General features: G+C 38.1%; 50 protein-coding genes and 2 pseudogenes (1 of these 52 only partly in view). 18 read left to right on the forward strand and 34 right to left on the reverse strand.

The genetic code is table 11. From position 1 onward, the window contains the following. Positions 1-26: 26 nt before the first annotated feature. The 9 genes from rsxA to PHO71_RS04990 all read right to left on the reverse strand — a co-directional run bounded on the left by rsxA (position 27) and on the right by PHO71_RS04990 (position 8,373). Positions 27-599, reverse strand: coding sequence for an electron transport complex subunit RsxA (gene rsxA / locus PHO71_RS04950; RefSeq protein ID WP_300199798.1), 573 nt, complete (start codon positions 597-599; stop codon positions 27-29). 8 nt (positions 600-607) lie between these two features. After that, entirely contained in the window at positions 608-1,195 is a 588-nt protein-coding gene (gene rsxE / locus PHO71_RS04955; protein ID WP_300199801.1) for an electron transport complex subunit RsxE, read from the reverse strand. A 14-nt stretch (positions 1,196-1,209) separates the two neighbouring features. After that, on the reverse strand, positions 1,210-1,941 hold the full coding sequence (locus PHO71_RS04960) for an RnfABCDGE type electron transport complex subunit G (protein ID WP_300199804.1): 732 nt from the start codon (positions 1,939-1,941) through the stop codon (positions 1,210-1,212). After that, positions 1,938-2,930, reverse strand: coding sequence for an RnfABCDGE type electron transport complex subunit D (locus PHO71_RS04965; RefSeq protein ID WP_300199807.1), 993 nt, complete (start codon positions 2,928-2,930; stop codon positions 1,938-1,940). Before PHO71_RS04965 ends, PHO71_RS04960 begins: the two co-directional genes overlap by 4 nt. 6 nt (positions 2,931-2,936) lie before the next feature. Further along, on the reverse strand, positions 2,937-4,274 hold the full coding sequence (gene rsxC, locus PHO71_RS04970) for an electron transport complex subunit RsxC (protein WP_300199811.1): 1,338 nt from the start codon (positions 4,272-4,274) through the stop codon (positions 2,937-2,939). 24 nt (positions 4,275-4,298) lie between these two features. Then, positions 4,299-5,165: a Fe-S cluster domain-containing protein gene (locus tag PHO71_RS04975; RefSeq protein WP_300199814.1), complete on the reverse strand. Its 867-nt coding sequence runs from the start codon at positions 5,163-5,165 to the stop codon at positions 4,299-4,301. Between the two features lie 6 nt (positions 5,166-5,171). Then, on the reverse strand, positions 5,172-5,594 hold the full coding sequence (locus PHO71_RS04980) for a SoxR reducing system RseC family protein (RefSeq protein ID WP_300199817.1): 423 nt from the start codon (positions 5,592-5,594) through the stop codon (positions 5,172-5,174). A 210-nt stretch (positions 5,595-5,804) separates the two neighbouring features. After that, on the reverse strand, positions 5,805-6,383 hold the full coding sequence (locus PHO71_RS04985) for a hypothetical protein (protein ID WP_300199820.1): 579 nt from the start codon (positions 6,381-6,383) through the stop codon (positions 5,805-5,807). A gap of 550 nt (positions 6,384-6,933) precedes the next feature. Further along, positions 6,934-8,373 (reverse strand): DUF3078 domain-containing protein, encoded by a 1,440-nt coding sequence (locus PHO71_RS04990; protein ID WP_300200031.1) that lies wholly within the window; start codon positions 8,371-8,373, stop codon positions 6,934-6,936. Positions 8,374-8,559: 186 nt separating this feature from the next. Here PHO71_RS04990 and PHO71_RS04995 point away from each other — a divergent pair, with 186 nt between their 5' ends. The 4 genes from PHO71_RS04995 to PHO71_RS05010 all read left to right on the forward strand — a co-directional run bounded on the left by PHO71_RS04995 (position 8,560) and on the right by PHO71_RS05010 (position 15,877). After that, the gene (locus PHO71_RS04995) at positions 8,560-10,173 is read left to right on the forward strand and encodes a CTP synthase (RefSeq protein ID WP_300199822.1); all 1,614 of its coding nucleotides are present in this window, start codon (positions 8,560-8,562) and stop codon (positions 10,171-10,173) included. Positions 10,174-10,233: 60 nt separating this feature from the next. After that, entirely contained in the window at positions 10,234-12,084 is a 1,851-nt protein-coding gene (gene yidC / locus PHO71_RS05000; RefSeq protein WP_300199825.1) for a membrane protein insertase YidC, read from the forward strand. A 95-nt stretch (positions 12,085-12,179) separates the two neighbouring features. After that, a complete protein-coding gene (locus PHO71_RS05005) occupies positions 12,180-13,511 on the forward strand; it encodes an MATE family efflux transporter (RefSeq protein WP_300199828.1) in 1,332 nt (443 codons plus the stop codon). Between the two features lie 263 nt (positions 13,512-13,774). After that, positions 13,775-15,877 carry a S9 family peptidase gene (locus PHO71_RS05010; protein ID WP_300199830.1) on the forward strand — a complete coding sequence of 701 codons (2,103 nt, stop codon included), beginning with the start codon at positions 13,775-13,777 and terminating at the stop codon, positions 15,875-15,877. Positions 15,878-15,973: 96 nt separating this feature from the next. Here the strand turns inward: PHO71_RS05010 and PHO71_RS05015 are convergent, their stop codons facing one another. The 6 genes from PHO71_RS05015 to PHO71_RS05040 all read right to left on the reverse strand — a co-directional run bounded on the left by PHO71_RS05015 (position 15,974) and on the right by PHO71_RS05040 (position 22,058). Next, positions 15,974-16,501, reverse strand: coding sequence for a hypothetical protein (locus PHO71_RS05015; protein WP_300199833.1), 528 nt, complete (start codon positions 16,499-16,501; stop codon positions 15,974-15,976). Between the two features lie 328 nt (positions 16,502-16,829). Then, positions 16,830-18,632 carry a glycoside hydrolase family 2 protein gene (locus PHO71_RS05020; protein WP_300199836.1) on the reverse strand — a complete coding sequence of 601 codons (1,803 nt, stop codon included), beginning with the start codon at positions 18,630-18,632 and terminating at the stop codon, positions 16,830-16,832. A 243-nt stretch (positions 18,633-18,875) separates the two neighbouring features. Further along, entirely contained in the window at positions 18,876-19,382 is a 507-nt protein-coding gene (locus tag PHO71_RS05025; protein WP_300199839.1) for a flavin reductase, read from the reverse strand. A 43-nt stretch (positions 19,383-19,425) separates the two neighbouring features. Beyond that, positions 19,426-20,424, reverse strand: coding sequence for an MBL fold metallo-hydrolase (locus PHO71_RS05030; RefSeq protein ID WP_300199842.1), 999 nt, complete (start codon positions 20,422-20,424; stop codon positions 19,426-19,428). An 84-nt stretch (positions 20,425-20,508) separates the two neighbouring features. After that, the gene (locus tag PHO71_RS05035) at positions 20,509-21,714 is read right to left on the reverse strand and encodes a PspC domain-containing protein (RefSeq protein WP_300199844.1); all 1,206 of its coding nucleotides are present in this window, start codon (positions 21,712-21,714) and stop codon (positions 20,509-20,511) included. Between the two features lie 17 nt (positions 21,715-21,731). After that, positions 21,732-22,058, reverse strand: a complete 327-nt coding sequence (locus PHO71_RS05040; protein ID WP_300199846.1) for a PadR family transcriptional regulator — start codon at positions 22,056-22,058, stop codon at positions 21,732-21,734. A gap of 163 nt (positions 22,059-22,221) precedes the next feature. Here PHO71_RS05040 and PHO71_RS05045 point away from each other — a divergent pair, with 163 nt between their 5' ends. Continuing rightward, a complete protein-coding gene (locus tag PHO71_RS05045; protein ID WP_300199849.1) occupies positions 22,222-22,719 on the forward strand; it encodes a GNAT family N-acetyltransferase in 498 nt (165 codons plus the stop codon). A gap of 251 nt (positions 22,720-22,970) precedes the next feature. Here the strand turns inward: PHO71_RS05045 and PHO71_RS05050 are convergent, their stop codons facing one another. From PHO71_RS05050 to uvrA, 3 genes are all read right to left on the reverse strand, one after another. Next, a complete protein-coding gene (locus tag PHO71_RS05050) occupies positions 22,971-24,632 on the reverse strand; it encodes a peptide MFS transporter (protein ID WP_300199852.1) in 1,662 nt (553 codons plus the stop codon). Between the two features lie 64 nt (positions 24,633-24,696). Beyond that, positions 24,697-25,176 carry a Cys-tRNA(Pro) deacylase gene (ybaK, locus tag PHO71_RS05055; protein WP_300199855.1) on the reverse strand — a complete coding sequence of 160 codons (480 nt, stop codon included), beginning with the start codon at positions 25,174-25,176 and terminating at the stop codon, positions 24,697-24,699. A gap of 40 nt (positions 25,177-25,216) precedes the next feature. After that, positions 25,217-28,042 (reverse strand): excinuclease ABC subunit UvrA, encoded by a 2,826-nt coding sequence (uvrA, locus tag PHO71_RS05060; RefSeq protein ID WP_300200034.1) that lies wholly within the window; start codon positions 28,040-28,042, stop codon positions 25,217-25,219. Between the two features lie 157 nt (positions 28,043-28,199). Here uvrA and PHO71_RS05065 point away from each other — a divergent pair, with 157 nt between their 5' ends. After that, positions 28,200-29,963, forward strand: a complete 1,764-nt coding sequence (locus PHO71_RS05065; RefSeq protein WP_300199858.1) for a LysM peptidoglycan-binding domain-containing protein — start codon at positions 28,200-28,202, stop codon at positions 29,961-29,963. A gap of 7 nt (positions 29,964-29,970) precedes the next feature. Further along, a complete protein-coding gene (locus tag PHO71_RS05070; protein WP_300200037.1) occupies positions 29,971-30,693 on the forward strand; it encodes a porin family protein in 723 nt (240 codons plus the stop codon). A gap of 194 nt (positions 30,694-30,887) precedes the next feature. On the opposite strand, the gene PHO71_RS05075 is transcribed toward PHO71_RS05070, so the two are convergent. The 5 genes from PHO71_RS05075 to PHO71_RS05095 form a co-directional block, all read right to left on the reverse strand. Further along, a complete protein-coding gene (locus PHO71_RS05075) occupies positions 30,888-31,340 on the reverse strand; it encodes a DUF4293 domain-containing protein (protein ID WP_300199860.1) in 453 nt (150 codons plus the stop codon). Between the two features lie 105 nt (positions 31,341-31,445). Further along, on the reverse strand, positions 31,446-31,781 hold the full coding sequence (locus PHO71_RS05080; RefSeq protein WP_300199861.1) for a DNA-directed RNA polymerase subunit omega: 336 nt from the start codon (positions 31,779-31,781) through the stop codon (positions 31,446-31,448). An 8-nt stretch (positions 31,782-31,789) separates the two neighbouring features. Continuing rightward, entirely contained in the window at positions 31,790-32,599 is an 810-nt protein-coding gene (locus PHO71_RS05085; protein ID WP_300199864.1) for an outer membrane protein assembly factor BamD, read from the reverse strand. Positions 32,600-32,800: 201 nt separating this feature from the next. After that, positions 32,801-33,226, reverse strand: coding sequence for an amino acid-binding protein (locus PHO71_RS05090; RefSeq protein ID WP_300199867.1), 426 nt, complete (start codon positions 33,224-33,226; stop codon positions 32,801-32,803). A gap of 13 nt (positions 33,227-33,239) precedes the next feature. Then, on the reverse strand, positions 33,240-34,538 hold the full coding sequence (locus tag PHO71_RS05095) for a phenylacetate--CoA ligase family protein (RefSeq protein ID WP_300199869.1): 1,299 nt from the start codon (positions 34,536-34,538) through the stop codon (positions 33,240-33,242). A gap of 135 nt (positions 34,539-34,673) precedes the next feature. On the opposite strand from PHO71_RS05095, the gene uvrB reads away from it, so the two are divergent. Next, the gene (uvrB, locus tag PHO71_RS05100) at positions 34,674-36,707 is read left to right on the forward strand and encodes an excinuclease ABC subunit UvrB (RefSeq protein ID WP_300199872.1); all 2,034 of its coding nucleotides are present in this window, start codon (positions 34,674-34,676) and stop codon (positions 36,705-36,707) included. Between the two features lie 348 nt (positions 36,708-37,055). Here the strand turns inward: uvrB and PHO71_RS05105 are convergent, their stop codons facing one another. Then, positions 37,056-37,805 carry a DeoR/GlpR family DNA-binding transcription regulator gene (locus tag PHO71_RS05105; RefSeq protein ID WP_300199875.1) on the reverse strand — a complete coding sequence of 250 codons (750 nt, stop codon included), beginning with the start codon at positions 37,803-37,805 and terminating at the stop codon, positions 37,056-37,058. A 225-nt stretch (positions 37,806-38,030) separates the two neighbouring features. On the opposite strand from PHO71_RS05105, the gene PHO71_RS05110 reads away from it, so the two are divergent. Further along, on the forward strand, positions 38,031-38,546 hold the full coding sequence (locus tag PHO71_RS05110) for a 5'(3')-deoxyribonucleotidase (RefSeq protein WP_300199878.1): 516 nt from the start codon (positions 38,031-38,033) through the stop codon (positions 38,544-38,546). Between the two features lie 132 nt (positions 38,547-38,678). On the opposite strand, the gene PHO71_RS05115 is transcribed toward PHO71_RS05110, so the two are convergent. Next, entirely contained in the window at positions 38,679-38,954 is a 276-nt protein-coding gene (locus tag PHO71_RS05115; RefSeq protein WP_300199881.1) for a putative quinol monooxygenase, read from the reverse strand. Positions 38,955-39,096: 142 nt separating this feature from the next. Next, positions 39,097-39,807 (reverse strand): SGNH/GDSL hydrolase family protein, encoded by a 711-nt coding sequence (locus PHO71_RS05120; protein WP_300199884.1) that lies wholly within the window; start codon positions 39,805-39,807, stop codon positions 39,097-39,099. A 316-nt stretch (positions 39,808-40,123) separates the two neighbouring features. Here PHO71_RS05120 and PHO71_RS05125 point away from each other — a divergent pair, with 316 nt between their 5' ends. From PHO71_RS05125 to PHO71_RS05145, 5 genes are all read left to right on the forward strand, one after another. Beyond that, positions 40,124-40,312, forward strand: a complete 189-nt coding sequence (locus tag PHO71_RS05125; RefSeq protein ID WP_300199886.1) for a hypothetical protein — start codon at positions 40,124-40,126, stop codon at positions 40,310-40,312. A 12-nt stretch (positions 40,313-40,324) separates the two neighbouring features. After that, positions 40,325-40,816 carry a DUF4919 domain-containing protein gene (locus PHO71_RS05130; RefSeq protein ID WP_300200040.1) on the forward strand — a complete coding sequence of 164 codons (492 nt, stop codon included), beginning with the start codon at positions 40,325-40,327 and terminating at the stop codon, positions 40,814-40,816. Continuing rightward, positions 40,816-41,478: an ElyC/SanA/YdcF family protein gene (locus PHO71_RS05135; RefSeq protein WP_300199889.1), complete on the forward strand. Its 663-nt coding sequence runs from the start codon at positions 40,816-40,818 to the stop codon at positions 41,476-41,478. The genes PHO71_RS05130 and PHO71_RS05135 overlap by 1 nt, the downstream gene beginning before the upstream one ends. A 501-nt stretch (positions 41,479-41,979) precedes the next feature. Further along, positions 41,980-42,450 (forward strand): hypothetical protein, encoded by a 471-nt coding sequence (locus PHO71_RS05140; RefSeq protein ID WP_300199892.1) that lies wholly within the window; start codon positions 41,980-41,982, stop codon positions 42,448-42,450. Between the two features lie 264 nt (positions 42,451-42,714). Continuing rightward, positions 42,715-43,143, forward strand: coding sequence for an Hsp20/alpha crystallin family protein (locus PHO71_RS05145; protein ID WP_300199895.1), 429 nt, complete (start codon positions 42,715-42,717; stop codon positions 43,141-43,143). A gap of 111 nt (positions 43,144-43,254) precedes the next feature. On the opposite strand, the gene PHO71_RS05150 is transcribed toward PHO71_RS05145, so the two are convergent. From PHO71_RS05150 to PHO71_RS05175, 6 genes are all read right to left on the reverse strand, one after another. Continuing rightward, positions 43,255-44,199: a DMT family transporter gene (locus PHO71_RS05150; RefSeq protein ID WP_300199898.1), complete on the reverse strand. Its 945-nt coding sequence runs from the start codon at positions 44,197-44,199 to the stop codon at positions 43,255-43,257. A gap of 116 nt (positions 44,200-44,315) precedes the next feature. After that, entirely contained in the window at positions 44,316-45,431 is a 1,116-nt protein-coding gene (locus PHO71_RS05155; RefSeq protein ID WP_300199901.1) for an ABC transporter permease, read from the reverse strand. A 6-nt stretch (positions 45,432-45,437) separates the two neighbouring features. Beyond that, a complete protein-coding gene (locus PHO71_RS05160) occupies positions 45,438-46,541 on the reverse strand; it encodes an ABC transporter permease (RefSeq protein WP_300199903.1) in 1,104 nt (367 codons plus the stop codon). Positions 46,542-46,544: 3 nt separating this feature from the next. After that, entirely contained in the window at positions 46,545-48,005 is a 1,461-nt protein-coding gene (locus PHO71_RS05165; protein WP_300199906.1) for an ATP-binding cassette domain-containing protein, read from the reverse strand. Positions 48,006-48,023: 18 nt separating this feature from the next. Continuing rightward, positions 48,024-48,932: an HlyD family efflux transporter periplasmic adaptor subunit gene (locus PHO71_RS05170; protein ID WP_300199909.1), complete on the reverse strand. Its 909-nt coding sequence runs from the start codon at positions 48,930-48,932 to the stop codon at positions 48,024-48,026. Positions 48,933-48,948: 16 nt separating this feature from the next. Next, complete coding sequence (locus PHO71_RS05175) at positions 48,949-50,208, reverse strand: TolC family protein (protein ID WP_300199911.1); 1,260 nt, start codon at positions 50,206-50,208, stop codon at positions 48,949-48,951. A gap of 163 nt (positions 50,209-50,371) precedes the next feature. On the opposite strand from PHO71_RS05175, the gene PHO71_RS05180 reads away from it, so the two are divergent. Beyond that, positions 50,372-50,686, forward strand: coding sequence for a hypothetical protein (locus PHO71_RS05180; RefSeq protein ID WP_300199914.1), 315 nt, complete (start codon positions 50,372-50,374; stop codon positions 50,684-50,686). A 99-nt stretch (positions 50,687-50,785) separates the two neighbouring features. Here the strand turns inward: PHO71_RS05180 and PHO71_RS05185 are convergent. Next, a pseudogene (locus tag PHO71_RS05185) lies at positions 50,786-52,590 on the reverse strand (reverse transcriptase domain-containing protein). A 564-nt stretch (positions 52,591-53,154) separates the two neighbouring features. Between PHO71_RS05185 and PHO71_RS05190 the strand changes: the two are divergent. From PHO71_RS05190 to PHO71_RS05200, 3 genes and pseudogenes are all read left to right on the forward strand, one after another. Continuing rightward, a pseudogene (locus PHO71_RS05190) lies at positions 53,155-53,742 on the forward strand (helix-turn-helix domain-containing protein); the annotation flags it as partial. Between the two features lie 191 nt (positions 53,743-53,933). Then, the gene (locus PHO71_RS05195; protein ID WP_300200043.1) at positions 53,934-55,646 is read left to right on the forward strand and encodes an alpha-L-rhamnosidase C-terminal domain-containing protein; all 1,713 of its coding nucleotides are present in this window, start codon (positions 53,934-53,936) and stop codon (positions 55,644-55,646) included. A gap of 6 nt (positions 55,647-55,652) precedes the next feature. Beyond that, entirely contained in the window at positions 55,653-57,200 is a 1,548-nt protein-coding gene (locus tag PHO71_RS05200; protein WP_300199917.1) for a beta-N-acetylhexosaminidase, read from the forward strand. Here the strand turns inward: PHO71_RS05200 and PHO71_RS05205 are convergent. Continuing rightward, on the reverse strand, positions 57,187-57,671 hold the 3' portion of the coding sequence (locus tag PHO71_RS05205; RefSeq protein WP_300199919.1) for a mannose-1-phosphate guanylyltransferase. 571 nt of this gene lie beyond the right edge of the window; the window shows 485 of its 1,056 coding nt (coding positions 572-1,056); the start codon falls outside the window, past its right edge — the gene reads right to left on this strand; its stop codon occupies positions 57,187-57,189. The genes PHO71_RS05200 and PHO71_RS05205 overlap by 14 nt on opposite strands.

Below are 57,671 nucleotides of genomic sequence, written 5' to 3' on the forward strand. Positions count from 1 at the left end.
ACAGTAGCTGCCAAACCTCTTATTTATTATACTACACCAGAGAATCCCATAAATGCCATAGCCAATAATCCAGCTGTAATTAAAGCAATCGGAGTTCCCTGCATTCCTTTCGGGACTTTCACCAGACTCATTTGCTCACGCAATCCGGCAAATAGCACTAATGCCAACCCAAAGCCTAATGCTGTCGAGAATGCGTATACAACTCCTGTCAGCAGGTCGAAGTCTTTCTGAATAACCAGAATGGCTACACCTAAAATACAACAGTTGGTTGTAATCAACGGCAGGAACACACCTAAAGCCTGATACAATGCAGGAGATACCTTCTTCAGAATAATCTCCACCATCTGAACCAATGCAGCAATGACCAAAATGAAAGTAATTGTTTGCAAATATGCCAATCCGAAAGCATCCAATACAAATTTCTGGATCAGAAATGTAACAATAGTTGCAATGGTCAGTACAAAAGCCACTGCAGCACTCATTCCCATGGCTGTTTCTACTTTCTTAGACACACCCAGAAACGGGCAAATCCCCAAGAATTGCGACAACACGATGTTATTTACAAAGATTGCCGAGATAAATATCAATATATATTCCATTTCTTTAATTATTTATCTTTTTTCAAACAATTAATCAAGGCAATGAGGTATCCTAAAGCGATAAAAGCACCCGGTGCTAACACAAATACCAACATACCATATTCTTCCGGTAAAATGGTAAGATCAAAAATCTTACCGGTACCGAGGAATTCACGAACAGCACCCAGTAGAGTCAGGGCTATGGTGAAACCAAGTCCCATACCGATACCATCGAACATAGAAGCTATCGGATTGTTCTTAGCCGCAAAAGCTTCGGCACGGCCAAGTACGATACAGTTTACTACAATCAGCGGAATGAAAAGGCCGAGTGTAGCATACAGCCCCGGAACATAAGCTTGCATCATCATCTGAAGCAAAGTTACAAACGATGCAATTACCACAATAAACGCCGGTATACGGACCATATCCGGAATGAGATTTTTAATGGATGAAATTACCATATTCGAGCAAATCAACACGAACATAGTAGCCAATCCCATACCCATACCATTGATAGCCGACGAAGTCGTACCCAATGTAGGACACATACCAAGCAGGAGCACAAATATTGGATTCTCTTTGACAATCCCGTTCATCATTACTTTAAAGTTATTCATAGCTGTCTCCTTTCTTAATTTGCACTGACTGAATCAGTAATTTCAACTTTAATAGTAGCTCCCGAAGCCACATCCATTCCGGCTGCTTTTTGAGAAGCACCTGTAACGCTATTCATACCACCATTTCCGGATTTATAAGCCTGATATGCACCATTTACTGCATTCAGGAAAGCACGAGAAGTAATTGTAGAAGCAGTGATCGCATCTACCTGACCTCCGTCTTTGCTGACAGCAATCGGAGATTCTCCCGGATTCATACCCAAAATAGATTTTTTACTCTCGTTATGTGATACAGCATTTTCACCCTTAGCAGGATCATAAGCACCAAACCATTTGTCGGCTTTGGATCCCAATCCCGGAGTTTCTACATGGGACAACAAAGAGTAATTGTATATTTTACCCTCTGCATCAAAGCCGACCAAAACTTTCAGTTCTCCACCAAAGCCCATTGCTTTAGCTTCTACAGCTGTACCAATCTGAGTTTCACCATCCTTTGCGGGATAAATTATAAAGTCTACGATTTTCTTTCCGTCTTTCTCACTGAATATCGTATCGCTTTCGGCTACAGGATTATTGGTGAACGCAGGAAGCACTTTTTTCAATGCCTCATTTAGCGTCTTTGCATTCGCCTCGGCAATCGGTCCCATAGTCAGTTCGTTTACATAGGCCAGCAACGCAACAGAGACAGCAGTGACTCCTGTAAGTACCAGCAACATATTTTTCAAAGATGATTGTAACTTTTTCATTTCTTCTTCGCTACCTCCCCAAAGCGTTTAGGTTTACAATAGGTATTAATCAGCGGAGTGAATGCATTCATAATCAGGATGGCAAATGACATTCCTTCAGGATACGCACCGAACAAACGGATGATCACTGTCAGCAGACCGATGCAAATACCATAAATCAGCATACCTTTCTTACTCATCGGAGAAGTCACGTAATCAGTTGCCATAAAAACAGCTCCCAACATCAGACCTCCTGAAAGCAGTTGCAGCACCGGAGATACATACTTATCAGGATCAGCCAGATGCATGATTCCTGCAAAAACAAATACTGTAACCAAAATAGATACCGGAATATGCCAGGTGATAATCTTTTTCCAAAGCATATAGACCAATCCTAACAACAACGCCAACGCACTTACTTCACCAATACATCCACTATTCTGCCCGATAAACAGACTAAAAGCATCCGGAAGCTGGCTCAAAGCATTGGTATCACCATAAATAGCTTGCTTCATCAACGCCAACGGAGTAGCTCCGGTGGTAGCATCGGTATATGCGGTCAGTTGTCCAACCAACGGCCAACTAGTCATCTGCACCGGAAATGAAAGCAGCAAGAATACGCGTCCTGCCAAAGCCGGATTGAAAGGATTACAACCTAATCCGCCAAAAGACATCTTTCCGACACCAATAGCAAACAATGCTCCCAAAATAATAATCCATACAGGCAGATTGGAAGGTAAATTAAATGCCAGCAACACACCTGTTATGATGGCAGAACCATCACAGATGGTTGTGGCAGGTTTCTTCATCAAGAATTTAACAATAGCCCATTCAAAAAACAAACAGGCAGCCACGGAAGTAGCCGTGACAATCAGGGCACCCAGTCCGAAAAAATAAAGAGACACCAAGAATGCCGGTATAAGTGCAATCAGCACACCGTACATATTCTTTTGCACGCTGTCTCCACTGTGAACATGGGGCGATAATGATACGATTAATTTATTTTCCATACTTCATTATTTTTTAGCTTGACGTGCACGAATCATTCCGCCTACCTTACCCTTACCCAATCGGCAATAGTCAAGTAACGGACGGTTTGCGGGACAAGTGAACTGGCAGGAACCACACTCGATACAATCCATGATTCTTTCTTTTTCCATTCTTTCAAAATCTGCATTCTCAGATAAGGCTCCAAGTAAGTATGGCTCCAAGCCCATCGGACAAGCGCTGACACATTTAGCACAACGGATGCAAGTTTGCTCTTCACCGCGTTTTGCTTCCTTACGGTTCATTATGAGAATGCCGGAACTTCCTTTGGCAGTTGGAACATCAATATTTATCAATGCTTTACCCATCATCGGACCACCACCAATCACTTTTCCTGTATCTTCGGGCAAACCACCGCTAGCTTCGATCAGCTGACTCATCGGAGTGCCTATACGTGCCAGAAAATTAGAAGGTTTTGATACGGATTTTCCGGTTACTGTAATTACCCGTTCAAACAATGGCTTATTTTTCTGTACTGCCTGATAAACTGCAAACGCAGTACCTACATTCTGTACAACTGCGCCAGTAGAAATAGGTAATGCACCGCTTGCAACCTGGCGTTTAGTAATGGCATCAATCAGTTGTTTCTCGCCTCCCTGCGGATATTTCACCTTCAAAGGAACAATTTCGATACCTGCATAACTAGAAGCAACTTTTGTCATGAGTTCAATTGCATCAGGCTTATTATTTTCGATTCCGATAAAGGCTTTATTTACTTTTACGGCTTTCATCAGGATAGAGACACCTACCATGACTTCTTCGGCATGTTCGAGCATCAATTGATGATCGGCAGTTAAGTATGGTTCACATTCTACCGCATTGATAATCAAGCATTCTGCCTTGAAAGAAGGAGGAGGGCATAGTTTCACCTGAGTAGGGAAACAGGCTCCACCCAAACCAACAATACCGGCATCGGCGATCTTCTTTACGATTTCCTCTGATGACAACTCACATTCTTTCACCAAAGTCGCACTACGGTCAATGGATTCTTCCCATTCGTCACCTTCTACATCAATATAAATAGCCGGTTTAGCATAACCACTAGCATCGATTACTGTATCAATCTTCGCCACTTTACCACTGACTGAAGAGTGAATTGCAGCAGAAACAAAGCCGGCAGATTCAGCAATCTTAGTACCAACCTTTACCACATCTCCTTTTGCAACAATCGGTTTGGCAGGCGCACCGATATGCTGCCCCAACAGGATAACAGCTTTTGCAGGAACTTCCGCCGTGATGATAGGTTGATGTGCCGACAATTTATTTTCGTGTGGATGAACTCCACCAATTGAAAATGTCTTTAACATACAATTCTGTATTTTATTCTGTTATTATTCTATTACTTTCGGAGCAACTGATACTTCTTCCGTCTTTGGTTTACGCGGAGGAAAATTCAAAGCTATAATAGTATCCTGCGGACAAGCTTCTTCACATTTACGACACAATTTACACTTGTAAGGATCAATGTAAGCCAAATTATTTTCTAAAGTGATTGCCTCAAACGGACAGACTTTGACGCATTTACCACATCCGATGCAACTTACTGTACAAGCCTTACGAGCAACAGCTCCTTTGTCCTTATTGACACATTGCACATACACACGGCGCGACTTCTTACCCTGAGGACGAATTTCAATAATAGCTTTCGGACAAGCCTTCACACAAGCGCCACAAGCTGTACATTTCACCTCGTCAACTTCAGGAAGTCCGGTCTCAGGATTCATGTGAATAGCATCAAACTGACAAGCAGCCACACAATCACCACATCCCAAGCAACCATAACTACATCCTGTTTCTCCACCATATAATGAAGCAGCAATGGCACAACTTTTAGCACCGTCGTATTGATTAATACGCGGACGGTTAGCACAAGTACCATTACATCTCACTACCGCGACCATTGGTTCAGCTTCATCGGCCGCCAGTCCGAGAATATCAGCAACTTTTGCCATAACAGGTTGTCCACCCACCGGACAAAATTTGCCATCCAACGAACCGGCTTTTACACAGGCATCAGCAAATCCGCTACAACCAGGATAGCCACATCCACCACAATTAGCTTGCGGTAACACCTCGCCTACCTGAGCAATTCTCGGATCTTCATACACGGCAAATTTCTTGGAAGCAACATAAAGGATAGCGGCTAGTACAAGCGCTATTGCTCCCAATGAAATCACTGCAATCAGAATCAAATTCATAGTGTTTTAAATATTTATTGGTTTTATAGTAAACGAAAATTTTTGTTTCAGTCGTGCTTTATTTAACCAAAGAATGAAGTAATAAGGTATAAGAATAATTAATGAAGAAAGTGCTGCATAAAGCTCATTCTCCATCCATGCCATAAATATAAATAAGGAAGTAATCAAAAGAACGAAAGGTATTACAAAAGCTAGCACCACTGCCATCATCCCCATAGAGGTTTCTCCTATAATCGTCACTTGCTCTCCTATCCGATACGAAGATGCCAAAGTATCGGTAATATCAATTACCTTGTCTTTACGATCTGCTGAGGAACAATGCCCCTTTGCACTACAAGCTGCGCAAGCCGACGTCTGAATGATTCTCACGGATAGATGAGAACCTTGTATGTTTTCCACAATACCTAAATGCTCTATTGTATTAGCCATTTTGCAAACTCAACATTACAAATTGCGGCAAATTTAAGCATTATTTGTGAACTACGAAGCATTCACTGTATTTTTTCTGCATATAAAAATGTTATTTTTCGTATATACGTTATCGCGCACAAAAAAAAAGGATTCTTGCTATTTGATATTTCATAGTATAAATCCTTTTCTAAATATGCTCTAAATCAACTATCTATCAAATATTTGTTGCTAAAAAGTAATTTCAATGAATTCAGCAGGCCTCACAATGGCAACCAATGTATATATACCTGCCATAACAGCCGAAGGAGGTAATAAATTCACGATTTGTTTCATACCTTTCAATCTCTCTTTATATATATGAGAATTTTGCATCAGTATAGTATGAAGTATTATTTTTTCAGTCATATCCATCTGTGCATCTATCTTATTGATTTGTTCCATATGAATCGTTCTTTTTTGAGAATCCAAAAATTTATATTCTTCTAATATGGTTTTCAAAGCTTTAGTAACTATATTTAATAAGGTAAGATCTCTTTCCTCGGCAACTGATGTATTTAGCCAAGGATAATATGCCACTTTGAAATCAAGATATGAATTTCCTATGTTATTCCTAAATTCATCTACAACATTACCAGATAAATCTTTGCTGTCTTTATAACCTTCAAAAATATCTAAGATAAATACACGATTAAACATCGGATTGCCAAAATGATTCAACATTGTTCGCTGTAAGTCATAATATAAATCTCTTTCAGTCACGTTTGCCGCATCAGGACAAAGTATCATCGTTGGTTCTTGCTCTTTCATAAGTGGATCAATAACACTTTAAATACATTCACATCTAATTGATCGACAGTGTAGCTACCGATAGAAACGATATAACAAGGGCCGCCACCATTACCGAAAAACATTTATAAATGGTAATATAAAAGGCATTCCCGTACGCTTTACTACAAATTTTCAAATTCCACACTCCAATAATGACTCTTTACGCCCTCCAGCATCAACCATAGTAAACATAGACATCGGAGCACTTCCGAAACAAAAATTGAATTCAGCCATCGAAGCAATTCTAACTGGTTTATTCAGCAACAATTCATTATCATTAACTATTTTCTCAGTATAACCAAAAAAGTAGGTATTGACGTAGCAACTGCTATAGTCGGACTCGGGAAGGCATTTTTTCCGGCAACATAAATTCCTGATGTTTTCATCGTTCTCATCTAAATATTATCTACACACTATTAGACTCTGTTCTAAACAAAAAATAAGGTCATATCGAGTTTAATATCGATATGACCTTATAATATTATTAAATCATTTTACCGATTACATATTTACAACATCGCAGCTTGCATTACCAATTATAATTGATACCAAAGCTAAGCAGCTCTTTCAACTGGAAATAACTCTGATCTTCTTTAGGCTTCGTTGTATCATCATAACGGGCATAAATATAAAGTTTAGTAGAGAAATAACGATTTAACACAAAATTGAATGTATTTTCCCACTCAATACGTACCCATTCATAGTTTGTCAAATAGTTCAGACGAGAGTCAAAGGTAAGAGCAGAAATAATCCTCCAATTGAATGTAGGTTGAACTTGAGAACCAAAGCTGTTTTTAGAGCATTTGCCTTTTTCAAGTCCAAATGAGGTTTCACTCACCTTTGAGTTACCTACATAACGTAAATTGTACGTCAAAGGAGCAATAAAGACAGAAAGATTAAATTTCTTTTTGTTCAACTTATAGTCCATACCCATACTGACAGCCAGATCGGCAGGAGACATAAAGGCAGAAACCATCGTTTCATTATTACCTTTGTAACCATGACAAAACTGAGTCTTAAATTCTGAGGAGATTGTATAATACCAATTTTTGAGAGCTCTTAAACCTAATTTGTTGTAAAGACGAAATTGATCAGTCGTGATCAGATAGTTATGAAATTTATCTGACGGTGTAGAGGTCAAACCAAGTCTAGCTTCCATCTGGTTCTCAAAAAGAATTTTTTCATTATCATTATAATTGGCACGCAACTGCAAAGTAGCCAAACCTGAAAAGTTACTTTCTCCTCCATTATACCAGTTTTCTGAAATGTGATTTTGGCTGATTTGCAAAGAGCCGTTACCACCAGTTACCCACCAGTTAGGTCTGGAAAGTTTTATTTTCGCGTTACCAACATTTGCATTCATCTCTTCCGGCTGGAATAATTCGAGTACTTTTGTCCTAGGTGAAATTTCCGGTTTCTCATCTTTACGGAACACAGTACGGCTCATTATCCGGTCTTCCGTAGTAACAAGAAGTTCTGGATGATTAAGGTAAAGACCCATCAATGCTTCATTGACTAAGGCTTTAGTTCGTTTCCCTTTTGTAAAGAGAGAAGTGTCATATGGCAAAAGGGCAGCCGGCCTCATATTCTTTGGTAAAGAATCAAATTGAGCAGGTTTCCAGTCCATTTTGGAATATTGCTCTATAGGTGCATAGTAATAAGCCAATGGAGTAAACAGACGGTAATAATCCGGATCAACTGGGATATAACGTGGAGGTACTGACGGATCATTCAAATAATCCAACTGACCGATATACTTATTATATAAAAAAGAAACTGTATCCAGTTTAGGAGTATCTCCAGACATATTTAGCCGTAACATCAAATATTTCTGGAGAAACGACGAAAGTGTATCTGCTTCCACTACCTTAGCTTTTTCCACTATGGTAGGTTGCTTCTTAGTCTGCGCCATCAGTGATGCAGTAAAGCTTATCATAAAAGCTGCTAACAAAACATTTTTCCATCTCATAATAGTCCTAATTTGCTGCAAATCTACATTATTTTGTTCAGAAATCATAGGATTCTTTTAAAATTGCATTTTTTAATAAATTTGTTGGAGCGAAAAACTGCATACTTCCTCTTTTTTTTATAATTTTGCGGTTTTTAAGTTTGTAAAAAGACTACTAAGTAAACAATAATTAAAACAGTTATAGCTGTGGGAGAAACAAAGTATATTTTCGTCACCGGTGGTGTAGCCTCTTCATTGGGAAAAGGTATCATTTCGTCATCCATCGGTAAATTGCTGCAAGCAAGAGGTTACAATGTAACAATCCAAAAGTTTGACCCGTATATCAACATCGACCCGGGAACGCTAAATCCTTATGAACATGGAGAGTGTTATGTGACTGTAGACGGACATGAGGCAGATCTTGATCTGGGGCATTACGAGCGATTCTTAGGCATCCAGACAACAAAGGCTAACAACATTACTACAGGACGTATCTATAAAAGCGTTATAGATAAGGAACGTCGGGGAGACTACCTGGGAAAAACAATTCAGGTAATTCCTCATATCACAGATGAGATTAAGCGTAATGTGAAATTGCTGGGCAATAAATACAAATTCGATTTTGTAATTACCGAAATCGGTGGAACTGTAGGGGATATCGAATCACTTCCATACCTCGAAAGTATCCGTCAGCTAAAATGGGAGCTTGGTAAGAATGCTCTTTGCGTACATTTGACTTATGTACCTTACTTAGCTGCTGCAGGAGAACTAAAAACCAAACCGACACAACACTCTGTAAAGGAGTTACAAAGTATGGGCATCCAACCAGATGTATTGGTTCTGCGTACAGAACATCCGTTGAGTGACGATTTGCGCAAAAAAGTAGCTTTATTTTGTAATGTGGACGAAAAAGCAGTAATACAGTCTATTGATGCACCTACTATTTATGAAGTACCTATTCTGATGCAAGCACAAGATCTGGATAAAACAATTCTCCAGAAAATGGGATTGCCGGTTGGGGAGACTCCGGAACTTGGTCCTTGGCGTAAGTTTCTGGAACGTCGTCATGCTGCAGAAACTAAAGCACCGGTTAATATTGCATTGGTGGGAAAATATGATTTACAGGATGCTTACAAATCAATTCGCGAAGCATTGTCACAAGCAGGAACCTATAATGACCGCAAGGTGGAAGTGCACTTCATCAACAGTGAAAAACTGACAGATGAAAATGTAGCGGAAGCTCTGAAAGGTATGTCCGGTGTCATGATCGGACCGGGATTCGGCCAGCGTGGCATTGATGGTAAATTCGTTGCTATTAAATATACTCGTACGCATGATATTCCAACTTTTGGTATCTGTTTGGGTATGCAATGTATTGCGATCGAATTTGCTCGTAATGTACTAGGATATGCAGATGCTGACTCACGGGAAATGGACGAAAAAACTCCGCATAACGTGATTGATATAATGGAAGAGCAGAAGGCTATTACTAATATGGGTGGCACGATGCGTCTGGGTGCTTACGAATGTGTGCTTCAGAAAGGATCAAAAGCTTATGAAGCTTATGGCGAGAAGCATATTCAGGAACGCCATCGCCATCGTTATGAATTCAATAACGATTATAAGAGTCAGTATGAAGCCGCCGGTATGAAGTGTGTGGGTATTAATCCGGAATCTGACTTGGTAGAAATTGTAGAAATCCCGACTTTGCAATGGTTCATAGGAACTCAGTTCCATCCGGAATATAGTAGTACGGTATTGAATCCACATCCGTTGTTCATTGCATTTGTCAAGGCAGCGATAAAAAACGAAAAAAAGTAAAATGTGATGAATACACACAAATCTCATAATTCTAAATTTATAATTCAAAAATAACAAAGAATGGATAAAAACACCATCACTGGTTTCGTTTTAATAGGTTTATTATTGGTAGGGTTCAGTATCTTCAGCCGTCCGAGTAAGGAGGAGGTTGCTGCACAACAGAAGTACTACGATTCTATAACCTTGGTCCAACAGCAAGCAGAAGCACTGAAAGCAAAAACGGAGGCTGCCTTGTCTAATGAAAAGACAACTACACAAGCTGATTCTTCTTCTATGTTTTTCAATACAATGCATGGAACTGACTCTAAAATCAGCATCGAGAACAATGTAGCACAAATAACGTTCTCAACAAAAGGCGGACGAGTTTACTCTGCAATGCTGAAAGACTATATGTCTCAAGACAAAAAGACCCCGGTTGTATTGTTCAATGGCGATGATGCTTCAATGAATTTCAATTTCTACAACAAGCAGGGAGCCATTCAGACAAAGGATTGCTATTTCGAAGCAGTGAATAAGACTGATAGCAGCATTACAATGCGTTTGGCAGCAGATAGTGCCAGTTATATTGATTTTATCTATACGTTGAAACCGGACAGCTACCTGATGAACTTTGAAATCAAAGCAACGGGTATGGCGGATAAATTGGCTAACACTGATTATGTGGATATCGACTGGTCACAACGTGCCCGCCAATTGGAAAAGGGATTCACTTATGAAAACCGTCTTGCCGAGCTGACTTATAAGGTGAAGGGTGATAACGTAGATAACTTGTCGGCTGCAAAAGATGATGAAAAGAATCTGGAAAATATGCAGATTGATTGGGTTGCTTTCAAAAACCAATTCTTCTCTTCTGTATTCATTGCTGATCAGGATTTCAATAAGGTTTCCGTTAAATCGAAGATGGAACAACAAGGAAGCGGATATATCAAAGATTATTCTGCCGATATGAGTACTTTCTTTGATCCCACAGGAAAACAACCGACAGAAATGTTTTTGTATTTCGGTCCGAACCATTTCAAGACACTGCAAGCTCTGGATAAGGGACGTACTGAAAAATGGGAACTTTCAAGACTGGTATATCTGGGATGGCCTATTGTACGCGAAATCAACAAGTATATCACCATCAACATTTTCGATTGGCTGACCAGTTGGGGATTGAGCATGGGTATCGTATTACTGATTCTGACAATTATAGTAAAAGTAGTAGTTTATCCGGCTACATGGAAAACGTATATGTCTTCTGCTAAGATGCGTGTACTGAAACCGAAAATCGACGAGATCAACAAAAAATATCCGAAGCAGGAAGACGCAATGAAGAAACAGCAGGAAGTGATGGGTCTGTACAGCCAGTATGGAGTAAGCCCGATGGGTGGCTGTCTGCCAATGCTATTGCAATTCCCTATCTTGATGGCGTTGTTTATGTTCGTGCCAAGCGCAATCGAACTTCGTCAGCAAAGTTTCTTGTGGGCGGATGACCTTTCAACTTATGATGCATTCATTACATTTCCGTTCCATATTCCGTTCTTGGGTAACCACCTCAGTTTATTCTGCTTGTTGATGACGGTAACGAATGTCCTGAATACAAAATATACAATGTCTATGCAGGATACAGGGGCTCAGCCACAAATGGCAGCTATGAAATGGATGATGTATCTGATGCCTATTATGTTCTTGTTCGTCTTGAATGATTATCCTTCCGGATTGAACTATTATTATTTCGTATCAACGTTGATTAGTGTAGGAACAGTAATTTTGTTGCGCAGAACAACGAACGAAACTAAGTTATTAGAAATCTTGGAGGCTAAAAAGAAGGACCCGAAACAAATGAAAAAGACCGGATTTGCTGCACGCCTGGAAGCTATGCAAAAGCAACAGGAGCAATTACAGCAGCAGAAACAGAATAAACGATAAGGAACTTAGTTCCGAAAATATATTCTGAGAAAGCCGGACAACCATAAGAGTTTGTCCGGCTTTCTTTCGCTAATGACACAATTAAAAACTTTTTTATGAAGACAAAATACACTTATAAACAAATATGGATTATCACCTACCCTATCCTGATCAGTTTAATAATGGAACAAATGATCGGCATGACGGATACTGCTTTTCTGGGGCGTGTAGGAGAAGTAGAATTAGGAGCATCTGCTATTGCAGGTGTTTACTATCTGGCTATTTTCATGTTGGCATTTGGCTTTAGTATCGGAGCACAAATCTTAATTGCCCGCCGTAACGGAGAAGGAAACTACAAAGAGATCGGACCAATATTCTATCAAGGTATCTATTTCCTTCTGGTAGTGGCCGCAATTTTATTTACCCTGTCGAGGATATTCTCACCGCATATACTAAAAAGTATTATCTCCTCAGAGCATATTTACGGAGCAGCTTCCAGCTACATTAACTGGCGTATTTACGGATTCTTTTTCTCTTTTGTCATGGTAATGTTCCGTGCATTTTTTGTAGGAACAACACAAACCAAAACGCTGACCTTGAACTCGATAGTTATGGTTTTATCGAATGTAGTGTTCAACTATATCCTGATATTCGGTAAGTTTGGTTTCCCGCAGCTAGGAATTGCGGGTGCTGCTATTGGTTCTTCATTGTCCGAACTCGTATCAGTCATCTTCTTCATAATCTATACATGGAAGCGGATCGACTGTAAGAAGTATGCATTGAATATCTTGCCTAAGTTCCATAAAGAAACTTTAAAACGGATACTTAATGTTTCTTTATGGACAATGATTCAAAACTTTGTGTCTTTATCTACTTGGTTTATGTTCTTCCTTTTCGTGGAACATCTAGGTGAGCGTTCATTAGCTATTGCCAATATCATCCGCAATGTTTCCGGTATTCCATTTATGATTGCAATGGCTTTTGCCTCTACCTGTGGTTCATTGGTTAGTAACCTGATTGGTGCGGGAGAACAAGATCGTGTCAGGGGAACAATCCTACAACATATCCGTATTGGGTATGTTTTTGTAATACCTATACTAATTATTTTCTGTTTATTCCCTGATTTGATTTTGAGTATCTATACGGATATACCTGATTTAAGAGAAGCCTCCATACCCTCCTTATGGGTATTGTGCAGTGCATATTTGGTTTTAGTGCCAGCCAATGTCTATTTCCAATCGGTATCGGGTACAGGAAACACTCGTACAGCATTGGGTATGGAACTAGTAGTCTTAGCTATTTATATGATTTATGCTACTTATTTTATACTCTATCTGCGCATGGACATTACTTTCTCTTGGACAACAGAAAGCGTATATGGTATTTTTACACTTTTGTTCTGTTATATGTATATAAAGAAGGGGAATTGGCAGAAAAAAAAGATATAATAATATATTAAGAAATAAAATAAAATAGCGTTTAGATTAAAGATAGATACTAATAATAAACAGTTACGAGTAACAGTTTAGTCAAAGCTATTTATTACTTTTGCAAGTTATTTAAATCTAAATATAGTAATTTCATAATTATTGCCAGGTGAAAGAAAACCGTATAAAGATTCGAATAAAATCAAAACAAAAATTCAGTTATCGGGAAATTCTCGATAACTGTTACAATGAAAAAAGGAATATATTAATAATTATCTTAAAATATGAGGCAAGGAAATCTAATTATGATGTCGGCAGCAATGTTGTTAACAGCCTGTGGAGAAACCAAAGAGGCAGGCAAGACGGATCAGATGCTTATCGAAAAATCGAATATCAAGATTGAAGGCAAGCGTATGACTCCTGAAGCACTTTGGGCAATGGGACGTATTGGCGGACTCTCCGTATCACCCGACGGTAAAAAAATTGCGTATACAGTAGCTTACTACAGTGTGCCGGAAAACAAAAGTAATCGCGAAGTTTTTGTAATGAATGCAGATGGAAGCGATAACCAACAAATCACGCACACTCCTTATCAGGAGAACGAAGTTACCTGGATCAAAGGTGGAAGCAAACTTGCATTTCTGAGTAACGACCATGGAAGCAGCCAACTTTATGAAATGAATCCGGATGGCAGCGAACGTAAACAACTGACCAACTATGATGGAGACATCGAAGGATACTCCATTTCTCCAGATGGTAAGAAGATTCTTTTCATCTCTCAAGTAAAGACTAAGGAAAGTACAGCTGAAAAATATCCGGATCTTCCTAAAGCTACGGGTATCATCATCACCGATTTGATGTACAAACATTGGGATGAATGGGTGACAATGGCACCACATCCTTTTATTGCTGACCTTGACGACAAAGGGCTCTCTAATATCGTAGACATTCTGGAAGGCGAACCATACGAAAGTCCGATGAAACCATGGGGTGGCATGGAACAATTGGCATGGAACACAACATCAGAAAAAGTAGCATATACGTGTCGAAAAAAGACAGGTCTGGAATATGCGGTCTCCACCAACTCGGACATCTATATCTATGACTTAAAGACAAAGGAAACAAAAAACATCACTGAAGAAAATAAAGGATACGACACGAATCCACAATATTCTCCGGACGGCAAATATATCGCATGGCAAAGCATGGAACGTGACGGTTATGAAGCAGACCTGAACCGTTTGTTCGTCATGGACCTGGAAACGGGTGAAAAACGTTTTGTCAGCAAAGCTTTTGAATCGAATGTGGATGCTTTTGTATGGAATGCAGACACTGAGAGCATTTATTTTACGGGAGTATGGCATGGAGAAACTCAAATCTATGCGCTCAACCTGACAAACGACTCTGTAAAAGCTATTACTTCGGGAATGTATGACTATGAAGGAGTTGCGCTTTTCGGTGACAAACTAATAGCCAAACGTCATTCTATCAGCATGGGTGACGAAATTTATGCAGTCGCATTAGACGGTACCACTACCCAACTGACACAAGAAAATAAACTAATTTACGACCAGTTGGAAATGGGTAAAGTGGAAGGGCGATGGATGAAAACAACCGACGGTAAAGATATGCTGACATGGGTAATTTATCCTCCTCAGTTCGATCCTAATAAGAAATATCCTACCTTATTATTCTGTGAAGGTGGTCCTCAAAGTCCTGTCAGCCAGTTCTGGTCTTATCGCTGGAATTTCCAGATTATGGCTGCTAATGACTATATTATTGTTGCTCCGAACCGTCGCGGATTACCGGGATTTGGTGTTGAATGGAACGAACAGATCAGTGGTGACTATGGTGGTCAGTGCATGAAAGATTACTTCACTGCTATTGATGAAATAGCCAAGGAATCGTATGTAGACAAAGATCGTTTGGGATGTGTGGGAGCTAGCTTCGGTGGTTTCTCCGTATATTGGTTAGCCGGACATCATAACAAACGTTTCAAAGCATTTATTGCTCACGACGGAATCTTCAATATGGAAATGCAATATCTTGAAACCGAAGAGAAATGGTTTGCAAACTGGGATATGGGAGGCGCTTACTGGGAAAAACAAAACCCAATAGCACAACGTACTTTTGCTAATTCTCCGCACCAGTTTGTAGACAAATGGGACACTCCTATCCTTTGCATCCATGGTGAGAAAGATTTCCGTATTTTAGCTAATCAGGCAATGGCTGCTTTTGATGCTGCAGTAATGCGTGGCGTACCAGCTGAGTTGTTGATTTATCCTGATGAAAACCACTGGGTACTGAAACCGCAGAATGGAATTTTATGGCAACGTACTTTCTTTGAATGGTTGGACAAATGGCTGAAGTTCGAAGCTAACCAATAGAAATAATAATTCTATTGAGAAATAAAATGTCCTATACATCGCTTCCAAAAAGCAAATGTATAGGACATTTTAATTTGTTAATTCTAAATTATAATATTACTCAGAAATCGGATAATTATACTTTCTAAGTACTTCACTCCCATCAATCTTATAATCCGCAACAGTTCCGATGGAATTCCCTAACCTTTCTCCTGTACATATACCTTTCAGATGATACCGCTCAAATGTATTAACATTCTCTAAAACAATATTAAAAGACATTGAAGACTTATACCCAGTTTTTTGTACAAACAGTTTCACAACTGTATTAGCTGATACAGTAACTTTGATAGTAGTTTTGGTAGACCAACTATAGATTGACTTAATTTCCTGTATTTTTTCAAAAACTAAAGATGTACTTGGTCCATATTTAAAATCAGTAATGGTACCCGAATGATTAATCAAAGGAAGTTTAATTCTAAACTCTTCCAGATTCTCCACTTCCGTAGGCAAATATCCTTCAGTCAATGTGAGCAAAGAAGTCTCTTCAGGTTTATCTTCTACATAAAAGGTGTGTGGAAAAGGAGTATCAGTATTGTTCACAGGAGAAGACAATACTTTCAAAGGTGATTCTATTTTTTCCAATACATCACTCTCTTTTGGCACAAAATCACAACTGACAAGTCTCAACTTAACAGGTAAAGAAGGAAGAGATTCATCAGACTCTTCACCACACTGCTAAAAAGCTTAAGAGAAAAAATAATTTAGTTTTCATAATGTAATAGTTTTAGTTTAGTTGTCTATATTGCCAAAATTAGCAAAAAAATCTCATTTTCAAAATTTTGCTATGCTATTTTTTCTCTCTACATCAAATATCTAGTTATTCTACAGCATTCGCATTCGTGTAGCTTCAATACAAAAAAGACGGAATTTAAGTGAAATTCCGTCTTTTATCATACAATAAAAATCCTTTTTATTTTCCAGGTCTGCTTGGGATTTTCTCAAAAATAGCTTTTATACGTTTCATATCCAATTTAGGAGTACGATTATAATAATAAACCCCATTCTTTTCTTGTTCTACGTCTGTTAATTGTGTATAACAGAATCCCCAAACATGTTTTGAATCTATCAATGCATCAATCTGTCCCTCAAGACGTTTATAGAATTCTTCTTCATTAGCAGGCATTCCACCATATCCCCATGAATTCTTACGGTCTTTTTCTGCCATCCAAGGAATACCACCAAATTCATCTAACATATAAGGCTGACCTTCATACACCGCCAGAAAATCTTTATCTCTAGTATTACGATACGGTTCTTTACCTTCTTCAAACTTCAATTGCTCAGTTAGTTTTGCACGATCTTGCTCGTAATTATGAACGCTCCAAATATCTGTCAAAACGTGATTATCTCCACTAGCATCATTTATAGGACGAGTTGGATCAATCCCTTTAGTAATATGATATACATCTTTTACCAAACGTACATAAGCATCTTGTCCACCTCCCCATGTTTCGTTAAACGGAGTCCAAGTCACCAATGAAGGATGGTTACGATCGCGCAGTACAACCTCAGACCATTCTCCGATAAAGTTACGAGCAGCAAGTTCTTTATTTACATCTAATACCCAACTGGCAGATTCTCCCCAAGTGATATATCCTAGCTTATCTGCCCAATAATAATATCTCTCTTCAAATACTTTCTGATGTAAGCGAGCACCGTTGAAACCAGCCTCTTTGCCTAATACTATATCATTTTTCAAAGCTTCATCACTTGGAGCAGTCCAGATTCCATCAGGATAATAACCTTGGTCTAGTACAAGACGTTGATAATATGGTTCGTTATTCAAATAGAATATGCCATTTGCTGTATGCACTTTACGCATGCCAACATATGATTTTACTTCATCAATAACATTTCCTTTAGCATCTTTTACACGATAAACTACATCATAAAGGAAAGGAGTTTCCGGTGTCCAAAGATTCATATTCTTCATCGGAACAACAACTACTGAACCATTACAGCTGCTAACTTCTTTCTTTGCAACTGTTTTATTACCATCCAATACCGTCACTTCTAATGTTCCATCACTTGATTCCTGATAAAACTCCGGCAAAATAACAAGTTGTTTCTGGTCGATATCAGGACGTGCAAAAACTGTCTTCAGTCCGTTAGGAGCTACAGCTTCCATCCATACAGTCTGCCAGATACCTGTCACACGTGTATAAGAACACCCCCCTGAGAAGTAATTTGTGCATTGCTTACCACCAGTTTGTTCACCTGAACGCAAATCATCTTTCACAAATACTACTAAATTATGAGTCTGACCAGGTTTTACATAACGAGTAAGATCTACAGCAAATGAAGAGCTGCCACCAAAATGGCGTGCTACAAATTTCTTATCAATAAAAATTTCAGCACAGTAATCTACAGCACCAAAATTCAGGAAAATCTTCTTTCCATTCCAATTTGCCGGTATCGTCAAGGGACGCTGATACCACATCTGATTAATAAAATCAGTATGTCCTAAACCAGAAAGCTGACTTTCCGGGCAAAAAGGTACAATAATGTCATTTTTGAATTTGTCGATTTCCTGTAGTTTGCGATCTTTCCCCGAATTTCCAAAATCAAATTCATAGGTCCATGTTCCATTTAAATTTACCCAATCTGTACGTTCAAATTGTGGACGAGGGTATTCCGAACGAGGAATGTCTGCTGAAAATACATTCCATACATTCATTAGAGCAAATAATGCTACTGCAAAAAGTTTTTTCATGTTTTCTTTATTATATGGTTTACAAAAAAATCTTTATCTAATATAATCTTTATAAGATTTCATTGATAAATCTCAATGTTGCAAAGATGGGAATAATAAAGAAAAATGAAGAGAAATATTTATTCAATTTATGCCAAAAATCAACCAAACTGGCTACATAATGTTATTTTGCAAGCAGTCTGGAAGTATATTTGTGATACTATATCACTTTCAGATTATAATGATTGACTTATCCCTTCAAATTTAGCAAGAATATATATTTTCAATTTCTACTATATACATTTTATGTAAACCACCATGTGTACCTCCATACCACTTTTCTAAAGATTCTTTATCCAGAAAACATTCCGGTTTAATGCCGTCAGCATATAGTTTTTTACATTCTAAGATCAAACGGGCTTGCTCAAAAAGTATATTTCCTTGTTCAGTAAAGATTGGTTTTAGACCGGTTTCCTTCACTTTATCTATATCACGTCCTGATTTAGAACCGCAAACAGCATGAATTTTCTTATTTTCTTTACCTAAAAAGGATAGTGTCAGATACTCATTCTTTTCAATAAACTCATATGTATAACGTTCGGGACGGATAAAAACAAAAGCTACAGGTTTATTCCACAGCCAACCAATTCCACCCCAGCTGGCAGTCATTGTATTAAACTTCTCTTCTGTTCCTGCTGTCACCAACATCCACTCTTTTCCAATAGATTCGAAAAAGTTATCCGATAGTTCTTTTATTTCCAATTTCTTCATTTCTTTTTTGATTTAAATTCTCTATTCTTTGTATTTCCGGATTCTATTTTTGTCTGTTCAATTTCACAATCTGTCCCAAGTATGGAATCTCTACCGGTATCTTGCGTTTCTTGGCTTCGGCAGCAAAAACTTTTGGCGGATCGTGAAGAGGTTCATCAGATAAATCAAAAGTACCATAATGCATCGGTATTGTAAGCCCCGCTTGCATTTCTTCTGCCGCTGTCAATGATTCATAAGGTGATATGTGATTGGGACGCATAAACCAACGGGGCTTATAAGCACCAATTCCCAACAGTGCATAATCCGGTGCTCCAAATAACTCTGGGATTTCCTGAAAATGTTTTGAATATCCTGTATCCCCGCTATAATAAAGTGAAAGACCATCTCCCTGCAACATGAAAGCCCCCCATAAACGCTGTCCACCATCCCGCACAGAACGCTTACTCCAATGTTGGGCAGGTAAGAATGTTATTTTCAGAGCTTCATCTTCAAGTTGTTGATACCAAGCAGCTTCAATCACCTCCATTTCCGAAAACCAATTCCTCAGCAACTCTCCTGTCCCCAATCCACAAAATAATTTCATCTGAGGATTACTCTTCAATAGCCTCATTATGCTCTGCTTATCCAAATGGTCGAAATGATCATGGCTGATCAACAAATAATCGATTCCTGTAAATATGTCAGGATTAGCAGGAAATTCACTCTGCCGCTTGACAAAGGGAATACTTCCGAAAACCGGATCAAACATCACTCTCTTTCCCGCTAACTGAAGAAAAAAAGAATTATGTCCCAACCATATTAACGAATCCCCTACAACAGCATCCAATGAACGAAGATAACATACCTTCGGATCCCATTTCACTGTTTTTTTCTCTTTCCGCTGAGGATTTGGAGATAAACGCCATTTTAGCACGCTTCCCATACCGGGACGGAAACGGTGTTGCCGATTAAAAAAACGACCGCGTACCATCGGATTTCCTCGCCAATATGGATTGACAGTAACCAAACGTTCGTTTCTTCTGAAACATATGTGTTCGCCCATATTTTATACTCTTAAAAACATTCGTCACAAACATAACAAAAAATGTGCCCTGGACACACAAACGGGACACATTTTAAGGCATATTTAATGTTGCTGGGAATCTATTCGTATTGTATCTTTGTTGTGAACTGTATCGGTTAAATGTATCGGTTCTTCGAAAACTACATTCTGTATACATCGAGTTGTTTCAATTTTCACATCTGTTTGAGTAAAAAACAATCCAGCGAAAAGAAGCAATAACATCAGTGGTAAAGTTATTAGCCAAGTAACAAGCATGGAAGTTCTTAACCCTTTTGATATCGGACTGCAATTAAAGACTGAACAAAGTATAGTATAAACTAAAGCAAATATGGGAATCATCACAAATAAAATGAGCACAATACATCCGGCAAACATCCATGGAGATTCCCACGTCGTAACTACACCAAATACAGAAGGTAACGTAGGTAACCAGTTAAAAAGCGCCTCCCCTGCCCCAATCAATACAGATGTTATACCTATGATAGAAAAAATCAATGCTACTGCTGCAATAAACAGGATAGGGCATAGAACGATCGCTATAATGATCAAAAGTAATTTAAAAAGGAATGCCGCTACAGATACAAATAAATCTGCTGTTTTCTGTAAAAAAGAACGAGGTTTGCCAGAACCTACATAATCATTCACCCCATTCGATACACGTTCAAAACTATCAGTAACCGTTTTTCCTATATTTTCCACCGTTACTGTTTGCCCGCGCATACTCAATTTTTCTGCTGCTGTCCGTGCTTCAGGGATTACAATCCAAGCTATCAGATAAAAAATAATCATTGTACAATAGGGAATAAAAACAAGTATCACCATTAAAATGCGTACTAATGTAATATCCCATCCCAAATAGGCTGCCAAACCGGCAGCAACACCACCTAACATTTTCTCATTCGGGTCTCGATATAAACGGCGATGAGGAGTTACATCCGAATTAGAGACACTGCTTCCAAAACTTCCAGCGTACTGTGAATTCTGGTGAGACTCATCCTCTGCTGAATTGTCTCCAAAATCTTCCGGTTTTCCCATACGCGAAATAACTTCTTCTACATCGGGAATAGTAATCACCTGTTTATTTAAAGTAACCTTCTCAGAAAACAATTCAGCTATACGATTCTCCATATCATTCACTATCTCTTCTGCTCCCTGTTGCTTACGAAAATGCAAACGAAGATTATTTAAATAATTATCTAACAGTCGGTAGGCATCTTCATCAATATGATAAACGGTTCCACCCAAATTTACAGTTAATGTTTTCTTCATTATATGTCTTTTTAAAATTATCTATTAGCAATATGATTTACAGTATCATTCAATTCTTTCCACGAAAGTTCCAGTTCTCTGAGAAAGACCTCGCCCTTATCGGTTAGTTTGTAGTACTTACGTGGTGGACCTTGAGTAGACTCTACCCATTCATAGCTCAGCAAATCATCATTTTTCAGACGAGTAAGCAACGGATACAAGGTACCTTCCACCACAATCAGTTGAGCTTCCTTCAACTTTTGAATAATATCTGAGGCATAGGCAGGTTCTTTATGGAGCAACAGCATTATGCAATACTCCAATAACCCTTTGCGCATCTGAGATTTTACATTGTCTACATTCATAACAAATCCTTTTGATGCGACAAATATATGTATTACTTTAGTACTATGTATTGCAAAGTACTATAAATTAATAATAATTAATCATTTAAAAAGTAATAACCTTAATGTAAAAAGAAATAATGGTTATATTTGCATCTCGTAAAAATAAAAATAAATACGATATATGTTTACCATTCGAAAAGCGACAGTTGCAGATTGCAATTTGATCAATAAGATGGCTCAAGATGTTTTTCCCGCCACCTACAATAAAATATTATCTCCTGAACAGTTAGATTATATGATGGATTGGATGTATAATCCTGAAAATATCCGAAAGCAAATGGAAGCAGAAGGGCATATTTATTTCATTGCTTATAAAGAGTCTGAACCTTGTGGATACGTATCTGTACAGCCTCAGGAGAAAGATGTATTCCACCTACAAAAAATCTATGTTTTGCCTTATTTCCAAAAAGCTCATTGCGGTAGCTTTTTATTTAGAGAAGCAATCAAATATATTAAAGAAGTTCACCCAAGCCCTTGTTTAATGGAACTTAACGTAAACCGAAACAACAAGGCATTAAAGTTCTATGAACATATGGGCATGAAGAAACTGCGTGAAGGTGATTTCCCGATCGGAAACGGATATTATATGAACGATTACATCATGGGATTGGAAATATAAAAGAAAAGCAACTGTAAAAGATATTACATAACCGCGATTCACTTCCATAATTTTATATAGAATCACTATACAACTTTAACTGTATAATAAGGAGGGTAGAATGGGCTACTCTCTTCTAATCATCCTTTTGGGATTCACTAAAAAAATGACGCCCCGATACATATATTGTTAGCTAAATAACAACTAATGCACTGGGGCGTTTATCATTTAATTGACGGAATTAAAAAAATATCCCGCGCAATAAAAATCTCTTATGCTACTTTTTCTAATCTCTTCATAACAGAGAAAATGAATAATGCAGAAAGCAAACAGCAAGCAATCAAAACACTCCATACGATCCATAACTGTATATCACCCCACAAATAGCCAATAACAGCGACTAAATAATTACCAATGGCTGTAGCTGCAAACCATCCCCCCATCATCATACCTTTATATTTGGGAGGAGCCACTTTGGATACAAAAGAAATTCCCATCGGAGATAATAATAACTCTGCAAAAGTTAATACCAGATAAGTAGAAATCAACCAATCAGGAGAAACTAAAGCATCGGGACTGATACCAGCCTCTTCTACTGCTGTCGGAGTAGGTAATCCCATAGAACCTATAGCTAATATTAAGAAACCACAAGCTGCAATTATCATACCAATACCAATTTTACGTGGTGCAGAAGGTTCTTTCTTTTTTCGTGCCAAATAACCAAATACCGCCAATGATACCGGAGTCAAAGCTACTACAAAGAATGGATTAAATTGTTGGAAAATCTGAGGCAAAATATTGATTGTGGGGTCCATAGCAGAGTAAGCCCATGCTAATATACCCAGAGAAGCTATTACAACAATACCGGCAATTGCTTTACCCTTACCTGTTTTAGATTGAAAAATTGAGAATGTCCCATATACAGCAATAATTAAAAGAACAAGATTCCAGACATCAAATCCCAAGCGATTGATTCCTGTCACAGATTGAGCCGTATAATCACGTGCAAAGAAAGTCATCGTCAGACCATTTTGGTGGAATGACATCCAGAAGAAAATAACCACCGCAAATACTAGTAACAGAGCAACAATACGCTCTTTTGTCTGTGCGGGAGTTAATTCCGGTTCGTTATGATTTACAGTTTTCGCCTGTTTCGAATTATAATCAGCATGCTTATACATATTGCGACATGAAATATAGATTGCCATAGAAATAATCAGAGAAATACAAGCCACAGCAAAACCATAATTATAAGCCTCTGAAAGTTTTTCAATATAAGCTGAGCAGAAAGCTGAAGTATCACCAGCAAAATTTTGCGCTGCTTGTAAACTGGCAAGAGCAGCATTTCCTTCCGGTTTGATTGTTCCGTTTAGAAATTGATGTGCTAATGAAGGTATTTGGGCGTTATATGTAAATCCTGCACCTTCTAATACATAGTTCGTCATCTTGGTAGCAGCCGTTGGCGCAAATAATGCACCGACGTTAATAGCCATGTAGAACAAACTAAAAGCAGTGTCTCGCTTTGAACTGTATTGTGGTGAGTCATAAAGGTTACCCACCATCACTTGCAAATTACCTTTAAACAAACCGGTACCGCATGCTATCAAAAACAAAGAGCCAAACATCATCATTTTACCGCTCATATTCGCCATTGTGGGAATAGCTAAAAGCAAATAACCGATAAACATTACAACAATACCTGTAGTTACCATCTTTCCATAACCACATTTATCAGCCAAAATGCCACCAACGAGTGGCATAAAATAAACTGCTGCCAAAAATGTTCCAAAAATAGTGGATGTTTCCCCGGCTGTATAGCCAAATTTCGCTTGCAAAAAGAGAGAAAAAATAGCAAGCATTGTGTAATAACCAAAGCGTTCGCCTGTATTAGCTAAAGCTAGGGCATATAAACCTTTCGGTTGTCCTTCAAACATACAAATTAGAATAATAGATTAATAAAATTGATTATTTCTTGCAAATATATACTTTTTCTGGAATTTACTCGTTATATAACAGACAAACTTCTGCCCGCACCTCACGAATCAAGTCATTTGGAGCAATTTTTATCTGTAATCCGCGTACCCCGGCACTTACATAAATATGCGGAAACTCCAGGCAAGTCTCATGAATATAAGTTGAAAAATACTTTTTCATGCCAATAGGCGAACATCCTCCACGAATATAACCAGTTAATGGCAAAAGCTCTTTCACAGGAATCAGATCACACTTTTTATTTCCGGAAGCTTTGGCTGCTAATTTCAAATCAACCTCATGCTCTCCAGGAATAACACAAACGAAATAACCATTTTTATCCCCATGCAAAATAAGTGTTTTAAATACCTGTTCTATATTTTCTCCCAAACTGGCAGCTACATGAACGGCACTCAAATCATCTTCGTCCACCTCATAAGGTATTAGTTCGTAAGTTATCTTAGCTTTATCAAGGAGACGCGCAGCATTAGTTTTATTAATTTTCATTTTTGTTTCTTTTCCGAACCATATTCCTACCGTTTCACAATCACAAGGAAAGTTCCTCGCGAAGGAACTTAGGGGTATATCCTTTCTGACTTTTAGCAACCTCTTCCGGCGTTCCGTAACTCAGGAGTTCCCCTCCTCCTTTACCACCTTCAGGTCCCATATCTATAATATAATCCGCCATTTTAATGACATCCAAATTATGCTCAATAACAATAACCGTATTTCCTTTATCAACCAATTTATTCAAGACTCCCAACAAAACACGAATATCTTCAAAATGTAATCCCGTAGTAGGTTCATCCAGAATATATAGCGTTTTACCGGTATCACGTTTCGACAGTTCGGTTGCTAATTTCACACGCTGACTTTCACCGCCGGAAAGAGTTGTGGACGATTGTCCTAATTTGATATATCCCAAACCGACATCTTGCAACACTTTAATTTTATTCAGGATTTGCGGGACATTCTCGAAAAACTCCACTGCACGATTAATAGTCATATCCAAAACATCAGCAATCGATTTTCCTTTAAAACGTACCTCTAATGTTTCACGATTATAACGCTTTCCATGGCAAACTTCACAAGGCACATACACATCAGGCAAAAAGTTCATTTCAATTGTTTTATAGCCATTTCCCGAACAAGCTTCGCAACGCCCACCTGCCACATTAAAAGAAAAACGTCCCGGTTTATATCCACGGATCTTTGCTTCAGGTAATCCGACAAATAAATTACGGATATCCGAAAACACACCTGTATAAGTAGCCGGATTAGAACGTGGAGTTCGCCCAAGCGGAGACTGATCGACATTTACTACCTTATCTATATTTTCCAATCCTTCCATAGAATCATATTCCAAAGGGTCTTGCAATGAACGATAGAATTTCTGGGAAAGAATAGGTTGTAACGTTTCATTAATCAAAGTAGACTTACCACTTCCTGAAACACCTGTCACACAAATCAATTTACCCAATGGAAATTCCACATCTACATTTTTCAGATTATTTCCTTTAGCCCCTTTCAACCACAAAGATTTCCCATTGCCTTTCCTTCTCTTAACAGGAACTTCTATCTTCATCCTCCCATTCAAATATTGAGAAGTCATTGTATCTGTTTTCACCATTTCTTGCGGAGTTCCGGCAAATACCACTTCTCCACCAAGACGCCCGGCCTTCGGTCCCATATCAATGACATAGTCGGCTGCCAGCATCATATCTTTGTCATGCTCCACAACAATGACAGAATTACCCATATCACGAAGTTCTTTCAAAGAATTGATCAGGCGCAAGTTATCGCGCTGATGTAAACCGATACTCGGTTCATCCAATATATAAAGCACATTGACCAATTGTGAACCGATCTGTGTAGCCAAACGAATACGTTGGCTTTCACCTCCCGAAAGACTTACCGAACTACGGTTCAGAGCCAAATAATCCAGCCCGACATCTAACAAGAATTTCAAACGGGTACGAATTTCTTTCAGAATCTCAACAGCAATTTTCTTCTGTTTATCCGAAAGGAATTCATCTACACTCATCAACCAATCATACAACTCACTGATATCCATGTTGGCAAGTTCATTAATATTCTTATCATGGATACGGAAATGTAGAGCCTCTTTATTCAAACGTGCACCTTTACATTCGGGACAAACGGTCGTTTTAGCAAACTGTTCCGCCCACTTCTGTGCAGTGGCTGAAGCATCTTTTTCCTGTAACATCTGAATATACTTCACCACACCCTCATAAGTCACAAAATAATCAGAAGAAGTTCCTATCAATGAGCTTTTTATCTTAATTCGTTCATCAGAGCCATATAATATTTCATCGATAGCATCATCGGGCAACTCTTTCACGGGAGTTTTCAAATTAACTTCATATTTCTCGATCAAAGCTCCTATTTGCCAGAAAATCATCGCATTCTTATATTTACCTAAAGGAGCAATCGCCCCCTCATAAATAGACAGTTCCCTATCAGGAATTACTTTATCTATATCAATCTGATTCACCACACCCAGTCCCTTACATTTTGGACAGGCTCCTTGTGGAGAATTAAAAGAGAAGTTATGCGGAGCCGGTTCACGATAAGACAATCCAGTGACTGGACACATCAACTGCTTGCTATAATGCCGGACACTTTCCGTCTGAGCATCTAGTATCATCAATAAACCATCTCCCTGCCGCATGGCAGTTGCCACACTTTGTTTCAATCGTTTATCATCTTTATCCGCAACAACCAATTTATCAATCACAACCTCTACATCATGATTTTTATAACGATCGAGCTTCATGCCATGTGTCACTTCACGAACTTCTCCGTCTACACGTACATACAAATAGCCTTTTTTACGGACTTGCTCAAAAAGTTCTTTATAATGTCCTTTACGTGAACGAACCAAAGGTGCCAGCAGATATATTTTCTTACCTTTATAATCTTTCAGAATCAAGTCCAGAATCTGTTCCTCCGTATATTTCACCATCTTCTCTCCGGACAGATAGGAATAAGCTATTCCGGCACGGGCATAGAGCAGACGAAGATAATCGTAAATCTCGGTTGTAGTACCCACAGTAGAACGTGGATTCTTATTCGTCGTTTTCTGTTCTATAGAAATAACCGGGCTTAACCCTGTAATCTTATCCACATCCGGTCGTTCCAGATTTCCCAGAAAATTACGAGCATACGCTGAAAAAGTCTCGATATAACGGCGTTGTCCTTCTGCAAAAATCGTATCAAATGCGAGAGAAGACTTTCCGCTTCCGCTCAATCCAGTAATTACCGTCATACTATTACGAGGTATTTCGGCATCAATATCTTTCAGGTTGTGTACCCGTGCACCATACACATTAATATATTCTGTTTCTTGCATATTCATCTACTTCATAAATGTTGCAAAATTAATGTTTCCGCCTGAAATATGCTCCTAAAAAAGCACAATATTATTTTCTTAACTGAAATCTTATGAAGATATAGGTCATTATTTGTACCTTTGTTGCTTCATTTCAAGAACTAATAGTAATTAATTGATGAAACCGATAAGCCGAATATTTATACTTTTGCTTTTAGCATGCGCTTCATACGTAACCAGTTATGCGCAAGAAAACCAATCTTACATTTTGCATACCATCGAAAAAGGGCAGAATTTATACTCAATTTCCAAGATGTATAATGTTACAACCGCAGACATTATTCGTCTGAATCCAGGATGTGAAGAGAAGATTTATGCTGGGCAAATTATTAAAATTCCACAAGGAAAAGCTAGTCAGAAGGGTGAAACATTTCATACTATTCAAGCCGGAGAGACTCTTTACAAGCTGACGGCTCTTTACAAAGTATCCGCCAAAGCAATCTGCGACGCGAACCCCGGACTTAGTGCAGAGAACTTCCGTATCGGACAAGTAATTCGAATTCCATTGGAAGAAGAAAAAGAGACTGTTGAGATTCATACCCCCATTGATCAAACAGCTATTCAGGGACCGGTACAATCCAGATGTAAAGATATGCATAAGGTAAAACGCAAAGAAACTATCTTTAGTGTAAGTCGTGAATATGGAATCAGCGAACAAGAGCTGATAGCCGTTAATCCGGAATTAAAAGAAGGGATGAAAAAAGGACAATTACTTTGCATCCCTTATCCAAATGCCGCCACAATGGAACCGACTCCAAAGGAAGACCTAAATATAATAGCACCAAGTAACAACGAATTATTTAATAAAATCAAAGAAGCACCCGAAGAAATCTCTACAATCAAAGCTGCGCTGATTTTACCATTCCACGAATATAAACGTATGGTAGAATATTACGAAGGTTTCTTAATGGCAATAGATAGTCTGAAACGCACAGGAACTTCTATTGATTTGTATGTATATGATTCCGGCAAAGATGTTTCATCAATAAACGACATTCTGGCAAAAAAGGAAATGCAAAAGATGAACATTATCTTTGGACCGATGCATCAACAACAAATCAAACCATTATCAGAGTTTGCTCAAAAGAACGACATTCGCCTAGTGATTCCTTTCTCTCTGAAGGGTGAAGAAGTATTCAACAATCCTTTTATCTATCAGATCAATACCCCTCAATCCTATTTATATTCAAAAGTAAATGAGCATTTTATTCGTCAATTCCCTAATGCTCACGTTATTTTTATCGAATCTGCCACACCAGATAAAGAAAAGGCTGAGTTCATCAAAGGATTGAAACAAGAATTAAAGAGCAAAGGCATTTCAATGAATACCGTCAGTGAAAATGCTACGAAAGAAACACTGAAAGCAGCACTTCGCAGTGACAAAGAAAACATCTTTATCCCGACATCGGGCAGCAATGTACTATTGATCAAGGTTCTTCCTCAACTCACTCTATTAGTTAGAGAAGTTCCGGACCAGAATATTCATTTATTCGGTTATCCGGAATGGCAAACATACACCCGAGATCATTTGGAGAGTTTCTTTGAATTAGATGTATATTTCTATTCATCATTTTATATGAATACCCTATTCCCAGCCTCAATACAATTTACCAATGCCTACCACAAATGGTACAGCAAGGATCTTGCCAGTAAATATCCGAATTATGCAATGTTAGGCTTCGACACCAGTTTCTTCTTTCTGAAAGGATTGTCACGTTATGGTTCAGAACTGGAAAGCAATCTGTCAAAAATGAACTTGACTCCGATTCAGACTGGATTCCTGTTCGAACGGGTAAATAACTGGGGAGGCTTTATCAATAAGAAAGTATTCTTCATCCATTTTACTAAGAATTTTGAATTAGAAAAACTTGATTTCGAATAATATAATGATGATAAAGATAAAATCACTTCTGATTACCGTCTCATTACTTGTGGGATTTGCCTTTCCCGCAAGTGCCCAAATCGGTGAAGCCCGTCACAATTTCTCTGTAGGATTCAACGGTGGGATAAATTTGAATAGTGCATCCTTCACTCCTACCATTAAACAGAATAGTTTGATGGGAATTACCGGAGGATTGACAGCACGTTATATTTCCGAAAAGTATTTCGCTATGATATGCGGCGCGCAAGTAGAACTAAACTTTTCGCAAAGAGGTTGGGATGAATTATTTGAAATACCGGGTGAAAACGGAGAACCCATCAAAGATCCCAGTAGAATATATACTCGTAAATTGAATTATATCGATATTCCCTTTCTAGCCCATTTGGCGTTTGGTAATGAACAAGGATTGCAATTTTTTCTAAATTTAGGTCCTCAGGTTGGCTTCTTGATAAGCGAATCCGAAAAAATGACGAATATTGATATGAATTCTCTGACAAATACCCAGAAAGCCGTTTACGGGGGCAAAGTTGATAATAAATTTGATTATGGTATAGCCGGTGGTGGTGGAGTCGAATTAAGAACTAAAAAAGCAGGTAGCTTCCTGGTTGAAGGAAGATACTATTTTGCATTATCCGATTTCTATAGTACATCAAAAAAAGATTATTTCTCTCGTGCAGCGCACGGTACTATCACAGTAAAGCTTACATATTTGTTCGATCTGAAAAAATAAAAAGGCATCTTCTTAAGGCTCTATTATAAAATGAATGGATAGCTCCACCTCTATTTTTTTTAACAGATAAACACTAAAATAAAAATGAGGTTGAATTCTTGGTCTTTTCCAAATAGAATTCAGCCTCATTTCTTTATATGAAAGATTTCTAATAATCTAAGATGTATGAATCTCTCCTTTTTTGAAAAGAGATTTTATCTCAAGCGATCTGCCGCCTTCACCATCACCTCATCACGCCCAATCGCACGAATAGCCAAGATGTTTAAAATAATAGCAATAAGTGGCAAGCATAATGCCCAATCGATCCGGAATAGATTAACATCATTCTTTAAAGCAAAATAAAATGCTGCGAAAGCAACATAATACCCCACCAGCAATAAGCTATTAAAAATAGACATACGAATCTGTAAGATACGATTTCTATATAAAAATATAGTTGCAAAAGCTATAATCGTACTAAGCATCAAAATACCAAACAAGCCCCAAGTAGAGTGAAAATCGCCATCTACTCCCAATCCTATCGCCTTGAAAGGGTATTCTCCCATCGCTCCAGCAGCATCAGTAAAATATCCCATCGGTAAACACATGGCCGTAATCAGCAGACCTGTTACGATCAATAAATAAACAGTTTGAATCCGTTGAATCATAAATATTATATAGCAGTTAAGTTAAACAATAATAGCCAAGCAATAAGGAACAGGGAAATGAGTCCCACTTACTACTTGACTATCAAATTCTTTTCAGGAAATATATTACTGAAGTTTTTCCTTCTCTTTAGATGGATTTCTATAATAAATTTTTCCTTCGATGTATTCTTGCGTAGCAATCAACGTCGGTTTTGGCAATTTCTCATAGTAACGTGAAATCTCGATTTGCTCTCTATTTTCAAATACTTCTTCCATATTATCAGTATAAGAAGCAAACTCTGCCAATTTCTTAGAAAGATCATTCTTTATTTCTACACTAATCTGGTTAGCGCGTTTACCAATAGTGGCAACAGTTTCATAAAGATTCCCTGTATCAGAACAGATTTCCATCATGTCACGGGTTACCGTTGTAGCAGGAGCATTCGTTTTTTTGTAGTCCATAAATCTATTTAAATTTGGTCTTTAATTACTTTTTGTGATTCATTAAATATCTTCTCAGCTTCTTTCAAGAATTTGCTTTCAGGAAATTCATTCTTAAAGCCGTAATATTCATCCACCGTTTCACGATAACGGTCCATCTTTTTATCTTCTACACTATATATAGACATTTCATATAAAGCACGCAGAATCAATATGGAAAGTTCTTCGCGATAGTCAGTATAAGGATAATCTTTCAATGCATTCCGAGCTGTGATCACACAAGACTCATAGTTATTACCCAGATAATTACCCAAGTTATAATATAATTTTGCTGAATAAAGCTCTTTCAGAACCAACTTATCCTGCAAAGCAAAAATCATATCCTGAGCTTCCTGCTTCTTTGTGCTTTCAGGAAAATATTCCATAAACATCTGCAACTGCTGAATGGCCTGATAAGTACTTGATTGATCTAAACGCGGTTCCGGCGTATCAAGGTATAAAGATTTACCAGCCTGGAAACGTGCCAATTCAGTAAAAGTACCACGTGGATATGAATTAAAATAGGTGATAAAAGTTTGAGCAGCTGTTTGATAATCCTTTTGGTTAAAATAGCTCATTCCTAACATATAAAGAGATTCCTCCGCCTTATCTGTTCCCTTTAGGATCGTGATCAACTCATTCAACAAAGTAGCCGAACGATTATACTGTCCTTTTGCAAAATAATTTTTAGCAGCTTCGTACTTGTATTCATAGTCAGTACTTTTCAACAATTTATTGTACTCTCCACATGAAGTTAGAGTAGCTGCCGCAAGCAAAGTTATAATGATATTTTTCTTCATCCTATTTCAAATAATGCGCAAAGTTACGTATTCGCAGGGAATTAACCAATTAATCTATGTTTTTTAATACAAAAAAGGCGTTAAACATCGACGGAAAGAACATAAAAGACGTCAAATGGGGAGTGAAAAACAGCGAACAGACTGCGCTATATTTTTATCCGATAGCGTAGCCCGTCCACCACTTACTGTTCACAATTAAATTTATAATTTATACAAATCACTTGCCGCCAACAGATCGACTTTCTTTTCTTTCAGAACTTCAATACATTTATCCATATTGCTGGGGCGAATCACAACATTGGCAATATTATTGTTTGCAAACGAATACATATATTCAATGAATACCCCCTCCACAGACAAATATCCTAACACTGTTGCCAAAGCTCCAGGAACATTAGGACAACTGATTCCAACCACATCTGTTATATTAACAGCAAAATGATTATCCTTCAATGCCTTATAAGCCCTATCCGGATCAGACACAATTCCACGTAAAATACCAAAATCTGCATTTTCAGCGATGCACAATGCAGAAAGATTTATATTTTCTTTCGCCAGCACTTCAGTCACTTCCGTTAAACGACCGGACTTGTTCTCCAAAAAGATAGAAAGTTGTTTTGCTACCATAGTTGTTGAATTATTAAAGTTTTCTGTTATCAATTACTCGTTTTGCTTTGCCCACACTACGTTCAATGCTACGCGGCTCTACCAACTTCACATTGACACCAAGCCCAAGAACACTTTGTAGACGGTTTGTCAGCTTTTTCTTCAAAGCCAGCATTTTATTGATTTCGTCCGAATAGAAATCAGAACGTACTTCTACCTGAAGCTCCATAGTATCGGTATTATTCTCCCTGCCTATTACTAACAAATAGTGAGGTTCAAATTCTGCCATTTCAAGAATAACGGATTCAATCTGAGTCGGGAATACATTTACACCACGGATGATTAGCATATCGTCACTACGCCCAAGGATACGATCCATCCGAACCAAAGTACGTCCACAAGAACATTTATCATAATGCAGGGCAGTTAAATCACGTGTCCGGTAACGCAGTAGCGGCATCCCTTCTTTAGTCAGATGTGTAAAGACCAACTCTCCTGTTTGTCCGGGTCCAACCGGCTGCAATGTATTCGGATCAATAATTTCGGGGAAATAATGATCCTCATTCAGGTGCGTACCATGCTGACACTCGCATTCATAACCAACTCCGGGTCCGGCTATCTCGCTCAATCCATAAATATCATAAGCTTTGATACCCAACTTTTCTTCAATTTCATGACGCATATGCTCTGTCCACGGCTCTGCTCCAAAAGCCCCTACTTTCAAATTAAATTCTTCACGAGGCAAACCGGAATCTTTAATTGCATCTGCCAGATAAAGCGCATACGATGGAGTACAACACAATATGGTTGAACCGAAGTCGTGCATCAATGTTATCTGTTTTTCAGTATTGCCACTAGACATCGGAATCACCGATGCACCTATATTTTCTGCTCCGGCATGAGCACCTAGTCCACCTGTAAAAAGACCATATCCATAAGAAACCTGAAATATATCTGAACGACCGGCCCCATAAGCAGTAAAGGCACGCGAGATACATTCAGCCCATGTAGAGAGGTCCTTGCGCGTATATCCTACCACAGTCGGCTTACCGGTAGTACCCGAAGAAGCATGAATACGTACAATTTGGCTCATCGGGACTGCACAAAGTCCGAAAGGATAATTATCTCTTAAGTCATGTTTCGTTGTAAACGGAAGTTTCGCAATATCATCAATACAATTGATATCATCGGGTGTAATTCCCAGTTCTTGCATTTTCTTCCGGTAAAAAGGAGTGTTGTGATAAACGTAGTCTACAATTTTCTTGAGTCGTATGCTTTGAATCTTGCGAAGACCTTCGCGGTCCATACACTCAATGTTCTCATTCCAAATCATGTTTTTCTGATATTTACTAGTTGTATGAATCTGTTTTTTGATATTAATATGTTGCAAAGTAAAGGATTTATTTGGAAAAATGATTTGTTATCTCAATTATTTTCCCGAATATTGCTCCACTTTTAAGATTTAACTATGAATTTTGAATTAACATCTGCTTACAAGCCTACCGGGGACCAACCGGAAGCAATCGCCCAACTGACTGATGGGGTACTTCAAGGAGTTCCAGCACAGACTTTATTAGGCGTTACCGGTTCTGGAAAAACATTTACTATAGCCAACGTTATCGCTAAAATCAATAAACCAACATTGATTTTAAGCCATAACAAAACATTAGCTGCCCAGCTATATAGCGAGTTTAAAGGATTCTTCCCGAACAATGCTGTAGAATACTATGTCTCCTATTATGACTATTATCAACCGGAAGCCTATTTGCCAAACTCAGATACATATATAGAAAAGGATCTGGCTATCAATGACGAAATAGACAAACTTCGTTTGGCAGCTACTTCTGCTCTACTTTCAGGGCGGAAAGATGTGGTAGTCGTGTCCTCTGTCTCTTGCATTTATGGTATGGGGAATCCATCGGATTTCTACAAAAACGTAATTGAAATAGAGCGTGGACGGATGCTTGATCGCAATGTATTCCTCCGCCGCCTGGTAGATAGCCTGTACGTGCGTAATGATATCGACCTGAACCGTGGAAATTTCCGCGTGAAAGGAGACACAGTAGATGTTTTCCTTGCTTATACTGACAATCTTCTCCGTGTTACCTTCTGGGGAGACGAAATTGATGGCATTGAAGAAGTAGACCCTGTAACAGGTATCACTATTGCTCCGTTCGAAGCCTATAAAATTTATCCTGCTAACCTTTTCATGACTACCAAAGAGGCGACTCTCCAAGCCATTCATCAAATCGAAGATGACTTGACAAAGCAAGTAGCTTACTTTGAATCTATTGGCAAAGAATATGAAGCCAAACGCTTGTATGAACGAGTTACTTATGATATGGAAATGATTAGAGAGTTAGGACATTGTTCAGGCATTGAAAATTACTCGCGTTATTTCGACGGTCGTATTGCAGGTAGCCGTCCTTACTGTCTGCTCGATTTCTTCCCCGATGATTTTCTGATTGTCATAGACGAAAGCCATGTAAGCATTCCACAAGTCCGTGCTATGTATGGTGGCGACCGTGCCCGAAAAATCAATCTCGTAGAATATGGTTTTCGCTTGCCTGCTGCCATGGACAACCGCCCCTTGAAATTCGAAGAGTTTGAAACTATGGCTAAACAAGTTATCTACGTTAGCGCAACTCCTGCGGAATACGAACTTATTCAATCCGAGGGCATTGTAGTTGAACAGGTCATCCGCCCGACTGGATTACTCGATCCGATTATAGAAGTTCGCCCAAGCCTGAATCAAATAGACGATTTGATGGAAGAAATTCAGCTCCGCATCGAAAAAGAAGAGCGGGTACTTGTCACTACACTCACCAAACGTATGGCGGAGGAATTGACCGAATACTTACTTAATAATAATGTAAGGTGTAATTATATACACAGCGACGTAGATACATTAGAACGAGTGAAAATCATGGATGACCTCCGCCAGGGAGTATATGATGTACTGATCGGAGTCAATTTGCTCCGTGAAGGTCTCGACCTTCCTGAAGTATCTCTTGTAGCCATTCTTGATGCCGATAAAGAAGGGTTTCTCCGCTCCCATCGTTCCCTGACGCAGACCGCAGGACGTGCTGCCCGTAATGTGAACGGAAAAGTGATCATGTATGCTGATAAAATAACAGACAGTATGCGGCTCACCATTGATGAAACCAACCGCAGACGGGAAAAGCAGTTGGCTTATAATGAAGCAAATGGAATTACTCCGCAGCAAATCAAGAAAGCACGGAACCTGTCTGTGTTTGGTAATACAACTTCCGAAGAAGCTGTTGTGCTCAAAGAAAGGAAGGCTTATGTCGAACCTAACAATCCAAATATTGCAGCTGATCCGGTAGTCCAATATATGAGTAAAATACAGATGGAAAAGAGCATCGAACGTACTCGAAAGTTAATGCAAGAAGCTGCGAAAAAGTTAGAATTTATTGAAGCGGCTCAATATCGTGATGAATTACTGAAACTTGAAGATCTGATGAAAGAGAAATGGGGATAATCTCTTCTGCAGCGATTCTAAGAAGAAATAAAATCTATATAAATTATGCCATGATCTAATTCCTATGATATCATCATTGCTATAACATACTGTTATCCTTCTGACCAGATAATAACAGTATGACAAATGAACTTTCCTCACAAATTTATTAATAAATATAGAATAAGAAGTATTTATTTTTAATTAGTGTTATAAAAACACCTTTCAGGATTGATTTATTTGCTTATTCCAAAAAAGCAAGTACCTTTGCAATGTGTTTTTCATAGTATTAGATTTAAGGTTAACAAAGGTTGGAGCAAGGCGTTGCTCCTTTTTTTATATCCATATCTTACATAAGGGAATAAACATTCATAAAAGAATGAATGAAGTTTTTGCCCAATGTTCTCTGATAGATTTAACTTCAGCATCCTCTGTCACCAAGTAATCTACATCTCCCAACGAAGCAATCACATAATCTTCCGCTTTATTTAATTTATGGCTATCCGCCAAAACAATTCTTTTTTGGGCACGTTCCATCATAAGTCTTTTTACCATTGCCTCTTCCCTGTCCGGTGCTGTCAGTCCTTGTTGGGGATGTACACTACAGACACCTAAAACCAGCCAATCGGGACGGATCGTCTGTAATGCCTGATAAACGGAAATGCCGACAGTAACCTGAGAGGAGGCAAAAACTTTACCACCTAAAAATATCAATTCTATTTTAGGATTATTCATTAGTACATTTACAATTGGAAAGCTATTTGTATAAACGGTCAGCTCCATTCCCGCAGGAATTTGCCGGGCAACTTCAAGATTAGTCGTTCCACCATCAATCAATATTAGTTCTCCTGACTTGAATAAAGGTATTACTTTAGCTGCCATTTCTTGCTTTCCGGCAATTCCAGTGTTCAACCGATCAACAAAACGATGTGGAATACCAGATTTGGCTACTGCACCACCATGTACTTTTGTAAGCAGACCTTGTTCGTCCAATTCTACGAGATCACGGCGCAATGTATCATCAGACACTCCCAATTCCTGACTCAACGCTGTAATATAAATGCGATAATTTTCGCCAAGTCGATTCAATATATACTGATGTCTTTCTTCTTTTAGCATATTATAAAGCATAAGCTATTGCATATTACCGCAAATATACATATATTTCGAAGTGAAATGAAGATATAATGAAACTTTATTCGCAAATATGCGGTTTTACCAATTATTTCTCCTTAAAAGCTCAGGAAACCGCAAAATAGGTAAAAATACCGCAGATAGTAAATAAAGATTCATTAATTAAGTTTTACAACAACAATATATTTAATTATTAAATAATCAAAAAGTATGAAGAAACAAATATTAGTAGATATGGACGGAGTGTTAGCAGATGTATATTCTCAATTTATTGAATGGGAATATAAAGAATCAGGTACCAGATTAAAAATAGAGGAGCTAAACGGGAAAACAGAAACAGAAGCGCTACCTTCCTGTAATAAACACGTACGAAGTATTGGCTTCTTTAGAACAGTTCCTGTCATGCCAAACAGTTTTGAAGGACTTAAATACCTTAATGAAAAGTATAAAGTACTTATTGTATCATCAGCAACAGAATATCCCAAAAGCTTACCAGAGAAACAGGCATGGCTAAATGAGTATTTTCCTTTCATCACGTGGGAACAAATGATCTTTTGTGGGAGAAAAGACAGCATAAAAGGAGATATTATGATTGATGATCATCCTAAAAATCTCAGAACATTCGAAGGGAAAAAATATATTTTCAGCCAACCTCATAATTTATTTATCTCGGATGAACAATATGAAAGAGTATCCGATTGGAAAGAAATTATGTTCAAACTTTGAAAGAAAAAAAGCATAAGAACATTTTTACCATAGATTACATAAATTCTCAATGATCATAAATATCATATATTGGGTATTTATCAAAATGAACCTGTGTAATCCATGGTAACTTCTGACATTTTTTTTGCAAACTTAAAAAGTGAACTTTTCTATTTTCATCGTACCCAAGGTCTGTATTTTAGGAACCAAAGTCACAAAGTGTACTGCTTTTTCGTGAGCAGTCAGCGATTCCTCATCAGTCCATGTTTCACAAATCATCAGAACGTCCGGACGTGTAGCACTCTCAAAAATATCATAGGCAATACAGCCTTCATCTTTTAAGGAAGAAGCCACCAACTCTTTTGCAGCTTCTAACAGAGCCGCACGGTTACTTTCATTTACTTGAATAAAAACATTCAGTCTAATCATAACTATTAAATTTTAAATACACCACAAATTTACATGATAAATCTGAGATTCCCTACATTCATACTACAATAAAAAATGCCACTTGATCATTTTCTCAAGTGACATTTCTACTATATTACAATATTCAAATAATATCTACTCATCAAAGAGCCTTATCAATCGCGATTTTAATCAAACTTTCCATCATGTCATATCCTTTGCTTACAGGATGTACGCCATCCCCAGCCCTTGCATATTCAGAATTCATAGCTAAAGTTTCGGGAACAACCATTGCCTGATAATAATCAACATATGGAATCTTATTCGCCTTAGCATAAGCCTCTATCCGTTCATTCAATGCTTTAATTTTTTGAGGAGCATCTTTAATTTTTGGATTCCATCCGAAACCGGCAGCCGGCAATACAGAAGTCAGGATTACCTTTATATTGTTTGCCTTAGCCAGCTCTGCCATCGAAACAATATTTCCAAAAGTATAATCTTCAACATAAGGACCAGTATTTTCCGCAACATCGTTAGTTCCGGCATTAATCACCACCAAAGCAGGAGCAAGATTAATCACATCTTCACGAAAGCGCAACAAAAATTGATAAGAAGTCTGCCCGCCTATGCCACGGCTAATATATCCATTCTTCTTAAAAAAGTCTGGATGAGTGTTTATCCAACCTTCTGTAATAGAATTCCCCATAAAAACAACTCTCTTATCCTTCTTTGTAGGCTTCGACAATTCTGAATTATCTTTTGCAAAACGTTTGAAATTTGCAAATTCATAATTTTGTGCATTAACTTCTCCTACTGAAAGTCCCAAACACGCAATGGTCAATAACATCCATTGCCCTAAAAAAATCTTTTTCATGTTTATTGATGTAAGTATTAGTTATACTAAAATTGGCGTAAAGATAAAAAAATGATTTCACATAATGAATTAAAAAAACAAATAACCGTTAATACAGCTCTCGAAAAACTTAATCTGTGTTATATAACATACTTTTTTTCTTGGATTATTTGCAGATATTCAGAATATCCGTACATTTGCAATGTGTTTTTCATAGTATTAGATTTAAGGTTAACAAAGGTTGGAGCAAAGCGTTGCTCCTTTTTTTATATCTATACATTTGTTTTTCTAAAAAAGAATGGTATTTTTGTAAATCACATTTAAAAAAGCAAGTGTAATGAAAAGAATAACCACTCTCCTCTTCATAGGAGTCATTTTCAGTTTACATTTTTATTGTTCAGCTCAGATAAAACAGAAAAAGCTGTATATAGACTATAAGTTTATTAAGGAATATGTGACAAATGAGAAAGAAAATTTTCAAAATCTCATTCAACGTTTTGAAGCGAACGACACATTACTCACCTGACAAGAATACGCCATAATATACTATAAATACTCTTTTACTCCCAATTACCAAGGAAGTATGTATGATATGTCACAGGAATATCAAAATTTCATGAAACTAATTAACGAAAAGAAATATGAAGAGACCAATAATGCAGGAACAGAGCTTCTGAAAAAGAACCCAGTATTTTTGCAGACGTTATATGAGATGGGAGCATTAGTGTATATGCAAAGCAAAGATCAGGAAAAAATGAGAAGTTATACAAAAAGATACGCTGCATTAATCACCACAATTACCGCCAGTGGTGACGGAAAAACAGAAGACACGGCGTTTAAAGTAATTTATTTTAATGATGAGTACCAAGTACTCAATAAATTATTTCTAATGGAAAATATGAAGCAACAGTCTCTAACCGATAATAAATGCGACTTGATAGAATTCGATAAATGCAAATACTATGAAGGAACTCAAATGTATTTTGACATTAGCCGTTCACTTGATTTTATGCATGAATTACTTAAATAATGAAGAAAAAACTAATTTATATTACCTTGACGATTGCGGTCCTTTGTGCAACCGGTTTAATTATATGCAACCAAGTAATTAAAAAGAATGCTTCCTCCAAGCTTTACACAGAAGTGAACGACATTCCGGTGAATCATACAGGTCTGCTTCTTGGGACCACTCCTAAATTAAAGAACGGTAACAACAATCTATATTTTGATTATCGCATTCTCGCAGCAGTTGAACTCTATAAAGCCGGTAAAATCAAACATATTCTCATCAGTGGTGATAATCGCAAAAAGAATTATAACGAACCGGAAGAGATGAAAAAGGCTCTTATGCAAAAAGGTGTTCCCGAAAAAGCTATTTATTTAGATTATGCAGGTTTCCGCACACTCGATTCCGTAGTTCGTGCCAAAGAAGTTTTTGGATTAGATCAGTTTACAATTATCTCCCAGCAATTTCACAACGAAAGAGCCATTTATCTAGCCGAAGAAAATGGAATAAATGCGATTGGTTATAATGCCAAAAATGTAAAAGCCTATGCGGGACTAAAAACGAATATTAGAGAGTTGTTTGCAAGAGTAAAAATGTTTATAGATTTAGCAGTCGGTAAACAGCCTCGTTTTTTAGGTGAGAAAAATATTATTGAAAAAAAAAAATTAATACAACTTCCTTTATAAGTCCCTATGTTTGTAATTGAAAAATAGGGACTGAATGAATACACTATAATAACAACTATAGAAAAAACCGAAAATTACGAATTAAAGAATGGTGTAATTACTTCTGATTTTGATATTCCCAGTATTAAAAAAACTAACAGAGCAACATTCAATATTAATACTGCCATCTTTGCTGGATTAGAATTTTATATTTACGAAGGTTTTTATATAGGAACTGAATTAGGAATAGGTTACCAATCTGCTAAAACATTAAAAATGGAACTTGATGGAAAGATTATAACCAAAACTACTAAGAATAATAAAGTTGAAACAAACCAAGAAACCATTGATAAAGAAACAACAGACAACTCTAGAATCAGTAATTTCAAAATATATATTGAACCTAAATTTCGCATTGGTATAACTTTCTAAAAAGTATCATCAAATAAGATTAAACAGGATAAAGAATCTAAAATCTCTTTATCCTGTTTTTTATTTAAAAATAATCTGTATTTTTACTGCATGGAACCACAACTTAACGACCACAACAAACAGGAGTATCCTCCTATGCACACTGCGGAGCATTTACTAAACGCCACCATGGTAAAGACCTTTGGATGCCAACGTTCGCACAATGCACACATTGAGCGTAAAAAGAGTAAATGCGATTATCAACTTCCTATTTGTCCGACGCAAGAAGAAATTCAAGCCATTGAAGATAAAGTGAATGAAGTAATCAGTCAAAATCTGCCAGTAACAGCAGAGTTCATGGAACAGCAAAAAGCCAAAGAAATTGTAGATCTTAGTAAACTCCCGGCTGATGCCAGTGAGACATTACGCATTATACGTATTGGAAATTACGATGCTTGTGCCTGTATTGGTATACACGTTTGCAACACCTCAGAAGTAGGAACATTCAAAATCATTAGCTATGATTATGATGAAGACAGGAAAACACTGAGACTAAGATTCAAGTTAATTGAAAAGAAGTAGATTATCAAATTAACACCTATCTTATATAAAATAAATAAAAACAAGATACATTTTGTCACCAAATAGGAAAAATTGGCATTACAATAATGACAAATAGACAAATTCAGATACAAAAGTCTCATGGTATAAAGTTTGCAATATAGTTAGCGAATGAAGGTTCAAGAAACAAACAATGGAAATCATAGATTGATTCACCGGAGAGAGTGAAAGGGCTGAAATTCAGAATTAACCGAATGTATAACTTAAAAGATAGGAGACTTAATTATGATGCCTGTTAGAAGAACTCAAAATTGGTTACCAAGTATTTTTAATGATTTCTTTGATAACGATTGGATGATAAAAGCAAATGCTACAGCACCTGCTATCAATGTATTTGAAACAGAAAAAGAATACAAAGTAGAACTGGCCGCTCCAGGTATGACGAAGGACGATTTCAATGTTCGTATAGATGAAGACAATAATTTAGTCATCACAATGGAGAAAAAGGCAGAGAACAAAGAAGAAAAGAAAGAAGGTCGCTATTTGCGTCGTGAATTCTCATACTCTAAGTTCCAGCAGACGATGATTTTACCGGATAATGTTGATAAAGATAGGATATCTGCTGCTGTAGAAAATGGTGTATTGAATGTTCAATTACCAAAACTTTCTGCAGAAGAAATAAAAAGACCCGACAAACAAATTGAAGTTAAGTAACACAGTATCCTACCTTCAATTAGTAGATTTTTATTGGGAAAGATTATAAGAAAGACCGCTTCACGCTAATGTTTTGAGGCGGTCTTTTTATGAATAAATACAGATTTTAGACTAATCACATTTCCTTTTACTACTTTTTATTGGAAGCCGAGGAAATAATTTTCTAAAACGAATTAGATAGCTTGTTATTTTGCCACCTGCAATAACGAAAGTTACAGCAATAATCACCATTATCAACCCTATGCTTTCCCGAACAGATAATGTTTCCCCGAAAACCGTTATTCCAAAGAATATGGCAGTAACAGGTTCTAATGCACCCAAAATAGCTGTTGGGGTAGAGCCGATATATTGAATAGCACTAGTAGTACATAAGAATGAAATAGCAGTGGGAAAAATAGCCAATGCTAATAAATTTCCCCATAAATACCACTGATTAGGAAAACACAAATTTCCTCCGAAATTGACGCGCACCAAAAAAAGAGTAACCCCAAAAAGCAAAACATAAAAAGTCACTTTTAGTGTCGCAATATTTTTCAAAGTATTCTGATTAATACCTACAATATACAAAGCGTAAGATAAAGCAGAAGCAAACACCAACATCGTTCCCGTCAGACTGAGCGTTGTGCCGTCACCACTTTTATAAAGTAAGCCAATCCCTCCTAATGCCAATAAAATACATACCACCGTTTGTATTGCAACTTTTTCTTTGAAAACAAGAGCCATAATCAGTGCTACCATAATAGGATAAACAAATAGCAGTGTAGAAGCAATGCCCGCATCCATATAATTATAACTCTGAAATAAGGTAAGAGATGAAAGAGCTACCAATAATCCCATAATAACTAATGGAAACACTTCTTTACGCTGTAATTTAAAACTTCTCCCTCTTACCTTCAACATCATACCCAGCAAGGGAATGGCGAACAGATATCTAAAAAAAAGAACAGAATCGGGGTCCATTCCCGATTTATAGAGTGGAAGCGTAAATAAGGGATTCATACCGTATGTTGCTGCAGCAATTGCCCCTAAAATATACCCTTTTGCTTTTACATTCATATCAATCATTTTTTATGGGTGCAAAAGTAGTATTTCAATTTTAATATAAGCAAATTCTTACCTAAATATAAAGCATTTATCTATAAATTAAAAAACAGATATATATGTCTTTTATATTATCGATTCTTCCGGTAACTCAACACTGCCCAAGTATTGAATATAGTAGCAAAAAGTAACAACACACCCAACTGTGGCAACAACTCAATAAAACTGCTCCCTTTGAGATAAACCATCCTCATCGCCACCATAAAATACTTCAAAGGATTGAAAATCGTAATCACCTGCGCCCATTCCGGCATACTACTGATCGGTGTAAAAAGTCCGCTCATCAACATCAATATCAGCAAAAAGAAAAACATCACAAACATAGACTGCTGCATAGTTGCCGAATAATTAGAAATAACAAGTCCAAAACCCGACATCACCAATACAAAAAGAATCGCGGCACAATAAATTATAATAAAATGTCCTACAGGAAACACTCCATAAAGTAGCCAAGCTAACATAAGACACACTGTCAATACTAAAAAGCCAATGATCCAATAAGGAAGTAGCTTAGCCACTATAAATGTAAACTTCGGTACCGGGGTAACATTTATCTGTTCAATCGTCCCTACCTCTTTCTCACTCACGACATTAAGAGCCGGAAGAAAACCACAGATCAGAGTCAATAACATCCCCATCAATGCAGGAATCATATAAAGTTTATAATTCAGATTCGGATTAAACAGTCCCAATGTATCCACACGAATAGAAGGAATAGCTCCGGAAACGGCTATAACCTCCGGATGTTCCGAACGTAAATCTTCTGCATAATCATTAATGATAGAAGCCAGATAAGAACTTCCTAAACCACCCTTCATTCCATTCACCGCATTAGCAGCAATCAGTACGTGAGCCTCCTCTCCATTCATCCAATTCCGTTCTAAATGCCGGGGAATTTCCATCACAACATCAGCCGTACCGGATTCGATATTATTCAACCCTTCCTGATAAGAAGCCGGTACCTCTTGCAAACGAAAATAGGTAGAAGCTGCAATTTTATTCACTAATCTTTGTGAAATGACCGAATGATCATTATCAACAATGTTCAATTGGATATTCTTTATCTCCAAACTAACCGCCCAGGGCATGAGCAGCATAATCATGCAAGGAAAGATAAGAATCAATCTCGGCAAAAAAGAATTGCGAAGCAATTGTTTAAACTCCTTTTCCAGCAGAAACTTGATCATAATACTCTACTCCAATCTATATTTGAATTTCTTAAAACTAATCGTAATCAATACCACCGCCATTAGCAGTAAAATACCAATCTCCTTAAATACTTGTACCACCGGTACACCCTCAATCATTAACTTCCGCACAGCCTGAATATACCAATGCGCAGGGATTATATCCGATATACCCTGAAGAATAAAAGGCATACTTTCCACCGGAAAAATCATTCCCGACAATACCATCGTCGGCATCATTAAAATTAATCCGGAAGCAAGCATAGCTGCCACCTGGGTACGTGTCACCGAAGATATCAGTAATCCCAACGCCAGAGACACAAAAATAAACAGTAATGACACCACTATCAGCCAAAATAAACTACCGACTACCGGAACATCCAATATAAATACTGATAGCAGCAGAATGGTAATCAAATTAACAAACGACAACACGAAATAAGGAACTGCTTTCGCCAGAATGATAAATAAAGGTTTCACCGGTGAAACCAATAAAATCTCCATCGTCCCTGTTTCTTTTTCACGAACAATGGAAATAGAAGTCATCATAGCACAAATCAACATCAAAATCAATCCCATCACTCCCGGCACAAAATTATAGGCACTCTTCATTTGCGGATTATATAATAGCTTGATATCCGGTGTCAAACGTCCTATTGAAAGATTAGGTGGCAACATCTCCTGTCCTACTTTCGCAATAATTCCCGCAGCATAATTGGTCTGGGTTGTCGCCATATTCGGATCGGTAGCATCCACTACCAATTGTACCCGTGCATCCCCCGAATACAAACCATCCGAAAAACCTTCTCCAAAGACTGCTGCCATATCCACCTCATTCTTTAGAAAGGCAGCTTCCATCTCTTGAGGAGAATGAAATCTGCGGGTAACAGTGAAATATTCACTGGCGTCCAACTTATCAATAATCTTTCGCGTTACTATATCATTAGAAGGATCCAATACTGCCAACCGTACATTTTTCACCTCCGTAGTGATAGCAAATCCAAACAAAATAATCTGTACAACAGGCATTCCCAGCAAAATCAACATCGTTCGCCGGTCACGAAAAATATGATAAAACTCTTTCCTGACAAAAGTAATAAACTGTTTCATAACTCAATCTGCATTACGTACCGCCTGACGGGCCAATTGTTGAAAAACATCATCCATTGTCTCCGCATTAAACTGCTTCTTCAAATTAGCAGGAGTATCAAGAGCTTTAATTTGCCCGTCCACCATAATGGAAATCCGGTTACAATATTCCGCTTCATCCATATAATGTGTTGTAACAAATACTGTAATTCCCCGATCCGCTGCCTGATAAATCAATTCCCAAAACTGTCTTCGGGTAGCAGGATCTACCCCTCCCGTCGGCTCGTCCAGAAAAACTATTTTCGGCTCATGGAAAATTGACACAGAGAAAGCCAGTTTTTGCTTCCATCCCAATGGCAAACTTTTCACCAAAGAATTTCGCTCGGCAGAAAAGCCGAGTCTTTCAAGTAATTCATCAGTCTTCTGCTTTATCTCTTTATCTTTCATCCCATAAATACCGGCAAAAAGACGAATATTCTCCCATACCTTCAAATCCTCATATAAAGAAAACTTCTGGCTCATATATCCAATATGCTTTTTTACCAATTCCGCTTCCCGAAAAATATCAAATCCTCCCACCTTTCCAACACCAGAAGTAGGTTTACTTAATCCGCAAAGCATACGCATAGCCGTTGTCTTACCCGCACCATTCGCTCCCAGAAAACCAAAAATTTCTCCTCGGTCTACTTGAAAAGAAATATGATCGACGGCAGTAAAACTCCCAAAGCACTTTGTCAGTTGATCAACTTCAATCACCGAAGTCCCTTTTTCGCGAACTTCTTCCCGTTCCAAAGAAGGCGGACAAAGAATGGAAGCAAACTGTCGGAGAATCTTGTCTGGAGTATTAATGCCCTGAATCTGTCCATGATTGATAAAAGCAATCCGGTCACATTGACGAGCTTCATCCATAATAGGTGTTGAAGCAATGATCGTAATCCCTAAATCACGCAGATTTTGAAGCATTTGCCAAAACTCTTTACGAGATACAGGATCAACGCCCGTAGTAGGCTCATCCAGAAACAAAATATCCGGTTTATGAATAAGCGCGCAACTCAATGCCAACTTTTGTTTCATTCCTCCGGACAACGCTCCTGCCCTACGCTTTTTAAACGGTTCAATCTGCTGATAGATATCTTTAATCAAATCATAATTTTCCTGAATCGTCGTGTGGAATACCGTTGCAAAAAATTGCAGATTCTCCTCTACCGAAAGATCCTGATAGAGCGAAAAACGACCCGGCATATATCCCACTCTCGTACGAATCTTCTTATAATCCGTCACAACATCCTGACCTGCCACTGTCGCATTTCCTTTATCAGCCAGCAAAAGCGTAGTCAAAATACGGAAAAGAGTACTCTTCCCGGCACCGTCAGGACCAATCAATCCGAAGATTTCCCCACGCTTCACTGAGAAAGAGACATCTTTCAACGCCTCTACCTTTCCGTAATTCTTACTAACACCCTCTACCACTACTACATCATCCATGCCACCATTTATTATAGTTCATTCTTTATTCAACGCAACTCCTCCATACATACCAATTTTCAGCAGCCCATCATTCTTGACAGCTATCTTTACGGCATATACCAGATTGGCACGTTCATTCCGGGTCAGAATCGTTTTCGGTGTAAATTCCGAACGATCTGAAATCCAAGCAACTACACCGGGATAAGTCTTCTGTTCCGAATTCCCATAATCTACATATACAGTCACCTTATCGCCCAACTTTACAGATGATAATTGTTCGGAAGTAATGTAAGCACGCAAATACATACGATCCACTTCACCGACTTTAAACAAAGGTTTTCCCATTGTCGCGAGTTCACCGGCCTCCGCATACTTAGCCAATACCGTCCCATCAATCGGAGACACAATGTGACACTTATTCAATTGATCTTCCACTTGCGCTATTTGTATGGCAACAGAATTACCTTGTTCCGTCAGACTATTCGTACTATTCCGCAATGATGACTCCTGAGCTATAAGTTGCCGTTCCAGCAAAGCCACCTGAGCATCCCAATCATCCAATTGTTTCTGATTAGCTGCTCCGGCTGCCAATAAATTCTCTACACGCTTCTTCTCCCGCTGTGCAGTAACAATTTGTTGCTTAGTAGCAGCAATCTGCTTAGATAAATCCGGGCGCTGACTTTCCACCGACTTCATGCTAGCTTCCAACTGCAACTTCTTCAAATACAATTGTACTGTATCCACTAAACCGACTTCCTCTCCCGCTTTCAGTTTTGTTCCTTCTTCCACATTCAATTGAAACAGTTTGCCTGCAGCTTCAGAAGAAACAATTACTTCTGTAGCTTCAAACGTACCGGTTGCATCATAATTCGTCAGCCGGTTTCCACAAGCAGATACCAGCAATAATGCCATTCCCCATGTGCCTATTTTTATCATTCGTTTCATATCCGAAAGTTTATTATTATTGATTTGTAGTATATTTCAATTGATAAATTCCCTGCAAACGCTGAATTTCATGCATTGCTTTTGCCTGACGTGCCAGACTCTCATTGGTCAGTTCACGCAGCATTTCAGTAACTGTCAATGTACCGTTTGCTACCTTCGCCTCTGCAGACTTACGAATATTAGTACGTAACCGGATAATTTCATCATCATCCTTCATCTGTTTCTCCATCGAACGGATTGCTTGGTCCTGCTGAGTCATCTGCAAACGTGTATTAAAGAGAAATACATCACGATTATTTCCCAACTGTTGCCGTTGATTTTCAATCAAACGGCGGTCATTCTTCAAAGTATAAAGACTACCAAAGTTCCATGACAGTCGAACACCTGCTACATAATACGGAGAAAATTCATTTTTCAGCATATTTAATCCCGGATTTCCGTATGCCCCCTGCACAAACAACCCGAAACGGGGAAGATGGCGAACATTCAACGCCTTTTCCTTTACGTCCAATCCTGTCGCCTGCGCATCAAACAAAGATAATTCCGGGCGACGAATCTCACTAACAACAGAAATATCCTTTTCGGGAACAGGCTTCTCTAAGATCGATTCTTGAGAAAGCTCTTCCCCTATCAGCAAAGACAACATCTTTAAATAAGCCTCTCGCGAAAAAGAAAGTGCTACCCTTTTCTGACGAGCATTCAGTTGTTCCACTTTCACAGCATCCAAGTCAGCTTGATTAGCAATACCATTCTCCACATAAGAACTGATCTGGCGAAAATTTCGTTCCAATTCATCTTGTAACAATGAGTTCTGCCTCAATTGTTCATCCAGCAAAAGAATCCCGAAATACAAATCATTCACCCTATTGTTCAGAGCGTACATATCTACATTCAGTTTTTCCTTATCCACCTCTGCTCCGGCAATTGCTTGTTTCTTCTGCATCCTGATTCCTCCGCCATCCCAAATATTCTGTTGCAATTCCACTGCCAGCTGATACTGGTCTTTAGGCAATCCCTTAATATTTACTCCGGGAATTTTTATAGGAAGTTCTGTCACCTCGCTCTGATACGTAGCCTTAGCCGAAAGAGCAAATTGCGGCAAATTACCCCTAGCGGCATTCTCCAGATTATATTCCTTTGTTTTCTCCACCAAATCATATTGACGTACCAACGGATAGTTGTTCTGTGTTTTCCGCTGACATTCTTCCAGCGTCACCTGCCCATACATTCCCGATGTGCAAGCAAACAAAGAGAGAGTAAAAATCATTCTTTTCATACACATATTTTTCTATGAGTTCTTCGAAAGACAAAGATAGGCGTTTCACACATAGCTTCACATTCCAAGAGTCAGTAAATATGTTCCAATAGTTTGATAAATTGGAATTAAAAAAGAAGATATAGCATGATTTATTATCTTTGCAGGAAAATGATGAAAGAAAATGGAAAAGAAAAAACCAGTAGAATTAGGACTGAAATTACTAGGAGAACTGAAAATTGTCCGTCACAACGAATTTCGCTTTATAACTTCTGATTTTGGTTTTGTTAATAGCTTCATCAAAATGGAATCCCAGTTTTTCACCTTCGATCAGCCTTACCGTATAAAAGAGGGACGAATTGTATTTATAAAACAAGGATATATACAAGCACGAATCAACTTGATAGAATACACCCTACAACCCGGCACTATATCACTCATTACTCCCAATTCGATCATACAAGCCATCAGAGTATCGTCAGATCTTGATGTAGGCTAAGCACCCAGCGCCTTGCCGTATTTCTACGGTAGGTTTCCATGTACTCGCCCCCGAACCGGACTTACACCTCTCGACGTATCCGGCTCTCCACTAATATTATCAGTCTAACTTACCTGTATGAATCTTCCAATGGTATTCATGACATACCGCAATGGTCTTTCTCTTACGTGCTATCATATGTTTCTCCCATCTCTTCTTCCCCTTTAGGTCTTTGAGTTTTCGAACATGATGCATTGACGTTTGAGTTTCCATTCCGCAAATCTCACATTTATTCGCTTTTATTCTGTCGATTAAGCTTGTCCTTGTAATTTTTGCAGTTGGTATCTCTTCATTGAATTTGATTCTATTTAAAGGCTTGCGCTTAAATCCGTCATGATAGAATTCGCATCTTAATATTTTCCCCTTTTTGTTTAAATAGTTAACCCCAACTCGCCATTTTTACTGTATTCTCGTATAATTTTGCGAGTTGATGATTCATACTTACACGCATAGGTTTTATACATGCTATATTCCATAATATTGTAAAAAGAGTCTATCTTATAACTGTTGTTCGCTAACGAAAAGTAGTTGTAAAATCCTCGTATTTCTGCGTTGTACTGGTTGAGTATCTCTAAGTCATCATTGTTTTTCATACAAGGTCTTGCCTTGGAACGCCATATTTCTTTCCCATTATTATAGGATAGTCTTATGGCATCGTACTCGAAAAGCTTCTTTTTCATCGTGTCTAATGACACTTCAAGAAAGACTTTTGACCTATAATACCGATGTGGTGTACCACGTCCAATCCGTTTGGTCTGATTTGTTTTGTAAATGCCGATTTCATACCCTAAGAATTTAGCATTTTCCTTTGCGTTGGTTATCAGTGTTTTCTGGTCAGATAATTCCAATTTTAGTCTTTCCAATAAGAAAAGTTTTATCTCTTCTTTTGCTTTGACACAGTCTTCCTTACTGCCAATGATTCCAATTAAAAAGTCATCTGCATATCTCACGTATTTCAATCGACGATAGCTACTATCCATTTCATCCAGACTTGGATGATTAACACGAGCTTTACATGACTCATTGATGCGATTCAGGTAAAACTTTCTCTGTTCTACGTCTGTTACGGTTTTAAGTTTTCGCTCGGCTCTAATTTTTCTCAATGCATACTTTGTATAAGCTGTATCAGTTTTTCGATTTTTACCTTTGTCAAAAGATTGGATGTATTCCTTCATGTATTTGTCGAATTTGTCAAGATAGATATTTGCCAATATCGGACTTATGATACCACCTTGTGGAGTTCCACTATACGTGCGATGGAATACCCAATCTTCCATATATCCCGCATTGAGAAACTTCCTTATCAGTCTTAAAAATCTGTCGTCAGAGATTTTTTCTCCCATAATATTAATTAAAATATCATGATTGATATTATCAAAGAATCCTTTGATATCTCCCTCTACAAACCATTTAGAACCTGTGAAAGTGTCTTTTATTTGGGATAGTGCTGTATGGCATCCTCTGTTAGGTCGGAATCCATGTGAGCAATGTTCAAAACTGCCTTCATAAATTGCCTCCAAAATCATACGAATGACCTCTTGCACCAGTTTATCATTAAAAGAAGGTATTCCTAACGGTCTTTTACTTCCGTTTTTCTTTGGAATATATATTCTCTTTGATGATATAGGTTGATATTGCTCGCTTTTGAGCAATTCAATCAATTGTTCTATACGAGAAATACTCATATCGTCAATAGTTTTGCCATCAACGCCAGGAGTCATGTTGCCCTCTTTGGAATATATCCTCTGATAGGCAACATAGTACATTTCTTGATTGAACAGTATCCGATATAGCCTTTCAAATCTATACGTTAAGATTTTACTATGCTCTGCCAGACTGTTTAATACTTTCTCTGGATGTCTCATAATGTCTCACACATTTTCCGTTAATTGTATTAAAAATATTAGCTGCCTCCCTTTGCCATGTACAAGGCTTTCCCTTGCTCGGACTACTACGGAGGCTCCGTTGCCTTGTCAGATATTCAAAGGTCTGCACCTTATAGCCTTACAACTGGCGTTCTGATTTAGGCAATCCCCATTTAGACATATAATAACTTTTAGCTCGATAAATTGTCGGATACGATGTCCACCCTTTATTGCTTATTGCAATTGCGCTGTGATTAGTTTACGCTTCTGTTTAATTCACATCTAAACAGAGTATCACAGTATGACGCCATTAATTGTCTTTCGTCATAAACCACCATTTGTTCGCTCAGGCTATCGTTTAATCAGTATGGATTTTATCCTCGTATTTATCATTTCATCTTTCTATTCAGTCGCAACATGACAATTAGTTGACTTATAGATTTCCCGGCATGCTACACTCCCTGTCTTGTTTCCATTTCAGATAAGTCGGTTGATGACAGACTTGTAAACTCGTGTCTGGTATTGCGCTACCAATACATTTATTATATGCCCTTATGGGCGCACATGAAAATGATGGCTATTGATAACAATTTTCTTCCCTTCACCAGTAAAGATGATTTTCTCAAATATTTTCCCCAATACCCCAATAATATACTATTAACATTACCTCTGAAAGAGCAAATTCGTATTGAAAGTTATTTCACATTAATGTGGGATATATTACAGGAACCAACTTTCCGTCGTGAAGTTATACAGCATCTTGTAGCAAGCCTCTTATATAATATAAATTGTATAGCAAACAGCACTCAAACCACTTCAAAACACCTAACACACCAAGAAGACATTTTCCAACGTTTTATCTCCCTCGTCAATACACATAGCAAGAAGGAAAGAAACGTCAGTTTTTATGCAAACAAATTATACCTTACTCCCCGCTATCTGAACACTATTATCCGACAAACCAGCCAACAGACAATAATGGACTGGATCAATCAATCCATTATACAAGAAGCCAAAATCTTACTCAAGCATAGCGATCTTCTAGTATATCAAATCTCAGATGAATTGAATTTTCCCAATCCGTCCTTTTTCTGTAAATTCTTCAAAAAAATGACTGGGATGACACCGCAAGAATACCAGAAGAAACAATAAGTATCTCAACATTAATTTGATACTTTACATCAATGTTTTCGCTTACACTTTTTTCATCTGAAAATTTTCTATATATTTGTGCGACTGTTTAAAAACGGTTTAACAATTAACACCCTTGTTCAATCTAAACAAATCATTTCTATTATATGAAAAATATATACTTAATTATTATTTTGTTACTTTCAGCACAAATGGGCATAGCCCAAAAGCATCAACTACCTCCTGTATGGAAAGATACATATGTACAGCAAGATTCACGTACACGAAGCTATATTTCCCCTACTCGCATTGTCTGGAAAAGCAACCATACAACTGCAAAAGTGAACGATGAACAGAATTTAATACGTCCCGGCATCAGGCAATCTATTTTAGGTAGCGAGAATGTCTGCCGTATGCGCAGTACAACTACCGATACAGCCTCTATCTTGCTCGATTTCGGACGACAATTGCAGGGAGGAATTCAAATTGTCACAGGGCAATCTCCTAATAACAACCCTATTCGTGTGAGAATTCGTTTCGGTGAATCCGTTAGCGAAGCTATGTGCGACATTGATGGAAAAAATGGTGCTAGCAACGATCACGCTATGCGCGATTTTGAGCTCAAACTTCCTTGGCTAGGCACATTAGAGGTTGGTAATTCGGGATTCCGCTTTGTACGTATCGACTTACTTGACACTGATGTCGAACTGCAATTAAAAGAGGTGCTCGCCATTTTTAATTATCGTGATATCCCTTATTTAGGCTCATTCCGTTGCAATGATGAACGGTTAAACGAAATTTGGATGACAGGAGCATATACTGTGCATCTCAATATGCAAGAATATTTGTGGGATGCCATCAAACGCGACCGTCTGGTATGGGTGGGCGACTTACATCCGGAAGTAATGACTGTCAATACTGTATTCGGTTACAACGAGGTCGTTCCTAAGAGCCTTGACCTGATTCGCGATGCCACCCCTGTCCCCGCATGGATGAACGGTATCAGCTCATATTCTTTGTGGTGGATCATTATTCATCGCGACTGGTATTTTTATCAAGGTAACATAGATTACCTGAAAGAACAAAAAACTTACCTGACACAACTCATTAACCACCTATTGACCAAAATAGATGCGAATGGAAAAGAAACATTGGACGGAATGCGATTCCTAGATTGGCCATCAAGCGAAAATCAAAAAGGAGTCGATGCCGGATTACAAGCATTAATGGTGCAGACAATGGATTGCGGCAAAGAACTATTTTCCATACTCAAAGACAACGAAATGGCGAAGAAGTGCGAAGATGCTGCTGTTCTATTGCGTACCTATCGTCCGGATCCCAATCATTCAAAACAGGCAGCTGCTTTGATGACCTTATCAGGATTAATTGATCCGAAAACAGCCAACAACGAAGTTTTATCGATAGGTGGTTCTAAGAATTTCTCCACTTTCTACGGTTATTATATGCTGAAAGCCATGGCGACAGCAGGCGATTATACCAATGCATTAGATCGTATACGCGAATTCTGGGGAGCAATGCTCGATTTAGGAGCAACTTCGTTCTGGGAAGATTTCAACATCGAATGGATTGAAAATGCCGCACGCATTGACGAATTAGTTCCTGAAGGTAAAGTAGACGTACATAAAAGTTATGGAAACTACTGTTACAAAGGATATCGCCACAGTTTCTCACATGGCTGGGCTTCCGGTCCCACTTCTTATCTGAGCGAATATGTATTGGGAGTTAAAGTAGTGGAACCGGGATGTAAAGTGGTAAAAATAGAACCTCATCTGGGTGATCTGAAATGGGCGGAAGGTACATTTCCTACTCCCTACGGCATCATCAAGATACGCCATGAGCAAAGAAATGACGGTTCTGTCAAATCAACGATAAAAGCTCCCAAAGGGGTGAAAATTATCAAATAACCAATAATGATGAAAACACCTTTTATTTCTTTTCTTTTATTTTGTTGTATACAGCTTACAGCTGCACAGGAGCTGGGACTCATTCCCTATCCCAACAAGATCAGCATGGAAACGGGTGAACTGATATACAAAGAAGTTATCTCTTTTTCACTACCTTCTCACTTAACATTGGAACCCGCTAGCATTATTTCACAGGCAAAAGGGTACGATATTAAGCTAATAGTTCAAAAAAAAGGCGGAGCTATCAAATTCAAGAAAATAAAGAATTTGGCAGACGAAGCATACCAACTAACCATAAATAAAAAAGGAATAACTATCGGATATGGAAATCGGTCGGGAGCATTCTATGCTTTACAAACCCTCAATCAACTGATCCGAAAAAACGGAGAAGACTATATCATTCCTTATGTGAGTATTTCAGACCAACCAGCCTTTCATTGGCGAGCATATATGTTGGACGAAAGTCGTCATTTTCAAGGAATAAAAACAGTAAAAACTCTTTTAGACGAAATGGCCCGCCTGAAAATGAACATTTTTCATTGGCACTTAGTAGATGATCCGGGATGGCGTATCGAGATTGATAAATATCCAAAACTCACATCAATCGGTTCAAAGAAAGATTTTTCCAATCGTGACATGAGTACTGATGAATGGACGAAAAAATTCCCGGGCAACTATTATTATACCAAAGACGAAATACGTGACATTATTGCCTATGCAGAAGCACGTTGCATTACGATTATACCTGAAATAGAAATGCCGGGGCATGCATCTGCTTCTATTCTTGCTTATCCCGAATTAGGTACATTAAGCAAATCCAAGGGAATCGGAATATGGGGAGATATTTATGATATATCCGATCCCAAAGTAGAGATGTTTATACAAGATGTACTCACTGAAGTAATCGATCTATTCCCTTCACGGATTATTCACATCGGAGGTGATGAAGTGCCACACAGCCATTGGGAAAACACATCTTCTGTAGCCGATTTTATGAAATCCAATCATTTACCTACTGCCAAGGATCTACAAATCTGGTTCATCAACCGCATCTCTAAGTTCTTACAATCAAAAGGATGTACTATGATGGGATGGAACGAGATAACAGGTGATAATGTACACGGAGAGACTACTGAAAATAAATCGGAGAAACTAGCCGATGGCACAGTTGTTCACTTCTGGGATGGAGATGCGAGCCTAGTCAATAAATCAATAAAGCGAGGTTATAAGGTGGTTAATTCCAATCGTTTTTTCACCTACTTAGATTATTCTTATGAAACTACAAGCATGGAAAAATCATATTCTTTTTCACCTGTCCCCGAAGGACTCAGTGAAAAAGAACAAAAGAATATATGGGGCTTGGGATGTCAAATGTGGGGAGAATATACTCCGACTGCCGAACGCGTTTTTTACATGACATTTCCACGAATAGCAGCCCATGCTGAAACCGGTTGGACAATAAGTGAAAATAAAAATTATGATCGTTTTTTAAAAGCCCTGCCCAACTTTAAACAAGTATGGGCCAGGACTATTCCTTTAGCTACCGATTTTTAGACGAAAATTCTTTGATTCTCTGCTCTTCTTCTAATCGACAGATGAGCAGAGTATTATCTCTTTCAGCAACGATATATCCATCCAGCCCTTGCACTACCACTCGCTTTTCCTCACTAGTATGCACGATACAGTTCTTACTGTCATACAAGCGAATGTCAGGTCCTACCATAGCATTTCCTAATTTATCCTGAGGCAACAATCCTCGTAAAGCTCCCCATGTACCTAAATCCGACCAACCAAATGAAGCCGGAAGTACATAGATTTCCTGTGCTTTCTCCATCACAGCATAGTCTATGGAAATACTTTCACAAGTTGGAAAAAATTTCCGTACAGATTCATTCTCTTTTTCGGTATAGAAATCGGGGAAAATACGATCAAATATTTGTGCAATGCTCGGAGCATACACACGCATCACTGAAGTTATGGTACGAACATTCCAAACAAAAATTCCAGCATTCCAAAAATAATTAC

Source organism: Bacteroides sp., from assembly GCF_028690125.1.
In the GTDB taxonomy this organism is placed as follows: domain Bacteria; phylum Bacteroidota; class Bacteroidia; order Bacteroidales; family Bacteroidaceae; genus Bacteroides.

Coding starts and splice junctions, on each gene's coding strand:
- rsxA (WP_300199798.1), bottom strand. CDS start 599: ATGGAATATATATTGATATTTATCTCGGCAATCTTTGTAAATAACATC.
- rsxE (WP_300199801.1), bottom strand. CDS start 1,195: ATGAATAACTTTAAAGTAATGATGAACGGGATTGTCAAAGAGAATCCA.
- PHO71_RS04960 (WP_300199804.1), bottom strand. CDS start 1,941: ATGAAAAAGTTACAATCATCTTTGAAAAATATGTTGCTGGTACTTACA.
- PHO71_RS04965 (WP_300199807.1), bottom strand. CDS start 2,930: ATGGAAAATAAATTAATCGTATCATTATCGCCCCATGTTCACAGTGGA.
- rsxC (WP_300199811.1), bottom strand. CDS start 4,274: ATGTTAAAGACATTTTCAATTGGTGGAGTTCATCCACACGAAAATAAA.
- PHO71_RS04975 (WP_300199814.1), bottom strand. CDS start 5,165: ATGAATTTGATTCTGATTGCAGTGATTTCATTGGGAGCAATAGCGCTT.
- PHO71_RS04980 (WP_300199817.1), bottom strand. CDS start 5,594: ATGGCTAATACAATAGAGCATTTAGGTATTGTGGAAAACATACAAGGT.
- PHO71_RS04985 (WP_300199820.1), bottom strand. CDS start 6,383: ATGAAAGAGCAAGAACCAACGATGATACTTTGTCCTGATGCGGCAAAC.
- PHO71_RS04990 (WP_300200031.1), bottom strand. CDS start 8,373: ATGAGATGGAAAAATGTTTTGTTAGCAGCTTTTATGATAAGCTTTACT.
- yidC (WP_300199825.1), top strand. CDS start 10,234: ATGGATAAAAACACCATCACTGGTTTCGTTTTAATAGGTTTATTATTG.
- PHO71_RS05005 (WP_300199828.1), top strand. CDS start 12,180: ATGAAGACAAAATACACTTATAAACAAATATGGATTATCACCTACCCT.
- PHO71_RS05010 (WP_300199830.1), top strand. CDS start 13,775: ATGAGGCAAGGAAATCTAATTATGATGTCGGCAGCAATGTTGTTAACA.
- PHO71_RS05020 (WP_300199836.1), bottom strand. CDS start 18,632: ATGAAAAAACTTTTTGCAGTAGCATTATTTGCTCTAATGAATGTATGG.
- PHO71_RS05025 (WP_300199839.1), bottom strand. CDS start 19,382: ATGAAGAAATTGGAAATAAAAGAACTATCGGATAACTTTTTCGAATCT.
- PHO71_RS05030 (WP_300199842.1), bottom strand. CDS start 20,424: ATGGGCGAACACATATGTTTCAGAAGAAACGAACGTTTGGTTACTGTC.
- PHO71_RS05035 (WP_300199844.1), bottom strand. CDS start 21,714: ATGAAGAAAACATTAACTGTAAATTTGGGTGGAACCGTTTATCATATT.
- PHO71_RS05040 (WP_300199846.1), bottom strand. CDS start 22,058: ATGAATGTAGACAATGTAAAATCTCAGATGCGCAAAGGGTTATTGGAG.
- PHO71_RS05045 (WP_300199849.1), top strand. CDS start 22,222: ATGTTTACCATTCGAAAAGCGACAGTTGCAGATTGCAATTTGATCAAT.
- PHO71_RS05050 (WP_300199852.1), bottom strand. CDS start 24,632: ATGTTTGAAGGACAACCGAAAGGTTTATATGCCCTAGCTTTAGCTAAT.
- ybaK (WP_300199855.1), bottom strand. CDS start 25,176: ATGAAAATTAATAAAACTAATGCTGCGCGTCTCCTTGATAAAGCTAAG.
- uvrA (WP_300200034.1), bottom strand. CDS start 28,042: ATGCAAGAAACAGAATATATTAATGTGTATGGTGCACGGGTACACAAC.
- PHO71_RS05065 (WP_300199858.1), top strand. CDS start 28,200: ATGAAACCGATAAGCCGAATATTTATACTTTTGCTTTTAGCATGCGCT.
- PHO71_RS05070 (WP_300200037.1), top strand. CDS start 29,971: ATGATAAAGATAAAATCACTTCTGATTACCGTCTCATTACTTGTGGGA.
- PHO71_RS05075 (WP_300199860.1), bottom strand. CDS start 31,340: ATGATTCAACGGATTCAAACTGTTTATTTATTGATCGTAACAGGTCTG.
- PHO71_RS05080 (WP_300199861.1), bottom strand. CDS start 31,781: ATGGACTACAAAAAAACGAATGCTCCTGCTACAACGGTAACCCGTGAC.
- PHO71_RS05085 (WP_300199864.1), bottom strand. CDS start 32,599: ATGAAGAAAAATATCATTATAACTTTGCTTGCGGCAGCTACTCTAACT.
- PHO71_RS05090 (WP_300199867.1), bottom strand. CDS start 33,226: ATGGTAGCAAAACAACTTTCTATCTTTTTGGAGAACAAGTCCGGTCGT.
- PHO71_RS05095 (WP_300199869.1), bottom strand. CDS start 34,538: ATGATTTGGAATGAGAACATTGAGTGTATGGACCGCGAAGGTCTTCGC.
- uvrB (WP_300199872.1), top strand. CDS start 34,674: ATGAATTTTGAATTAACATCTGCTTACAAGCCTACCGGGGACCAACCG.
- PHO71_RS05105 (WP_300199875.1), bottom strand. CDS start 37,805: ATGCTAAAAGAAGAAAGACATCAGTATATATTGAATCGACTTGGCGAA.
- PHO71_RS05110 (WP_300199878.1), top strand. CDS start 38,031: ATGAAGAAACAAATATTAGTAGATATGGACGGAGTGTTAGCAGATGTA.
- PHO71_RS05115 (WP_300199881.1), bottom strand. CDS start 38,954: ATGATTAGACTGAATGTTTTTATTCAAGTAAATGAAAGTAACCGTGCG.
- PHO71_RS05120 (WP_300199884.1), bottom strand. CDS start 39,807: ATGAAAAAGATTTTTTTAGGGCAATGGATGTTATTGACCATTGCGTGT.
- PHO71_RS05125 (WP_300199886.1), top strand. CDS start 40,124: ATGAAAAGAATAACCACTCTCCTCTTCATAGGAGTCATTTTCAGTTTA.
- PHO71_RS05135 (WP_300199889.1), top strand. CDS start 40,816: ATGAAGAAAAAACTAATTTATATTACCTTGACGATTGCGGTCCTTTGT.
- PHO71_RS05140 (WP_300199892.1), top strand. CDS start 41,980: ATGGAACCACAACTTAACGACCACAACAAACAGGAGTATCCTCCTATG.
- PHO71_RS05145 (WP_300199895.1), top strand. CDS start 42,715: ATGATGCCTGTTAGAAGAACTCAAAATTGGTTACCAAGTATTTTTAAT.
- PHO71_RS05150 (WP_300199898.1), bottom strand. CDS start 44,199: ATGAATGTAAAAGCAAAAGGGTATATTTTAGGGGCAATTGCTGCAGCA.
- PHO71_RS05155 (WP_300199901.1), bottom strand. CDS start 45,431: ATGATCAAGTTTCTGCTGGAAAAGGAGTTTAAACAATTGCTTCGCAAT.
- PHO71_RS05160 (WP_300199903.1), bottom strand. CDS start 46,541: ATGAAACAGTTTATTACTTTTGTCAGGAAAGAGTTTTATCATATTTTT.
- PHO71_RS05165 (WP_300199906.1), bottom strand. CDS start 48,005: ATGGATGATGTAGTAGTGGTAGAGGGTGTTAGTAAGAATTACGGAAAG.
- PHO71_RS05170 (WP_300199909.1), bottom strand. CDS start 48,932: ATGAAACGAATGATAAAAATAGGCACATGGGGAATGGCATTATTGCTG.
- PHO71_RS05175 (WP_300199911.1), bottom strand. CDS start 50,208: ATGAAAAGAATGATTTTTACTCTCTCTTTGTTTGCTTGCACATCGGGA.
- PHO71_RS05180 (WP_300199914.1), top strand. CDS start 50,372: ATGGAAAAGAAAAAACCAGTAGAATTAGGACTGAAATTACTAGGAGAA.
- PHO71_RS05195 (WP_300200043.1), top strand. CDS start 53,934: ATGGGCATAGCCCAAAAGCATCAACTACCTCCTGTATGGAAAGATACA.
- PHO71_RS05200 (WP_300199917.1), top strand. CDS start 55,653: ATGATGAAAACACCTTTTATTTCTTTTCTTTTATTTTGTTGTATACAG.